Annotated in this window: 43 protein-coding genes, 1 tRNA gene, 1 pseudogene and 1 CRISPR repeat array (1 of these 46 running past the window's edge); of the genes and pseudogenes, 26 read left to right on the forward strand and 19 right to left on the reverse strand. The window is 45.0% G+C overall.

Translation table 11 applies throughout. The annotated features are described in order from the left end of the window. Positions 1–170: 170 nt before the first annotated feature. From lepB to rpmH, 7 genes are all read right to left on the reverse strand, one after another. Positions 171–758, reverse strand: coding sequence for a signal peptidase I (lepB, locus tag AAA939_RS02705; RefSeq protein WP_338208669.1), 588 nt, complete (start codon positions 756–758; stop codon positions 171–173). Positions 759–1,070: 312 nt separating this feature from the next. Next, positions 1,071–2,984, reverse strand: a complete 1,914-nt coding sequence (mnmG, locus tag AAA939_RS02710; protein ID WP_338208665.1) for a tRNA uridine-5-carboxymethylaminomethyl(34) synthesis enzyme MnmG — start codon at positions 2,982–2,984, stop codon at positions 1,071–1,073. A 20-nt stretch (positions 2,985–3,004) separates the two neighbouring features. Further along, the gene (gene mnmE, locus AAA939_RS02715) at positions 3,005–4,396 is read right to left on the reverse strand and encodes a tRNA uridine-5-carboxymethylaminomethyl(34) synthesis GTPase MnmE (protein ID WP_338208663.1); all 1,392 of its coding nucleotides are present in this window, start codon (positions 4,394–4,396) and stop codon (positions 3,005–3,007) included. A gap of 312 nt (positions 4,397–4,708) precedes the next feature. Then, on the reverse strand, positions 4,709–5,605 hold the full coding sequence (gene jag, locus AAA939_RS02720; protein WP_338208661.1) for an RNA-binding cell elongation regulator Jag/EloR: 897 nt from the start codon (positions 5,603–5,605) through the stop codon (positions 4,709–4,711). Positions 5,606–6,132: 527 nt separating this feature from the next. Further along, positions 6,133–6,966, reverse strand: coding sequence for a membrane protein insertase YidC (gene yidC, locus AAA939_RS02725; RefSeq protein ID WP_338208659.1), 834 nt, complete (start codon positions 6,964–6,966; stop codon positions 6,133–6,135). Positions 6,967–6,981: 15 nt separating this feature from the next. Next, positions 6,982–7,326 carry a ribonuclease P protein component gene (gene rnpA / locus AAA939_RS02730; protein ID WP_057705735.1) on the reverse strand — a complete coding sequence of 115 codons (345 nt, stop codon included), beginning with the start codon at positions 7,324–7,326 and terminating at the stop codon, positions 6,982–6,984. A 115-nt stretch (positions 7,327–7,441) separates the two neighbouring features. Next, positions 7,442–7,576: a 50S ribosomal protein L34 gene (gene rpmH / locus AAA939_RS02735; protein WP_338208697.1), complete on the reverse strand. Its 135-nt coding sequence runs from the start codon at positions 7,574–7,576 to the stop codon at positions 7,442–7,444. A gap of 506 nt (positions 7,577–8,082) precedes the next feature. Between rpmH and dnaA the strand changes: the two genes are divergently transcribed. The 6 genes from dnaA to gyrA all read left to right on the forward strand — a co-directional run bounded on the left by dnaA (position 8,083) and on the right by gyrA (position 17,212). Continuing rightward, on the forward strand, positions 8,083–9,444 hold the full coding sequence (gene dnaA, locus AAA939_RS02740) for a chromosomal replication initiator protein DnaA (RefSeq protein ID WP_338208656.1): 1,362 nt from the start codon (positions 8,083–8,085) through the stop codon (positions 9,442–9,444). Positions 9,445–9,619: 175 nt separating this feature from the next. Continuing rightward, the gene (dnaN, locus tag AAA939_RS02745) at positions 9,620–10,759 is read left to right on the forward strand and encodes a DNA polymerase III subunit beta (protein ID WP_338208654.1); all 1,140 of its coding nucleotides are present in this window, start codon (positions 9,620–9,622) and stop codon (positions 10,757–10,759) included. A 506-nt stretch (positions 10,760–11,265) separates the two neighbouring features. Beyond that, positions 11,266–11,499: a S4 domain-containing protein YaaA gene (gene yaaA / locus AAA939_RS02750; RefSeq protein ID WP_338208653.1), complete on the forward strand. Its 234-nt coding sequence runs from the start codon at positions 11,266–11,268 to the stop codon at positions 11,497–11,499. Further along, positions 11,500–12,624 carry a DNA replication/repair protein RecF gene (gene recF / locus AAA939_RS02755; protein ID WP_338208650.1) on the forward strand — a complete coding sequence of 375 codons (1,125 nt, stop codon included), beginning with the start codon at positions 11,500–11,502 and terminating at the stop codon, positions 12,622–12,624. Next, positions 12,621–14,567, forward strand: coding sequence for a DNA topoisomerase (ATP-hydrolyzing) subunit B (gyrB, locus tag AAA939_RS02760; RefSeq protein WP_338208648.1), 1,947 nt, complete (start codon positions 12,621–12,623; stop codon positions 14,565–14,567). The genes recF and gyrB overlap by 4 nt, the downstream gene beginning before the upstream one ends. A gap of 80 nt (positions 14,568–14,647) precedes the next feature. Then, on the forward strand, positions 14,648–17,212 hold the full coding sequence (gene gyrA / locus AAA939_RS02765; protein WP_338208646.1) for a DNA gyrase subunit A: 2,565 nt from the start codon (positions 14,648–14,650) through the stop codon (positions 17,210–17,212). Positions 17,213–17,736: 524 nt separating this feature from the next. Here the strand turns inward: gyrA and AAA939_RS02770 are convergent. After that, a complete protein-coding gene (locus tag AAA939_RS02770; protein ID WP_338208644.1) occupies positions 17,737–21,054 on the reverse strand; it encodes an Ig-like domain-containing protein in 3,318 nt (1,105 codons plus the stop codon). Positions 21,055–21,565: 511 nt separating this feature from the next. Between AAA939_RS02770 and rpsF the strand changes: the two genes are divergently transcribed. The 11 genes from rpsF (at position 21,566) to AAA939_RS02825 (ending at position 33,935) form a co-directional block, all read left to right on the forward strand. Further along, positions 21,566–21,865, forward strand: a complete 300-nt coding sequence (rpsF, locus tag AAA939_RS02775) for a 30S ribosomal protein S6 (RefSeq protein WP_057705743.1) — start codon at positions 21,566–21,568, stop codon at positions 21,863–21,865. A 34-nt stretch (positions 21,866–21,899) separates the two neighbouring features. After that, the gene (gene ssb, locus AAA939_RS02780) at positions 21,900–22,520 is read left to right on the forward strand and encodes a single-stranded DNA-binding protein (protein ID WP_338208643.1); all 621 of its coding nucleotides are present in this window, start codon (positions 21,900–21,902) and stop codon (positions 22,518–22,520) included. Positions 22,521–22,555: 35 nt separating this feature from the next. Next, positions 22,556–22,792: a 30S ribosomal protein S18 gene (rpsR, locus tag AAA939_RS02785; protein WP_318767508.1), complete on the forward strand. Its 237-nt coding sequence runs from the start codon at positions 22,556–22,558 to the stop codon at positions 22,790–22,792. A gap of 202 nt (positions 22,793–22,994) precedes the next feature. Beyond that, on the forward strand, positions 22,995–25,007 hold the full coding sequence (locus AAA939_RS02790) for a DHH family phosphoesterase (protein ID WP_338208639.1): 2,013 nt from the start codon (positions 22,995–22,997) through the stop codon (positions 25,005–25,007). Between the two features lie 11 nt (positions 25,008–25,018). Next, a complete protein-coding gene (gene rplI, locus AAA939_RS02795; RefSeq protein WP_338208638.1) occupies positions 25,019–25,471 on the forward strand; it encodes a 50S ribosomal protein L9 in 453 nt (150 codons plus the stop codon). A 15-nt stretch (positions 25,472–25,486) separates the two neighbouring features. Beyond that, positions 25,487–26,920, forward strand: a complete 1,434-nt coding sequence (dnaB, locus tag AAA939_RS02800) for a replicative DNA helicase (RefSeq protein ID WP_338208636.1) — start codon at positions 25,487–25,489, stop codon at positions 26,918–26,920. 626 nt (positions 26,921–27,546) lie between these two features. Next, on the forward strand, positions 27,547–28,773 hold the full coding sequence (locus AAA939_RS02805) for an MDR family MFS transporter (protein ID WP_057705778.1): 1,227 nt from the start codon (positions 27,547–27,549) through the stop codon (positions 28,771–28,773). Between the two features lie 29 nt (positions 28,774–28,802). Then, on the forward strand, positions 28,803–29,591 hold the full coding sequence (gene proB, locus AAA939_RS02810; RefSeq protein ID WP_338230457.1) for a glutamate 5-kinase: 789 nt from the start codon (positions 28,803–28,805) through the stop codon (positions 29,589–29,591). Between the two features lie 29 nt (positions 29,592–29,620). After that, positions 29,621–30,865 (forward strand): glutamate-5-semialdehyde dehydrogenase, encoded by a 1,245-nt coding sequence (locus AAA939_RS02815; RefSeq protein WP_338208693.1) that lies wholly within the window; start codon positions 29,621–29,623, stop codon positions 30,863–30,865. A gap of 326 nt (positions 30,866–31,191) precedes the next feature. After that, positions 31,192–32,814, forward strand: coding sequence for a peptide ABC transporter substrate-binding protein (locus AAA939_RS02820; RefSeq protein WP_338208633.1), 1,623 nt, complete (start codon positions 31,192–31,194; stop codon positions 32,812–32,814). Between the two features lie 353 nt (positions 32,815–33,167). Then, a complete protein-coding gene (locus tag AAA939_RS02825; RefSeq protein ID WP_338208631.1) occupies positions 33,168–33,935 on the forward strand; it encodes a Cof-type HAD-IIB family hydrolase in 768 nt (255 codons plus the stop codon). Positions 33,936–34,001: 66 nt separating this feature from the next. On the opposite strand, the gene AAA939_RS02830 is transcribed toward AAA939_RS02825, so the two are convergent. From AAA939_RS02830 to AAA939_RS02865, 8 genes are all read right to left on the reverse strand, one after another. Further along, entirely contained in the window at positions 34,002–34,751 is a 750-nt protein-coding gene (locus AAA939_RS02830; protein WP_338208629.1) for a ChbG/HpnK family deacetylase, read from the reverse strand. A gap of 3 nt (positions 34,752–34,754) precedes the next feature. Next, a complete protein-coding gene (locus AAA939_RS02835) occupies positions 34,755–36,215 on the reverse strand; it encodes a PTS transporter subunit EIIC (RefSeq protein ID WP_338208627.1) in 1,461 nt (486 codons plus the stop codon). After that, positions 36,212–37,069 carry a PRD domain-containing protein gene (locus tag AAA939_RS02840; protein ID WP_338208625.1) on the reverse strand — a complete coding sequence of 286 codons (858 nt, stop codon included), beginning with the start codon at positions 37,067–37,069 and terminating at the stop codon, positions 36,212–36,214. Before AAA939_RS02840 ends, AAA939_RS02835 begins: the two co-directional genes overlap by 4 nt. A gap of 35 nt (positions 37,070–37,104) precedes the next feature. Beyond that, a complete protein-coding gene (locus tag AAA939_RS02845) occupies positions 37,105–37,590 on the reverse strand; it encodes a PTS sugar transporter subunit IIA (protein ID WP_338208623.1) in 486 nt (161 codons plus the stop codon). 397 nt (positions 37,591–37,987) lie between these two features. Next, a complete protein-coding gene (gene pgmB / locus AAA939_RS02850) occupies positions 37,988–38,659 on the reverse strand; it encodes a beta-phosphoglucomutase (protein WP_338208621.1) in 672 nt (223 codons plus the stop codon). A gap of 15 nt (positions 38,660–38,674) precedes the next feature. Then, a complete protein-coding gene (locus AAA939_RS02855; RefSeq protein WP_338208620.1) occupies positions 38,675–41,398 on the reverse strand; it encodes a glycoside hydrolase family 65 protein in 2,724 nt (907 codons plus the stop codon). A 235-nt stretch (positions 41,399–41,633) separates the two neighbouring features. Further along, positions 41,634–42,065 (reverse strand): pyridoxamine 5'-phosphate oxidase family protein, encoded by a 432-nt coding sequence (locus AAA939_RS02860; RefSeq protein WP_338208618.1) that lies wholly within the window; start codon positions 42,063–42,065, stop codon positions 41,634–41,636. A 168-nt stretch (positions 42,066–42,233) separates the two neighbouring features. Beyond that, positions 42,234–42,306: transfer RNA gene (locus AAA939_RS02865), tRNA-Lys, on the reverse strand. A 337-nt stretch (positions 42,307–42,643) separates the two neighbouring features. Between AAA939_RS02865 and yycF the strand changes: the two genes are divergently transcribed. The 7 genes from yycF (at position 42,644) to rlmH (ending at position 50,903) form a co-directional block, all read left to right on the forward strand. After that, positions 42,644–43,351 carry a response regulator YycF gene (yycF, locus tag AAA939_RS02870; RefSeq protein WP_338208616.1) on the forward strand — a complete coding sequence of 236 codons (708 nt, stop codon included), beginning with the start codon at positions 42,644–42,646 and terminating at the stop codon, positions 43,349–43,351. Between the two features lie 13 nt (positions 43,352–43,364). Then, a complete protein-coding gene (gene walK, locus AAA939_RS02875; protein WP_338208614.1) occupies positions 43,365–45,239 on the forward strand; it encodes a cell wall metabolism sensor histidine kinase WalK in 1,875 nt (624 codons plus the stop codon). Then, on the forward strand, positions 45,220–46,545 hold the full coding sequence (locus AAA939_RS02880) for a YycH family regulatory protein (protein ID WP_338225908.1): 1,326 nt from the start codon (positions 45,220–45,222) through the stop codon (positions 46,543–46,545). Before walK ends, AAA939_RS02880 begins: the two co-directional genes overlap by 20 nt. Positions 46,546–46,557: 12 nt before the next feature. Next, positions 46,558–47,427: a two-component system regulatory protein YycI gene (locus AAA939_RS02885; RefSeq protein ID WP_338208611.1), complete on the forward strand. Its 870-nt coding sequence runs from the start codon at positions 46,558–46,560 to the stop codon at positions 47,425–47,427. Between the two features lie 169 nt (positions 47,428–47,596). Further along, entirely contained in the window at positions 47,597–48,412 is an 816-nt protein-coding gene (locus AAA939_RS02890; protein ID WP_338208609.1) for an MBL fold metallo-hydrolase, read from the forward strand. Between the two features lie 111 nt (positions 48,413–48,523). After that, a complete protein-coding gene (locus AAA939_RS02895) occupies positions 48,524–49,789 on the forward strand; it encodes a S1C family serine protease (RefSeq protein ID WP_338208607.1) in 1,266 nt (421 codons plus the stop codon). A 634-nt stretch (positions 49,790–50,423) separates the two neighbouring features. Next, positions 50,424–50,903: a 23S rRNA (pseudouridine(1915)-N(3))-methyltransferase RlmH gene (gene rlmH / locus AAA939_RS02900; protein WP_338208605.1), complete on the forward strand. Its 480-nt coding sequence runs from the start codon at positions 50,424–50,426 to the stop codon at positions 50,901–50,903. 57 nt (positions 50,904–50,960) lie between these two features. Here rlmH and AAA939_RS02905 read toward each other — a convergent pair whose 3' ends face one another. Further along, complete coding sequence (locus AAA939_RS02905) at positions 50,961–51,341, reverse strand: MerR family transcriptional regulator (protein ID WP_338208603.1); 381 nt, start codon at positions 51,339–51,341, stop codon at positions 50,961–50,963. 70 nt (positions 51,342–51,411) lie between these two features. Between AAA939_RS02905 and AAA939_RS02910 the strand changes: the two are divergent. Further along, a pseudogene (locus AAA939_RS02910) lies at positions 51,412–52,123 on the forward strand (SDR family NAD(P)-dependent oxidoreductase). 193 nt (positions 52,124–52,316) lie between these two features. On the opposite strand, the gene AAA939_RS02915 reads toward AAA939_RS02910, so the two are convergent. Together AAA939_RS02915 and AAA939_RS02920 are read right to left on the reverse strand one after the other, a co-directional pair. Further along, on the reverse strand, positions 52,317–52,583 hold the full coding sequence (locus AAA939_RS02915) for a hypothetical protein (RefSeq protein ID WP_338208601.1): 267 nt from the start codon (positions 52,581–52,583) through the stop codon (positions 52,317–52,319). A 322-nt stretch (positions 52,584–52,905) separates the two neighbouring features. Next, positions 52,906–54,615 carry a DUF262 domain-containing protein gene (locus AAA939_RS02920; RefSeq protein WP_338208599.1) on the reverse strand — a complete coding sequence of 570 codons (1,710 nt, stop codon included), beginning with the start codon at positions 54,613–54,615 and terminating at the stop codon, positions 52,906–52,908. 1,101 nt (positions 54,616–55,716) lie between these two features. Here AAA939_RS02920 and AAA939_RS02925 point away from each other — a divergent pair. After that, complete coding sequence (locus AAA939_RS02925) at positions 55,717–56,904, forward strand: hypothetical protein (RefSeq protein WP_338208597.1); 1,188 nt, start codon at positions 55,717–55,719, stop codon at positions 56,902–56,904. Between the two features lie 199 nt (positions 56,905–57,103). Next, positions 57,104–57,671: a CRISPR direct-repeat array (repeat unit 28 nt; unit sequence GTGTTCCCCACATACGTAGGGATGATCC) (it continues 194 nt past the right edge of the window).

Raw genomic sequence — 57,671 nt, forward strand, 5'->3', positions numbered from 1 at the left:
GATAAACCTATGATAATTGCTAACTTTTCTTCAGGTGTAAATCTAGTTCTAGGCATAATAAAATCCCCTTAAGCATTGATAGATGAATTATTGTTTTTCATCTGTCAACCTTAAGGGGACTATAGCATTTTCTGATTGGCTTTTTGAGTTTTGTCCCTAATTCGTTCAGCTTAATAGCCGATTGCATTCACATTGTGGCGCCTGGTTGTGTGCGTATCCCAGATAGGAATCTTAACAACGCCAATCACGCGGTTCGCCGGGACGAATCCCCAGTACCGACTGTCATTGGAAACTGACCGGTGATCCCCCAACACGAAGTAGTTATTCTTGGGCACCTTAGTCGTCTTTAATACCCAATTGTTCCGATTGGACAAGGCAGCAATATCCCAATTTCCCGTTCCTTGTGTTCGTTCAAACTGGCTAATGAACTTCTGTGAGATGGCCTTGCCGTTCACGTAGATCTTGCCGTCTTGCGCACGCACGGTATCACCCGGCATCCCGATGACCCGTTTGACGTACTTCACGTTTTTAGACGTCGCATCCGGGTCAACTTTGTACGCGTTAAACACGATCACGCTCAAATGTTTGATTTGAGCCGTTTTAACGACCGCTACCCGTTCATTGTTCTCTAAGTTAGGCTCCATAGACGGTCCATCGACACGAACCATTGTGAAGACGTAGTGCCGGATGACCGTGGCAACGAGCAACCCCACTACGATCGGCAGTACCCAGCTCATAATATTCTTGAAAGTTTTCATCAAAGTTGCTCCCTTTGCCCCTTATAACTTCCAATTATTATAATCCAATTAATGGCGCTTGTCTGTGAATGATTAACCGTTTTTACAAAAATTATGCCTATTTCTAAAGTGAATCGTCTGAGGCAAGACACAAAAAAACCATTCAGCAATTTCTGAATGGTTTTGGCTTTCTCTATCGTTATAGTCGAAACGGGTACCAAAAGGCAGTTTGCTCCGCTTAACCCAAAACCAGCGACTATTCCAAACCCAGGAATAATCGCTGGTTTCACGTTAATGCTCACAAACTAAACGCCTTTTGGCTCTCTCTTTAAACTACTCTTGAACCTTTGCAATCCGGCCCTGTTGAACGTAAACGCTCAAAATGGCGATATCAGCGGGATTGACCCCACTAATCCGGGAAGCTTGGGCAATGGTTGTTGGTTGAATCTTCTTTAGCTTTTGATGTGCTTCGGTTGCTAACCCATCAATTGCGTCATAGTCAATCCGGTCAGGAATCTTCTTGGCTTCCATCTTCTTCAGATGTTCAACCCGTTCCTCCGCCTTCATGATATAACCAGCATACTTGATTTGGATTTCAACTTGTTCAATGATGTGGCGTTCCAATGGTTCTGGCGCAGCCGGTACAAACTTCATCAAATCGGCATAGCTTACTTCTGGCCGCTTCAAGAAATCAGCTGCCAACACGCCATCCTTTAATTCACCGGAATTGTGTGCCCGTAAGAAGGCGTTAACGTCATCGTTTGGTTTAATCCGGAACTTGCCTAAACGGTCAAGTTCATCTTGAATGGCCTGCCGTTTTGCTTCAAAAACAGCGTATCGGTCGTCGTCAATCAGACCCAGTTCGTGACCCTTATCGGTCAAACGTAAGTCGGCGTTATCATGACGCAAAATCAACCGGTATTCGGCACGACTCGTTAGCAAACGGTAAGGTTCGTTAGTCCCCTTGGTCACCAAGTCATCGATCATTACACCAATGTAGGCGTCACTACGCTTCAGCGTAAACTGACCACGATCTAGCGCACGTAAACCAGCGTTGATCCCAGCAATTAGCCCTTGGCCAGCAGCTTCTTCATAGCCGGAAGTTCCGTTCGTTTGTCCCGCGGTATACAAGTTCTTAACCCGCTTCGTTTCTAGGGTCGCCTTTAATTGGTAAGGTGCGACCACGTCATATTCAATTGCGTAACCAGGGCGCATCATTTCAGCGTCTTCTAGTCCCTTAATTGAATGTAAGATTTCTTGTTGAACTTCTTCTGGCATCGAAGTTGATAATCCTTGAACGTACCATTCATCGGTATTACGGCCTTCAGGTTCCAAGAAGAGTTGGTGCCGCTTCTTATCCGCAAACCGAACGATCTTATCTTCGATCGATGGGCAGTAACGAGGGCCCACACCTTCAATCACACCGGTAAACATCGGCGCACGGTCGAGGTTTTCACGGATGATTTGGTGGGTCGTTTCGTTCGTGTAAGTCAACCAGCAAGATAACTGGTGCTTTAAGTCAAGGTAGTCTTCGTCCTTCGTTTCAAAACTAAAGTGATGTGGCTCTGGATCGCCGGGTTGTTCTTCCGTCACACTGTAGTCAATCGTATTCCCATCAACTCGTGGCGGGGTCCCAGTCTTGAACCGTTCCAGGTCAAAACCTAAACGTTCCAAATCACCAGACAATTTCATAGCTGGCTGTGAGTTATTGGGACCTGAAGAATACATCAATTCACCAATGATGATCTTCCCACGGGCCGCCGTTCCAGTCGTCAAAACAACACTCTTGGCACTGTAACGGGCACCAGTGTTGGTGATAACCCCTTTACAAACACCGTCTTCCACGATCAATCCGTCAACGATTCCTTGACGAAGCGTCAGGTTCTCTTCACGTTCGATCGTGTGCTTCATTTCTGAATGGTAGGCGTGCTTATCAGCTTGTGCCCGTAAAGCTCGGACAGCCGGGCCCTTACCAGTATTTAGCATCCGCATCTGGACGTAGGTTTTATCGATGTTGCGGCCCATTTCGCCACCTAACGCATCGATTTCACGAACGACGATTCCCTTAGCTGGGCCACCGACGGACGGGTTACAAGGCATGAACGCAACCATGTCCAAATTAATGGTCATCAGTAGGGTCCGGTTACCCATCCGGGCTGCGGCTAACGCAGCTTCTGAACCAGCGTGTCCCGCCCCAACGACGATCACGTCGTAGTCGCGACCCTGGTACTGCTTTACTTCTGTCATGATAATTTTTTCCTCCTACACTACTTGCCTAAACAGAATTGGCTAAATAGCTGGTCTAATAATTCGTCTTCGTAACTGTCCCCGGTAATTTGTCCCAGGAATTCCCAACAACGGGTCATATCAATTTGCACGAGGTCGACCGGCATCCCGGCTGCGATTCCCGTTTGGACGTCTTGCAACGCCTGTTTAGCCTGATTTAACAGCCCAATATGCCGCGCATTAGTGACCATCACACTGTTTTGACTGCTTTCGATACCTTCGCTGAAGAACATCTTGGCAATCCGTTGTTCCAGTTGTTCAACGCCGGCTTGTTGGAGCACCGACATGCTTAAAACGTCTTTTAAGTCGACATTTTTAGCGAGTTCGTCCTGATCCAACTGGGCTGGTAAGTCCGTTTTGTTTAAGATGACGATGCGCTTAGAAGTACTCGTTTCCTTCAAAAGCGCCCGGTCTTCCGCAGTTAGCGGTTGACTGTTATCTAAAACTAACAAGACCAAATCGGCCGCACCAATCGCTTTACGACTGCGTTCAACACCGATCTTTTCGACCTTATCTTCAGTATCCCGAATTCCGGCTGTATCAACTAATTTTAGCGGCACACCGCGAACGTTGACGTATTCTTCAATCACGTCACGGGTCGTCCCGGCAACGTCGGTCACGATGGCTTTGTCTTCATGAAGTAAGTGATTTAACAAACTTGATTTACCAACGTTTGGTCGACCAATAATTGCCGTCGCTAACCCTTCACGGAGCACTTTTCCTTGCTTCGCCGTGGCCAATAATTGATCAATACTTTGACCAACTTCAGTGGCCTTTTCTTTCAGCATCTTGGTCGTCATCGCTTCAACCGCGTCATATTCGGGATAATCGATATTGACTTCGACTTGTGCCAAGACGTCCAAAATATCTTGACGGAGGTGCCGGATCAGTTTAGATAAATCGCCGTCTAACTGGTTCAACGCAACCTTCATTGATTTGTCCGTCTTAGCTCGAATCAGGTCCATGACAGCTTCAGCCTGTGACAAGTCCAACCGACCGTTTAAAAACGCCCGTTTTGTAAACTCGCCCGGCTCTGCCATTCGTGCACCGTGACTTAAGATCAACTGTAAGATTTCATTCGTCGCGACTAAGCCCCCGTGACAGTTAATTTCGATAACGTCTTCACGCGTATACGTTTTAGGTGCCCGCATAACGGAAGCCATTACTTCATCAACTTCTTGTTGGGTGTCAGGGTCAATAATGTGCCCATAATTAATCGTGTGCGAATTAACCTTGCTTAGATCCTTGCCTTTAAATATCTGGGAAACGACGTTAAACGTCTGGTCCCCGCTAATCCGAATAATTGAAATTCCACCTTCACCAGGTGGCGTAGAAATCGCCGCGATCGTATCAAATTCCGTGGTCGTTGGCATCACTCATCATGTCCTTTCTTGAACGTTGACTACCCCGTGCGTTTACCCCACGGTTTAGCTGTCAATACAAACGATTTATTTAAGCGCAAACGAGTGATAAAACCCGTTATACCGCCTAATACCATACCAAAAATACTTACAATTAGTTAATAATATGTCCTAAAGTGCAGAAAAAAAGCGCCTAGTCCACGCCACCTTAAAGCGTGGATAAAGCACTTTGACTACTTTATCTAAAAGATAAGAATGATTAATACTTACTATAATAGCTCAATAGTCGTTTGTCAAACGCCTGTTTGCGTTCTCCAAACTGGACTATTTCCGGACAGCAACAACCACGGCCCGGTGCGGATCACGCCCCTCTGAAAAAGTCGTCACGTGACGATTATTCGCTAATTCGGCGTGAATGAGCTTCCGTTCAAACGACGGCATGGGATCTAAAAAGACCTGTTTGCCCGTCGCAATCACTTCCCGCGCGGTACTTTCCGCTAGCCGTTTCAGGGTTGCTTCCCTGCGATCCCGGTAATCGTCTACGTCTAAGACCACGTTGACGTGTGACGCACCGTGATGGTTCATGTAGACCTGTGCCAAATCTTGTAACGCATTAATTGTTCGGCCGTGCTTCCCAATCAGTAAGCCCTGTTTAGCAGTATCAAAATTCAGTGTTGCGTACCGGTTGCCAAAGTCCACGTCGAGGTCGGCCGTAATTCCTAATTTTTTAACGACTTCAAGTAAATAAGCACTCAAGTCGCGGACCGCTTGCTCGTTGGCCGCTTGGCGCGCAGCAATTTCTTCTGGTGAACGCGTGGGCTCCTGTGTCGCCGGTTTAGCGTCCACTTGAACACCCGCCGTAGCTTTAACGGCCTTTGGTTTCTTAGCCGGTTTCGATTTAGCGGGCTTCGTCCTAACCGTGGCCGCGGAAACGACGACCGGCGCTGCTTGGGCCACCGTTGGTAATGGATCGGCACTAAGCGGCGCACTCGTTGGAGCCGTGGTTGGTGCAACCGTGGCAGCGGTCGTGGGTGCATTCGTCGATGCTGCGGAGGTTGGCACCACCGTTAAACGCACTTGTGCAGGCTGCTTTCCCAGACCCAAGAAACCCTTCTTAGGTTCTGCGACCACTTCAATCGTCACTTGATCACGGGTGCGTTGCATTTGTTTTAGACCAGCCGTAATCGCGGCTTCGACGGTATTACCTTCAAATACTGTCATAAAGTTATCCTCCTCATAAAAAATACCTGCGTCCATTATAGCATTACCATTCGACCAACGCGCTAGGAAGGTTAACCCCACTAAAGTATGAAAGCCCTGAACTTATCGCTGCTTCCGCTTCGTCAGGCAGAATCAGTGCGCTAAGGGGGACGGTTTCAGCCAAAGTACGGTCTGAAACCTCACTTCAAAGCCGATAACCCACGTCTTTGTAGTGCCCCGCAAGACTAGCGCAAAGCCCCTCCGCTAATCTTGCCGACGCAGCACACTAATTCTGCCTGACTTCGCTAAAACAGCCTTACTATCAGTATTGTATCAGATACTCAGAGGTTGGCGCGGCTTGCACCGGTCACGACCGCATGCAAGCCGCACCGACCGGACTGAGCTTTTATAGTAATCACCGTCTAAAGTACAGTTTGTTATGTAGAGAAGCGTTCTTGACCATTCAGTAAACATAGTCCGGAAAATCGACTTTTATGGATTTTAGGCCAACAAAAAAGACCCGCCACACATGGCAGGTCCATTTGTATTTAACGTTTATGATTGCGAACCGCACGTTTTCTTGCTTTATCAAGTGCTCGTTGACGGTCGCGTTCTTTTTGCTTCTTTGCTGCCCGTTCGCGATTAATCTTGAATGGGTTTTGTAGTAACAAGGTTTGTCCAACTTGGAACGCGTTGGAGATTACCCAGTATAACGACAACGCAGATGGTACGTTGATGGCAGTGATCAAAATAACCACTGGCATCAAGTACGTCATTGACGTCGTCATACCGTTTTGCTCTGGCTGCGACTTCATCGCTAACCACGAACTAGCAAACGTAAAGATCGCCGCTAAGATCGGTAAAACGTAGTACGGGTCTTTGTTACCTAATTGAAGCCATAAGAACGTTCCGCTCTTCAAGACTTGCGTCCGCCAGATGGCTTGGTACAACGCAATCAGGATTGGCAATTGAACTAGTAATGGCAGCATACTAGCCATCGGATGAACGCCGTGCTTAGCGTACAGCTGCTTCATCTCGGCTTGTAGTTTTTGCTGAGTTTCCACATCGCGTGAAGAATATTTCTTTTGAATCGCCTTCAACTGCGGTTGGATCTCTTGCATTGCCACCATGTTACGGGTTTGGAAGATCATCAATGGAAGAATGATAATCCGGATGATCAACGTAAAGAGGATAATCCCCATCCCGTAACTTTGACCAAACAAGTTTGATAACCAAATAATCGCCCGTGAGAAGTTCAAGATGATTAAGCCATCCCAAAACCCGGTGCTCTTATCCGTAATCGGGGTATTACTACACCCGGTCAAAACTAGTGCGATCGCTAGTACGGCCAGCATTGCCAGTATTCTTCTGTACTTTTTCAAACGAATGTCCTCACTTTAATCATTGTCCAGCAGGTGCGCTAGCTTTAGCGCATGGCTTAGATAAGCTTTGGTTTCGGCTTGCGACTTACCGGCAACGGTTGGTCGGGCAATGACGAGGAAGTCGGCATCTTGTTTAAGCTGCGGCTTTAACTCGGTGATTGATTGCCGAACCCGGCGCTTGACCCAATTACGGGCAACGGCATTCCCAATCTTTTTACCGACTGAGATGCCCACCCGAAAATGAGGTTGCTCCGGTTTTTCCAAAACGTAAATGACAAATTGACGATTGGCATACGAGTTGCGGGTCTCAAAAACTTGCTGAAATTCAGTTTCCTTTTTCACCCGATATGATTTTCGCATAATCCATCTCCATGTGTGCGCTCAAGCTAACCTGAGCGAATTGCTACATAACTATACAGTCCTAGACTAATGAAGGTCTAGGACTGTAAAGAAAAAGCCACTGATTATCAGTGGCCTATGCAGACAATACTTTTCTGCCTCGTTGGCGTCGACGGGCTAACACTTTACGGCCATTGCTGGTGCTCATCCGTTGGCGGAAACCATGGACACGTTGACGATGCCGCTTCTTTGGTTGGTAAGTTCTCTTCATCATGACACCTCCTTCTCTATAATGACATGAATCAATTCGATTAAGTCGTTATTTTCAAAACGCAGTCTAATCCTAAACGCATTTCCTGACTACTATAGCATATATTATTTAATTTGAAAACCGGAAAATAGAATTTTCACCCCTAAATTTGCGAATATTTTAGTGGAGTATTCGTGACTAACCTTGTGGATTGTCCAAACCTAACTTTCCGTTATTCGCAGGCCGTCCACAACCCTTTCCACAAAATCACGGGGTGTGATTAAGTTATGCACAGGCCATTTATCTGGTGTGCATAACTCTTAGAAACGTTATCATAGCAACTCTAGTTTTAAACTTATTTTTGTGGATAACTCTCAGGCATTTTATTTTTGGTTTTCTTTTCGACAGCCTGTGCATATTCGATAAACACCCTGTGAATTATTCTAACTTTCACTTGTCCACCTGTGGAAAACTATAAATGTTCATGCTAAAATGGAATTACGTTTTTTAAGAAAAGGGGTATCCACGTGCTGGAACTTAATAACTTATGGAATCTCATTAAGTTCTCTTTGGAACAAGATCTCTCAGATATCACGTTCCAAACGTTTGTCGCGCCGGCAAAACCGCTCCAACTAGATAATTCTCAAATGACGATCGAGGTACCAACGTCTTTACACCGCGATTATTGGGAGAAAAATCTGGCCGCTAAATTTACAGACCTTGCAATGGAAGCGACCCACGAGCAGATTCGTCCGGTCATGATAACGGAAGAAGAACGTCAGCAGCTTACGAAAAATTCGCAAGCCGACACCGGTAACGTTGCGCTTGGTAAATCGACCACCGCAACTACCCCCACATTTATGCGGGAAACGAAACTCAACCCGAAATATACATTTGATACTTTCGTGATTGGCAAGGGAAACCAAATGGCCCACGCCGCTGCGTTAGTTGTGTCGGAAGAACCCGGGACAATGTATAATCCGTTGTTTTTCTACGGGGGCGTTGGTCTGGGAAAAACCCACCTAATGCACGCTATCGGCAACAAACTATTGGAAACAGATCCCACTCGGAACGTTAAATACGTGACCAGTGAGTCTTTTACTAACGAATTGATCAATGCGATCCAGACGAAGAAGCAAGAAGCGTTTCGGGAAGAATACCGGAACGTTGATCTTTTACTGGTTGATGATATTCAATTCTTTGCCAATAAGGAAGCGACTCAAGAAGAGTTCTTCCATACATTCAACGCGTTATATGAAGATGATAAACAAATCGTCTTGACGTCTGACCGATTGCCCAACGAGATTCCGCAATTGCAAGATCGTTTAGTATCGCGCTTCAAATGGGGCTTATCCGTTGATATTACGCCACCGGATCTCGAGACCCGGATTGCAATTTTACGGAATAAAGCTAACTTGGAAAAAATCGAAATTCCCGACGATACGCTTAGTTATATCGCTGGCCAAATTGATTCAAATGTTCGTGAACTTGAGGGTGCTTTGGCCCGCGTTCAGGCTTATTCACGACTCAATAATTCGCGCATCACGACTAGTTTGGTTGCGGATGCGTTGAAGAGTTTGCACCTCAGCAGTAAACTATCAGAAGTCTCGATCCCCGTCATTCAGGAAAAGGTCGCCAAGTACTATCACGTTACAATGGCCGAGCTTAAGGGGAAAAAGCGCAATAAACAAATCGTGACACCCCGGCAAATCGCCATGTACCTGTCACGCGAATTAACTGATAGTTCACTACCACGAATCGGTAACGAGTTTGGCGGTAAGGATCACACGACGGTTATCCATGCGTATGATAAAATCGAGGCGGCCCTCAAAACAGACCCTGAATTGCAAAAAGCAATCGGTGATCTGAAAGGACAGCTTAAAGCTTAGTGTGGATAAAATTGAATAAGTCCTAAAGTTTTCCACAACTTATGCACATGTGGAAAACTTTGTAACGACTGGATTCTTTTCACTTTTCCACATTACCCACCGCCCTACTATTACTACGAACTTTTATTTATTAATCTATATCTAGGCTTGCGTCCCTAGAAGAGAGGATCAACTTATGAAATTCACGATCAATCGATCAGCCTTTATTAAAGAACTCAATAACGTGCAACGCGCAATCTCATCCAAAACGACAATTCCGATATTAACGGGGTTAAAACTAGACGTTGCGAGTGACGCCATTACTTTAACGGGTAGTGACGCTGATATTTCTATTGAAACCACGATTCCAGCTAACGATGACAACAATACGTTAGTCGTTGAAGAATCCGGTTCAGTTGTTTTACCAGCCCGGTTCTTCAGCGAAATCGTTAAAAAATTACCCGAAGATACCATGACCGTTGCCGTTGTAGATGGGTTCCAAACCCAAATCACTTCTGGTGCCGCTTCATTTACGATTAACGGCTTAGACCCAGAAAACTATCCGCATTTACCAGAAATTGATACGACTAATACCGTGACCTTAGCGGGTGACGTTCTTAAAGAATTGATCGGCCAAACCGTTATCGCGGTTTCCAATCAAGAAAGTCGGCCCATTTTAACCGGGGTTCACTTTATCTTGAAAGACGGTGAATTCCTTGCCGTTGCAACGGATTCACACCGGTTAAGTCAACGTAAGATTAAATTACCGGAAGCTAACAATGCCGATTATGACGTAATCATCCCCGGAAAGAGTTTAACGGAACTATCCCGGATGATTGGTGACGATAATCCCGATGTTCAAATGCGATTATCAGAAAACCAAGTCTTATTTGTATTAGGCAACACGTCGTTTTATTCCCGGTTACTCGAAGGAAACTACCCGGATACGTCCCGGTTGATTCCAAAAGATTCCAACACGACGGTCGAAATCGAAGCACCCGCTTTATCCGCTGCTATCGAACGGGCCTCACTGTTATCCCATGAAAGTCGGAATAACGTCGTTCGTTTCTCCGTTAACCCAAGCGATAAGACCATTACGATTTTTGGAAATTCACCCGATGTTGGTGAAGTCACCGAAAAGTTGCAACCCGCAGAGTTAGCTGGGGAAGAACTCGAAATTTCCTTTAACCCGGATTACATGAAAGAAGCCTTGCGTTCGTTTGGTCAAGCCATGATCAAGATTTCATTCACCATGGCACTTCGGCCGTTTACGCTGGTCCCAACTGAAGAAGGCGAAAACTTTATTCAGTTGATCACCCCAGTCCGGACGTTCTAAGTAGCTGAATAAATATACAAAGGTACCTAAAAAGGGCGTCATTTCAATTAGAAATGACGCCCTTTTTGATTGCAATTAAAAGTCTGTAAGTGCTGGTATAACTAGCTAAAATCAATGATGTAACTTTTGAAGTTCAACTGAATGAATAATTAGAACGAGCTCCTGAATACTAGTGGACATTCTTATTCGCCTAAAAAGCTCAGCCAACTAACATCCCGTTAGGTTGAAATGAATGATGGCGCATGAAAATTGATTTACATTGATTTTTAGGGCAAAAAAACAGGTGATTTTATTAAAAATCGCAAATTTTGGGAATTTTAGCAAATTTACCCCCCGGTTGGTACCCCAACATTAAATCAGCTTAAATCGTCTTAAAATGGCTCTGAGCACGGTTATAAATTGAATTTTCATTAAAAAACAAGTATAATATAACCTGTTGAGGCGTGTCTTAAAGCACGCCACTACGACGCTGATAGCTTGTAAACGAAGGTAAGGCAGGTGACATTGTGAAACAGTCAGTAGATATTAGAACGCCATATATGACGTTAGGGCAACTCTTAAAAGAAGTCGCCATTATTGGATCAGGTGGTCAGGCAAAATGGTTTTTGAAAGAAACAACCGTTCTTGTTAATGGCGAACCAGATGATCGGCGGGGTCGTAAACTTTATCCAGGCGATACGATTGAAGTTGCGGACCACGGATCATTTTTTATTCGCGGCAATCAAGAAACGACTGATTAGATGTACTTAGAAAATTTGATTTTGCATGATTTTCGCAATTACGCGGACCTTGAGGTGAATTTTAGCCAGGGGGTGAACGTCCTCCTAGGTGAAAACGCGCAGGGAAAAACGAATTTGTTGGAAGCCATCTACGTGCTGGCCCTGACACGCAGTCATCGGACCGCTAACGATAAGGAACTCATTCGCTGGCAGACTCAGACGGCGACGCTTAAAGGTCGGCTACATAAAGCGACTGGTAGCGTTCCGCTGGAATTAGAACTCGGTCGGCGGGGAAAACGCGCGCGGGTGAACCACTTAGAGCAGGCCAAGTTATCGCAATACATTGGTAACTTGAACGTGATCGTGTTTGCGCCCGAGGACCTCTCAATCGTTAAAGGGGCACCGGCCGTTCGCCGACGCTTCATGGATATGGAATTTGGTCAGATGAGCCCCAAGTACCTCTATAACTTGAGCCAGTACCGGACGATTTTAAAACAGCGTAATCAATATTTACGGCAATTAAATCGTCATCAGGCCAAGGATAAAGTCTATTTGAGCGTTCTCTCAGACCAACTAGCAGCGTTTGGCGCGGAGATCATTCATAAACGCCTAGAGCTGCTCCAACAACTTGAGCAGTGGGCGCAGGGTGTCCACAGCGAAATCACACAGCAACAAGAACACCTTACTTTTCACTATGTGACACAGGTCGAACCGGCTGACCAGACGTCGGTCGACCACATTTACCAGACTTTACAAAAACTGTATGCGCAACAGGAAGCAAAAGAAATTTTTCAAGGGACGACGTTGCTGGGTCCGCACCGCGACGATTTACAATTTAGCGTCAACGACAAAAATGTCCAGACGTATGGGTCGCAGGGACAGCAACGAACGACCGCGCTTTCTGTGAAACTTGCTGAAATCGACCTGATGAAGGCTGAGACCGGTGAATATCCAGTTTTACTATTAGACGACGTATTATCAGAATTAGACGCCGCGCGCCAGACGCATTTGCTAACGGCGATTCAAGATAAAGTGCAGACCTTTTTAACCACGCCGAGTTTGGACGGGGTGGCCCGCAAGTTAATTAACGCGCCCAAAGTATTTGAAGTTAGCCACGGCATTTTACATGAGGAGGAACCGCATTGACCGAAAATGAAAAAGAAACCAAGCTTGAACGTGCGCGTGAATATGACGCCAGCCAGATTCAAGTTTTGGAAGGCCTAGAAGCTGTCCGGAAACGTCCCGGGATGTATATCGGTACAACGAGTAGCCAAGGTCTCCATCACCTGGTATGGGAAATTGTTGATAACGGGATCGATGAAGCCTTAGCGGGATTTGCCAACGTCATTCACGTGACCGTTGAAAAAGACAATAGTATTACCGTTACCGATAATGGTCGGGGGATTCCGGTCGGGATTCAAAAGAAAACCGGGAAACCCGCTTTGGAAACGGTCTATACGATTCTCCATGCCGGTGGTAAGTTCGGCGGTGGCGGGTACAAAGTCTCCGGTGGACTTCACGGTGTTGGGGCTTCCGTCGTTAACGCGCTGTCTTCCGAATTGGACGTCAAAGTCACGCGGAATGGTCACGTTTATTACATGGACTTTGAACGTGGGAAAGTTAAGACGCCAATGAAGATTATCGGTGACGCGTCGGATGACGAGCACGGGACCGCGGTCCACTTCGTACCCGATCCGGATATTTTCCGGGAAACGACCGTCTACGATATCAGTATCTTGACGACCCGGATTCGCGAATTGGCCTTCTTAAACAAAGGGCTGCGAATCACGATTCGCGACAACCGTCCGGAAGAACCAACTGAAGAAGATTTCTTATACGAAGGTGGGATTCGGCATTACGTTGAATTCCTTGATAAGAAAAAGAACGTTTTGTTCCCAGACCCAATTTACGTGGAAGGGGAACAAAAGGGGATTACCGTGGAAGTCGCCTTACAATACACGGACGACTACCACAGCAATTTAATGACCTTTACGAATAATATCCATACGTATGAAGGTGGAACCCACGAGGAAGGCTTTAAACGGGCCTTAACGCGGGTAATCAATGATTACGCACGAAAAAATAATTTATTAAAAGAAAACGAAGCGAACCTTTCCGGTGAAGATGTCCGTGAAGGGATGACCGCCGTTGTCAGCGTCAAACACCCGGACCCACAATTTGAAGGTCAAACGAAGACCAAATTGGGGAACTCGGATGCGCGGGCTGCCGTAGACCGGCTCTTCTCAGAACATTTCAACAAGTACTTGATGGAAAACCCAAGTGTCGCACGCAAAGTGGTCGACAAAGGATTACTTGCTTCCAAAGCGCGGGTCGCAGCTAAACGGGCTCGTGAAGTGACGCGGAAAAAGAGCGGCCTGGAAATCAGCAATTTACCTGGTAAGTTGGCTGATAACACGAGTAAAGACCCTGAAATCAGTGAATTATTCATTGTCGAAGGGGATTCCGCCGGTGGTTCCGCTAAGCAAGGCCGGTCACGTTTGACGCAGGCCATCTTGCCAATCCGGGGGAAAATTTTGAACGTTGAAAAGGCCAGCATCGACAAGATTTTAGCGAACGAAGAAATTCGGTCACTCTTTACGGCGATGGGGACTGGTTTTGGTGGTGACTTTGACTTGAGCAAGGCGAACTACCATAAACTGATTATCATGACCGATGCCGATGTCGATGGTGCCCATATTCGGACACTGCTATTAACGTTGTTCTACCGCTACATGCGGCCACTCGTTGATGCCGGATTCGTGTACATTGCACAGCCACCGCTGTACCAAGTACGCCAAGGTAAGTTTGTGAAGTACATCGATTCTGACGAAGAATTGAGTGAAGTGATGGGGCAATTGGCACCGTCACCGAAGCCAGTTGTACAACGGTACAAAGGGCTTGGTGAAATGGACGCGGAACAGTTATGGGAAACGACCATGGATCCAGAAAAGCGTCGGTTATTACGAGTTCGTGATGAAGACGCAGCGGACGCCGATGAGGTCTTCTCGATGCTGATGGGTGACCAAGTTAAGCCACGGCGTGAGTTTATCGAAGACAATGCCGTATTCGTCAAAGACCTCGATGTTTAGTTTGCCAGGTGCGCTATTTAGCCTGGTTGGTCTAAACGCTCAGGGGACAACAACGGCAGTCAATGAAGGAGGATCTTGTTTTGGCTGATTCAGATTTATCAAATAATCGAATAACAGACGTGAACCTCTCCAAAACCATGCGGACGTCATTTTTGAGCTACGCGATGAGTGTTATCGTTGCGCGGGCGTTACCGGATGTGCGGGATGGGTTAAAACCAGTTCACCGCCGTATTCTTTACGGGATGAGTGAACTGGGTGTGACGCCGGATAAGCCGTATAAAAAATCGGCCCGGATCGTCGGGGATGTCATGGGGAAGTATCACCCCCATGGTGACTCCGCAATTTATGAATCAATGGTACGGATGGCCCAAGACTTTAGTTACCGCTACATGTTAGTGGACGGTCACGGGAACTTTGGCTCAGTCGATGGTGATGGCGCCGCCGCAATGCGGTATACCGAAGCCCGGATGAGTAAAATTGCGGTTGAAATGTTGCGGGACATTAACAAGGACACCGTTGACTACCAACCGAATTACGATGATACTGAACGGGAACCAGAAGTTTTACCAGCGCGTTTTCCGAACCTGTTAGTTAACGGGGCAACCGGGATTGCCGTTGGGATGACGACTAATATTCCACCGCATAACTTGTCAGAAGTAATTTCAGCAATTCACATGTTGATGGATAATCCAGATTCAACCACTGCGGACTTGATGGAGGCTTTACCAGGACCTGATTTTCCAACTGGCGGGATCGTCATGGGTAAATCCGGTATTCGGAAAGCTTATGAAACTGGTCGTGGCAATATTATTGTCCGTGCCAAAGTGGACATCAAGGAAGAAAAGAACGGTAAGCAACGGATTATCGTTAACGAATTACCATACATGGTCAACAAAGCGAAGTTGATCGAACGGATCGCGTCGCTAGCACGGGACAAAGAAATTGAAGGCATCACCGACATTAACGATGAAAGTGACCGTGAAGGGATGCGGGTCGTCATCGATGTTCGGCGCGATGCTAGTGCTTCCGTGATCTTAAACAATCTGTATAAGATGACGTTGATGCAAACGAACTTCGGTTTCAACATGTTAGCAATCGTTAAGGGTGCGCCAAAGGTCTTGAGCTTAAAGCAAATCCTGATCTATTACTTGGAACACCAAGAAGAAGTTATTCGTCGGCGGACCGCGTTTGATTTGAAGAAGGCCCAAGCCCGTGCCCATATTTTGGAAGGGTTGCGGATTGCGCTCGACCATATCGATGAAATTATTGCGATCATTCGGAAATCACAAACGAGTGAAATTGCGAAGAACCAGTTGATGGAAAACTACGGTTTATCTGACAAACAAGCCCAAGCCATTTTGGATATGCGACTTGTTCGGTTAACTGGTTTGGAACGTGAAAAGATCGAAAGTGAATACCAAGACTTATTGAAGTCAATTGCGGACTACAAAGCGATTTTAGCCAGCAAGGAACGGATCAACCAAATCATCTACGAAGAATTGCTAGAAATTCAACGTAAATTTGGTGATCCACGCCGGACTGAATTAATGATTGGTGAAGTCTTAAGCCTAGAAGACGAAGACTTGATCGAAGAAGAAGAAGTGGCCGTTACCTTAACTCACAACGGTTACATCAAACGGTTACCAACGACTGAATTCAAGTCGCAACACCGTGGTGGCCGTGGGATTCAAGGGATGGACGTCCATGATGATGACTTCATCGAACACCTATTGACGACGTCGACCCACGATGTCCTCCTCTTCTTCACCAACGCCGGGAAAGTTTACCGGATGAAGGCGTATGAGATTCCTGAGTACGGTCGCACGGCGAAGGGGATTCCAGTGATTAACCTGTTAGGGGTCAACTCTGGTGAAAAAATCCAAGCAGTCGTGAACGTCTCTGGTAGTGATGACAACTCCGATAAATTCTTGTTCTTTACGACCGTTAAAGGGGTCGTTAAACGGACACCCGTCCAAGAGTTTGCCAATATCCGTAGTAACGGGTTAAAGGCAATTACCTTGAAGGACGACGATGAATTAATCGGCGTGACCATCACGGACGGCCATCAAAACGTGATTATCGGAACCCACGACGGCTATGCCGTTAGTTTCGACGAAGGCGCAGTTCGTTCAATGGGACGTACGGCTACCGGGGTTCGTGGGATTCGATTACGGGATGACGACTTCGTCATTGGCTTTGATATTTTGAAACCTGACAGCAACGTCTTTATCATTACCGAAAAGGGTTATGGTAAACAGACCCCTGCTAGCGACTACCCAATTAAGGGTCGTGGCGGTAAGGGAATCAAGACGGCCAACGTGACCGAAAAGAACGGTCACTTAGCTGGACTGACGACCGTTGAAGGCGCAGAAGATATCATGGTCATGACGGATCAAGGTGTTATGATTCGTTTCAGCATTACGACGGTCTCACAAACTGGACGGGCTACCCTCGGGGTTCGCTTAATCCGGCTTGATGACGGTGGTAAAGTTGCCACGATGGCTAAAGTCGACCAAGCAACGGACGATGAAGCAGCCGACGACCAAGAAGCAGACTCAGCAACCACTGACGAAGCAACGGAAGCTCCAACAACGCCCGTAACGAATGATTCTGATTCAGGCACGACCGATGATGATCAAGCATAACAGACATTAAACTGCAGCTGATTAAGTGAGCATGCAGGTCAATAACGATAAGCAAACATCCCCTAAGTGGTCAGTCTAAGACTACTTAGGGGATGTTTTTTTGTGCTCACTTAAAGAATGGCAACGGATATAGTCCGGTTGCCACTGATGACATGCGGTCGTGGGACCGGGCCTAGCCTGGGGAGCGGTCTAGTCCCTCGCCCGGGACATTTGCAAAGTGCGCAAGTGTCCCGGACCGTCCAGTGGTGTAAGGACGGAAAAGCGCCGCCCAACACCACCATCACGACCGATGCCATCAGTGGCAACCTCTGCATATCCGTCAAAATAACGAATACTACTTTTGCAATATTGACAGTGATTTTGGGCTCTGGAGAAAAATAATATTGAAATCAAAAAAATCCCTACTAGGCTGAGTTTGATTATCGATAACCAAACTCAGCTTAGTAGGGGGTGGTGTCAATGCGCAAACAACGCGCTGTTGATGGTGGGTTAAGGTTGCGATTGGGCAATCCGCCTTTCTGAAATTAGTGACGACGTAAATCAAAGTAGCCAAGTCCAATACCAAAGAAAATTGCTAAAACGCCGATAATCGTATCGATCATTGCGTTGTGATTCTCATCGGTTTGCGGCAGCTTTTCTGATGTTGAGGCGGCCGAACTTGGTTGTGCCTTGGCTTGAAGCTGTGAGCTGACACGTTGAGCCTGTACAGCTGGCGTTGCGGGCACTGGTTTGCTCAGTACTGGTGTGCTTGGCTTAATCGGTTCGGTGACGCTAGGTTTCACCGGCGTCGTTGTTTCTGGCTCAGTCGGCTTGGTTGGCTCAGTAACGCCAGGTTTTTCTGGTTCGCCGGGCTGACTCGGCGTTACGGGTGGTGTCGGTTGACCAGGGGTTTCCGGTCCATTAGGTTCGCTAGGGTTGCCAGGTTCACCGGGTTCACTAGGGCCTTCTGGTTCAGTAACCAAGTCTGGCCGATCAATCTCGGTGGTGGCACTACCATCATTGTCGTTGTCGTCGGTGTAGAGCACAGCGTTATCAAAGACGGCGGCTCCGTTTGCGGCATTGGTCTTAGTTTGATAGGTCAAGTCAAAGTCATTTGTAACGGTTCCTGCGATTTTAAAGGTCAGGGTGTGATCCGTGATCGTTGCGTACACTGGTAATACTTGGCCGGCCTCATCGATAGCTTTAGCGCTGTCGTTCAAGTAGGTCTGGTTGTTGCTGAAGGTATCGGTAATGACCGGATTTATTAAGGTGTTACCATTCGCTGTAATCCCAATGGTCCAGTTAATGGTGGTCATGTCGTTTGGATCGTTCCAAGCAGCTTCTTTGGACACGTCAATTGGTACTTTGACTGGTGTCGGCGGTGCTTCACGATCGATGGAACTACCACCACCCGCGTGATTGTTATTATCGTCATCAACGATTGCGGCGTTATCAAAGGTGGCCGCACCCGTGGCTTCGTTCGTTGTCGTCTGGTAAGTTAACGTTAAATCACTGGTCAATTCACCAGTGAACGTGATGGTCAAGGTTTGACCGTTGATGGTAATGGTTGTTGGGACTGGCTTACCGTTGGCATCGATTGCTTTGGCACTGTCAGTAACGTAAGTCTGGTTATTACTGAAAACATCCGTTACGACGGGATTCTTTAGCGTATTGCCGTTAGTCTTAATCTTCAGTTGCCAATTGATGCGATTTTGATCGTTAGGGTCGCTCCAAGCAGCGGTCTTAGTCAGGCTAATCGGATCTTTAGCCGGCTCAACTGGTGGTCCCTCGCGCTCAATCGAAGTGTTGGCTTCCGCGTGATGGTTAGCGTCATCGTTGACGACTGCGGCGTTGGTAAAGGCATCTGCACCCGTTGGGGTATTGGTGGTCGTTTGATACGTTAATTGGACATCGGCTGAGAATTCTCCTATCAGTTTGAAAGTCAACTGGTGGCCACTGACACTGGCGATAACGGGAATTTGGCCGAGGGTATCGCGAGCCGTCACGCTGTCAACAACGTAAGTCTGGTTATCACTTAATTGGTCGGTAATAACGGGATTATTTAATTGTTGGCCATGGGTAGCAATGTTTAAGGCCCAGTTAATCTTGGTGTGATCAGTCGGATCAAGCCAAGTCGCGGTCTTCGTCATGGTGATTGGAACTTCTGGTTCGGGTTCCCCCGGTTCTTCGGGCCCTTCAGAACCTTCAATAATTTCACGATCAATAGCCGTGTTGGCTGCGGCCTGGTTGCCAGCGTCATCCTCATAGACGGCGTCGTTAGTAAAACGGTCGACAGAAACCGGATCGTTGGTTTTAGTTTGGTAGGCGAGTTGAAAGTCGGTCGTGTAAGTTCCCGGAATCTTAAAGGTGACCTCGTTACCATTGACGGTCGCGGTAACTGGGATGGTTTCGTCCGTCGCGGTGACTGCGATAGCGCTGCCAGGGATGAAGGTTTGGTTAGGACTCATATGATCCGTGATGACCGGGTTGACCAGCTGGTTGCCGTTGGAAGAAACCGTCAAATTCCAGCTGAGTTTGGTTTGATCATTGGGGTCAGCCCAAGTCACAGCTTTCGTCATGCTGATTGGCGTTTTAGCTGGCTCAACCAGTCGGTCGATTTTAGCGGCAGCGGAAGCTTCGTGACCAGTATCGTCCGTATAGGTGGCGTTGTTAGTATAAGTTTCTAGCCCGCGGGTTAACGTGATCGCACTTTGATAGGTCAGGTACAAATTAGTCGTAAAAGTGCCGACCGCTTTAAAGACAAGCGAACGCCCCGCCCCACTGACACTAGTTGCCAGTAAAATTGGTTGTCCACTCGCAGTCGTCATCTTAGCACTGTTGGGCACGTAAGCTTGATTGGCGCTCAGATGGTCAATAATTTGCGGATTGATGAGCTGATTATTATGTGCGTTGACTGTAATGTCCCAATTCAATTTAGATTGATCGTGTGGATCGACCCAACTGACGGATTTATCCATGGTGACCGGTTCCTGGGGTTCCGGTTCACTAGGACCCGGATTACTTGGGGCCGCTTCACGAGTAATCGTCGCAGCGGCGTTGGCTTGCCGGCCCTCGCTGTCACTATAATTAGCATTGTTATTAAAGGTCTCCGCACCAGTTGGTGACTTGGTCTGGGTCTGATAATTCAACGTAATGTCTGATGAAAAGACGCCGGAAAGTTTAAAGGTCATGCTGTTCGTAAATAAACTTCCGGAAGCCGTCACGGCAACATTTTGGTCCGCAACGGTCGCGTGAGCACTGCCAGCGACGTATTTCTGGTTGCTGCTGAAGGTATCCTTAACGACTGGATTGGTCAGGTTACCGCCATTGTGGTTGATTGTTAATTCCCAGTTAATGACCGTTGGATTTTTGGGATCGACCCAACTAGCGGTTTTACTCATTGAAATCGGTGCTGCCGGTGGGGCTTCGACCGGAACGTTAATTTTAAGCCAACCGTGTCGGTTAAGCGGATTATATTGAAAGTACCGGTTAAACGTCATGACGCCGGTAGAACTCCCCGTACCGATATGCACCGTACCAATTGCAACACCGCTGCTGGTGTAGGCCGTAAAGTCGTCATCGGCGGGGATGTGGACGTTGGGTGGCAGGGTGAAGGTCATCGTGTCTCCGGCCCTAACGGTAGCGCCGTTAGGAATACTCCAACTGTAATTGACGATGTATTCGCCAGGGGTTAGTTGAACATCGTGTCCAATGGTATTGCCCTGAGCATCTTTGATGACGGCGCTATTCACGTCGACCCCCGTAGCTTGCACCTCACTTGCGCGACCAAGCAGGGGCGGACTCAGAATCATGAGGGCTAAGCCAGTAACTGCTAGCAAAAAGAAGCGCCAAAACTTTTGCATTATTGATTCCTCCAATCAATGCTTTTTCTTGTCAATTCGCACTGGGCTATTTTGACAAACAAAATCTAGCACGTCGGGAATGACAACGATTACAGCGTTGCTTTGTTTGTAAACCTGACAAATTGGTGGAATCGGTGCTATGAAGCGGGGCTTATTGCTAATTTAATGGCTTAAGCGGGAAGCGTGGTGACGATTGGGAGCGTTGGCCCACGTGACGGTTAAATAAAATTGTAAGTGATTATTTTTGAAATGATGGGTGGTTCGGTTACCGGGTGTGTGAAAATGAGCTGTCATTTAAAAAGTTTGAAAAAGACGTGGAGCAAGGGGAACTTTGCGTATTTAGACTATGTAACGCATTCCTAAATCTTTTTAGTTAGTCGGCCGTCCCACCCTTGCAACAAATTTATTTAGATGCTATACTTGTAATTCGTGAGTATCTAAGTATCACTTAGCTTACTCTCCTTGCTCTTCAAAAAGAAGGGCCTGAAGTCCATAAGGAGGTGCAAATTTCATGAGTGAATCAAAGAAATATGAAATTACTTACATCGTGCGTCCCGACATCGACGATGCTGCCAAGACAGCTTTAGTTGATCGTTTCGACAAAATCTTAACTGATAACGGTGCACAAGTAATTGATTCAAAAGACTGGTCAAAGCGTCGTTTCGCATACGAAATCGGCGGTTTCACTGAAGGTACTTATCATATCGTTAACTTAACTGCGACTGATGACGCTGCCTTGAACGAATTCGACCGTCTTTCAAAGATCAATGATGACATTTTACGTCACATGATCGTTAAACGCGAAGACTAATAACCGAAATTAAACTAGAGAGGAGCACTTCTGCATGATTAACCGTACAGTTCTTGTTGGCCGACTAACAAGAGATCCGGAATTACGTTATACAAATGGTGGTGCCGCTGTTGCGACATTCACAATTGCTGTAAACCGTAGTTTCACGAACCAAAATGGTGAACGTGAAGCTGATTTTATCAGTTGCGTCATTTGGCGTAAAGCTGCTGAAAATTTTGCTAACTTTACTCATAAAGGTTCACTTGTTGGGATCGATGGCCGGATTCAAACCCGGAACTACGAAAACCAACAGGGACAACGAGTTTACGTCACAGAAGTCGTCGTTGATAACTTCTCATTATTAGAATCACGCGCAGAGTCTGAAAGACATCAAGCTGCAAATGGTGGTAGTGGTAACAACAATTACAACAATGGTGGTAATTCGAGTTACAACAACAATAATAATAGTGGGTACAGTAATCAAGGTCAAAACGCTGCTCCTCAACAATCATCATCTAATAATAACAATAACAATCCTTTCGGTAATGGAAATGGCAACAATGGGAATGCGACGAGTGCTGCGCCTTCAAGCAACGCTAATAACAATAACCAAGCCGATCCATTTGCCAATAATGGGGATCAAATTGATATCTCGGATGATGATCTACCATTCTAGTAGCCTAGCTACAGATATCGAGGAGGGAAATACCAATGGCACAACAAAGAAGAGGTGGCCGTCGTCGTCGTAAAGTCGACTTCATCGCCGCAAACCATATCGAATACATCGATTATAAGGATACTGACTTATTACGTCGTTTCATTTCAGAACGTGGGAAGATTTTGCCACGTCGTGTAACGGGGACTAGTGCTAAGAACCAACGTTCTTTAACTATTGCCATCAAGCGTGCACGGATCATGGGCTTATTAGCCTTCGTATCCGAAGAATAAATCAGTTTGTAAGAACCACAGCCTTTGGCGCTGTGGTTTTTTTTGTACTTAGAATATGATTACCGCTTAAACGAGCGAATATGATACGGATCGTTGCGTTAGTTGTCTGACGCCAATTTACTTTGACGAGTAAAGTCTGAAGCGCCGAGTGGATTGTGATAAAATATAGTTATTACTGAAGAATTATTGAGGGATTTTTAAAATGAAAAAATTTTTTTCGCGCGAAAAAATTCCATTTTTCTTGCAAAATCAACAGTTACGATTACTAGCGTTAGTCATTATGGGCCTATCGCTGATAACCCTAGTCACTGGTTTCTTAATGAACTGGATTTTTGGGACCATTATCTTGATCCTAATCATTATGGCGGGGGTCATGTCGTATAACACGTTGATTGAGTTGAGTTCGAGCGCTAACGAGTACATTTCGGATCTATCGTATCGGATCAAACGCGGGGAACAGGAAGCGCTAATTCAAATGCCAATCGGGGTCATGATTTTTAACGCCGATGAGACGATTGAGTGGGTTAATCCGTACTTGCAGCGATACTTTGGAGACCAAGATGTCTTGGGCTACCGACTCGAAAATGTGGATGCGGAACTAGCGGCAACCGTTAGTGCGCACCAAGAAGAACCCGCAACCATTCGCTGGAAAGACTATCAATTTGATTTACGTGTCCAGCGAAGTACCAATACGGTTTACATGATGGATGTAACCAAGTACGCGGAATTGGCTAATCAGTTTGAAGACGAAAAGTTGGTCATTGGCCAGATTTTCTTGGATAACTATGATGAAATTACCCAGTCAATGGCGGATACGGATATTTCTAACCTGAATAACTACGTCACGAACGAATTATCGAAGTGGACGCAGATGTTTGGGATGTATCTCAAACGGCTAGATGACGACCATTTCTTCTTACTGGGGTATGCGAATAGCTTACGCCGGGTCGAAGAAAATAAGTTTCGGATTTTAGACCGCATTCGTGAATCCACCTCCAAGCAAAACTTCCCGTTAACGTTAAGTATCGGGATTGCTTATGGTGAACGCAATATGAACAACTTAGCTGACTTGGCCCAGAGTAACATGGATCTCGCCCTTGGACGGGGTGGGGACCAAGTTGTCGTTAAGTCCGAAGACGAACCGGCACGTTTTTACGGTGGGAAAACCAACCCAATGGAGAAGCGGACGCGGGTCCGGGCGCGGATGATCAGTCAGACGTTACAAGAATTAATGAATCAATCGGATCAAGTTTTTGTACAGGGGCACCATCAACCTGACATGGATTCGGTTGGGGCGTGCTTAGGGATTCGCCGGATTGCCGAAATGAATGGCAAGCAGTGTTGGATCGTCTTGGATGAACAAAATGTGCATTCTGATATTCAGCGACTACTCGATCAACTTAAATCGGATGAAAAGATCGAAGCTTCGATTATCTCACCCGCAGAAGCCTTAGAAAAAGCGACTGATCAAAGTTTATTGATTATGGCCGACCATTCTAAGCCAAGCATTTCAATGTCACAGGCGCTTTATGAACGGCTTGAAAACCGCGTGATGATTATTGACCATCATCGCCGGGGCGAAGAATTTCCAGAAAACCCAGTTTTGGTTTATATTGAACCGTATGCTTCTTCCACTTGTGAGCTGATTACGGAAATGTTTGAATATCAGTCACACGACGCTGAACCAATCAATAAGATTGAAGCAACGGCCATGCTGACTGGGATCGTCATTGATACGAAGTCGTTCTCATTGCGGTCCGGTTCCCGGACGTTTGACGCGGCCAGTTACTTACGGTCAGCCGGTGCCGATTCCTTGCTAGTTCAACAATTCATGAAGGAAAACGTTGATAGTTATCTCCAGCGTAATCACTTAATTGAATCCGTTGAATTTGTTAATCAGGATATGGCACTGTGTGTTGGGGAAGATGATCAGGTCTATGATCCGGTCACGGCGGCTCAAGCAGCCGATTCCTTACTGTCAATGTCCGGTGTAGACGCCTCCTTCGTGATTACGCGTCGTGAGGATGGTCGCATTGGGATTTCAGCCCGTTCACTGGGTGAAATCAACGTTCAAGTTTACATGGAAGAATTGGGTGGCGGTGGTCACTTATCGAACGCCGCAACGCAAATTGAAGGTCAATCCGTTGATGAAGTTAAACAGTCATTAATTGATTTATTGACTGCAACGGATGAATCAACATCAGAATCTAATTAGGAGTGAGCAAAATGCAAGTTATTTTCTTAAACGATGTTCGTGGTAAAGGTAAACGGGGCCAAATTAAAAATGTGCCCGATGGTTACGCACAAAACTTCTTAATTAAAAAAGGTTTAGCTAAGGAAGCCACTAAGGCGGCGGTTGCCACTTTAAAGGCGGAACAAAAGAATGAAGCAGCTAAGGCTGAAGAAGAATTGGCTGAAGCTAAAACGACTAAGACGGCCCTCGAAGCCGACGCAACGGTCGTAGAACTTAAAGCAAAGGCCGGGACGGATGGCCGGTTATTCGGTTCCATTCCTAGCAAGCAAATTGCAACGGCGCTGGCTGACCAATATAACGTTAAGTTAGACAAACGTAAGATCGAGTTACCAGATCCAATTCGGGTACTCGGTTATACCAACGTTCCAGTGAAATTACATCCAGAAGTTACGGCAAAAATTCGCGTTCACGTTATCGAAAAGTAAAAAAGGGGACCATAAATGAACAACGATGTGCTAGATCAAACCCCACCACAAAATATTGAAGCTGAAAAAGCGGTTCTTGGGGCGATCTTCCTAAACAGTGACGCGCTTGTTGAATCAATGGAGTTCGTCGAAGCGCAGGACTTTTACCGGCGCGCACATCAAATCATCTTTGCCAGCATGGTGACGTTGAATGACCGTGACGAGGCCATTGATGCGGTGACGGTCAGCGATTTACTGACGGCCCAAAACCAATTGGATGACGTTGGTGGGATGAGCTACATTGCGGAACTTGCCGGTTCCGTTCCGACGGCGGCGAACGCGGGTTATTACGCGAAAATCGTTGCGCAAAAAGCAACGGTTCGCCGATTGATCAAGACGGCCACTGAGATTGCCCAGAAGGCTTACACGGAAAATGACGACGTGACAACGTTACTAGATGACGCTGAACGCGACATCATGAATGTTTCTGAACAGCGGAATCAGAGTGGGTTTAAGTCAATCAACGACGTGTTGAACTCGACGATTGAAGAAATTGACCGGTTATACCAAAACGATGATGATATTACCGGGTTACCAACCGGTTTTACCGAATTGGACAAGATGACCGCGGGGCTTCAGCCGGATAACCTGATTATCCTAGCTGCCCGCCCAGCCGTTGGGAAAACGGCCTTTGCGTTAAACATCGCGCAAAACGTTGCGACGAAGACGGATACGACGGTTGCCATTTTTAGTTTGGAAATGGGTGCCGAGTCGTTAGTTAACCGGATGCTTTGTGCGGAAGGTAGTATTGACGCCGGCCATTTACGGACAGGGCAATTGAATGAAGAAGAGTGGGAACACTTGGTGGTGGCCATGGGGAGTTTATCCAAGGCCAGCATTTTCATCGACGATACACCGGGGATCAAGATGTCCGAAATTCGGGCGAAGAGTCGGCGGTTGGCTAAGGAACAAGGAAACTTGGGCCTAATCGTGGTCGATTACTTGCAACTGATCGAAGGTGGCAACACCGAAAGTCGGCAACAAGAAGTTTCTGAAATTTCACGGCAAATGAAAAAGTTAGCCAAGGAATTAGGGGTTCCGGTCATCGCGCTGTCTCAATTATCACGTGGTGTGGAACAACGTCAGGATAAGCGACCAGTTCTATCCGATATTCGTGAATCCGGATCAATTGAACAAGATGCCGACATCGTAGCCTTCCTATACCGGGAAGATTATTACCGGTCAGAAGACGACGATGACGGCGGCAACAACTTCGGCAATGGTGGCGGAGGCGGCGATTTCAACGGCGGTGATCCGCGGGATGATGATGCCTCCGAAGACGTCGGTGAAGTTGAAGTCATTATTGAAAAAAACCGTGCCGGGGCGCGGGGGACCGTTAAACTGTTGTTCGTCAAACCGTTTAATAAGTTCTCGTCCGTTTCCTACGCACAGGACCCGCAACAAGGGTAAAAATAACAATCACAAATGGTGCTTGAGACTTGGTCTTGGGCACTATTTTTTTAGCTTGAATTGTGGTTAAAGGTTAAAAGCTATTCCGGTTGCCACTGATGACATGCGGTCGTGGGACCGGGGCTAGCCTGGGGAGCGGTCTAGCCCCTCGCCCGAAATACTTGCAAAATGCGCAAGTATCTCGGACCGTCCAGTGGTGTAAGGGCGGAAAAGCGCCGCCCAACACCACCATCACGACCGATGCCATCAGTGGCAACCTCCGAGCATCCGACTATATTGAGGTTGCTATCAAACTTAACTAGTTTGTTTTATTAAAACAATCTTAGCGTAGCTGGCAGAACCAGTAGGCCGTGTCGGCACTGTTAGCTGGCGCTTTTTTGCCAGGTTACAGTGCGGGGCGACTTGAAAGACTCGTCCTTTGAGGCTTTCAAGCGAGGCGGAAGACCGTTGCTTGTCTGTAGCCGACCCCACGGCCCACTGATTCTGCCGGCGAAGCGCCGAAAAATGCTGGATTTCTAATGATAAGCAGTGCCGTGGCGACTCCCTGTTGTGGCGGGACCCTGTTATTTTTGGTGAACTTTGCTATGATGAAAAGTAGATTGAATGAATAAATGGGTGGTGGTGCTATGGCACGAAGACAAACAATTGCAACGCCCTGGCTAATTGCCGGGCAGTTTATGAACAACATTGGAATGAGCTTTATTTGGCCACTAACGACCATCTATATGCATAACGTGTTGGGCAAGTCGCTCACGGAAACGGGAGTCGTTTTACTCCTTAATTCCGTGGCGAACGTTCTGGCTAGTACGATTGGCGGTCGAATCTTTGACCGGGGTAATCCGTATTACCTCCTATTAATGGGCATCGTCCTCAACGGAACGGCCAACTTTATGCTGATTTTTTTACATAGCTGGCCATGGTACCCCATTTTATTAGTGGTGACTGGCTTTGCCGCCGGTTGGTTGAACACCATGTTTAACGCCTTAGCAGCGAGTGTGCCGCGTGATAAAGTCCGGCGTACTTTTACCTTGATGTATCTGGCAGCCAACTTAGGGGTCGTTTTTGGGACCATGTTCGTGGGAATTGTTTACAGCATGGGGATGCAGCTACTATTCTCCATGACGACGGGGTTATTCGTCGTGTTCCTACTGATTGCGTTATTTGAATATAACGTTGATTCAGAAAACGTGACCGGGGTTGATCCGCGTCAGGGGGATGGCATTCAGCTTCCGAAAGCGAACTTCCGGATGGTTTGGACCTTCTTTATTAGTTTGTTTATTATTTGGCTACTGTACGAACAATGGGTCAGCAACCTGTCAGTCTACATGACGAATTTGGGGATGCCGCTACGCAACTACAGTTTCCTATGGACGATCAACGCGGGCTTACTCGTTTTGATTCAAAGCATTTTGAGTCTGTTAGGGGACCGCATTAAAAATTTATACTACCAATTCTTCTTTGGCATGCTGTTTGTGGGGCTTTCCTTCCTATCGTTAGTCAGCGCCCACGACTACGCCCACTTTGTGTTTGCCATGGTTCTGCTGACGATTGGGGAGGCGACCTGGTCACCGGCGATGCCGACCCTGGTTAGTCAGCTAACGCCAATTGCGGCGAAGGGCCGGTACCAAGGGCTCGTTCAAGCTTTCAGTGCGTTAGGACGCTCACTCGGCCCATTGTTTGGTGGGGTGATTATTGATAACTGGTCGTACAAAGCTTTGTTTTTATTAGCTTTTGTGGTTTTATTAGTAGTGTTAGCAGTTAATATGGGCGTGGTGCACGTCAATCGACGTGGCGCCACCGATTATATGAAAATTGATATTCAATCAGATAATGTTTCACGTGAAACAAAATAATTAAGAGGTTGGTGGCAACAGTGAAAGTCATGCGAAAATTACGTGCAAAACGGGTCGTAATCAAGGTCGGTACGAGTACCTTGGTTTATCCGGACGGTTCGATCAATTTACGCGCAATTGACCAGTTAGCGTTTGTAATCAGTGCCATGCGTCATCGGGGGCGCGAAGTCGTTTTGGTTTCTTCAGGGGCCATTGGGGTCGGCTTGAACTACATGGGCCTAAAGCAACGGCCAAAAGCGATTCCTGAACAACAGGCAATTGCAGCAATCGGCCAAACTGAATTAGTGTCGATTTATAAAGAACGGTTTGCCATCTATGAACAAAAAATTGGGCAAGTGCTCCTGACCCGCGACATTTTTGTCTACCCCAAGAGCCATAAAAATGTTCTGAATACTTTTGAAGCCCTGATGCAGCAAAACGTGATCCCAATCGTTAATGAAAACGATACGGTCGCGGTCGACGAGTTGGACCATGAAACGAAGTTCGGTGATAACGACCAGTTGTCGGCCATTGTGGCGACGAACATTGGCGCGGACTTACTGATTATGTTGTCCGATATTGATGGCTTTTACAATGGCAACCCGAATGCGGATGCGAAGGCCCAACTGTTGTCGCACGTTGAACGGGTAGACCAACAGACGTACGAATTGGCCGGCGGTAGTGGTAGCCGGTTTGGTACGGGTGGCATGGTCACCAAGTTAAAAGCGGCGGAACGAATGATCAAAGCCGATGGTCAAATGATTTTGGCTAACGGCGAAGACCCGGCCATTATTTTTCAGATTATCGCCGGGGAACCGGTCGGGACGTTGTTTGGATAATTTACTTTTAGGAGGAATCAATCATGGAAATGGCAACTGCTGATTTAAATCAGCTTGGTCAACAAGCCCAACAAGCGAGCTATTCACTCGGCTTATTATCGGCGACTAAAAAGAACGATGTGTTACTCGCAATGGCGCAAGCCTTAACGGACCAGCAAGATGAAATTTTAGCGGCGAACGCGCGGGATTTAGAAAATCCACAAGTGTTGGCGAAGTTTATCGACCGTTTGAAGCTGACGGCTAGTCGAATTGAAGACATGGCGACTGGTTTAAAGCAGGTGGCAGCTTTGCCAGATCCAATTGGCAACGTTGACCGGGCTTGGCGTAACGAAGCCGGCTTGACCATTGCCAAGGAACGGGTTCCGCTTGGGGTGATTGGGATGATCTTTGAAGCACGGCCTAACGTGACGGTCGATGCTTCGGCCCTCTGCTTTAAAACGGGAAACGCCGTTATTTTACGCGGTGGGAAGGAAGCACTGCATTCCAACCAAGCCCTAGTTAAGGTCTTACGGGGGGCGTTAAAGGCACAGGGCGTGGACGAAAACGCCGTTCAACTGATTCAGGATACGTCGCACGAAACGGCGGGAAAATTCATGCAGTTGACGGATTACATTGACGTGTTGATTCCCCGTGGGAGTGCGCGGCTTATCCAAACCGTTTTAAGTAAGGCCACCGTCCCCGTTATTGAGACGGGTGCTGGCAATTGCCACGTTTACGTTGATAAGGACGCTCAATTAAAAATGGCGACCGATATTATTGTTAACGGGAAGGTTCAGCGGCCATCAGTTTGCAACGCGACCGAAAAAGTCCTCATTCACAAAGATGTTGCGGAAGCTTATTTACCAACAATTGTTAAGGTCTTGCGTGATAACGGGGTCGAAGTTCGGGGTGACGAAGCAACCCAAGCCATCGTGAAGGACGTTGTCCCTGCGACGGAAGCCGATTGGGGAACGGAATATAATGATTTGATTATTGCGATTAAAGTGGTCGATTCAGAGGCTGCGGCGATTGCACACATTAATCACTACAATACCCAACATTCTGAAGCTATCGTGACGGATAATTATCAAGCCGGGAAAGTCTTCCAGCAACGGATCAACGCGGCGTGTGTTTACATTAACGCGTCGACCCGGTTTACGGATGGCTTTGAATTCGGCTTTGGTGCGGAGATTGGGATTTCTACGCAGAAACTCCACGCGCGCGGCCCAATGGGGTTAGTTGAATTAACGTCGTACAAGTACGTGATTGACGGCAACGGACAAGTCCGTCAATAAAGCTTATCTTTAGGCGATTATGAGTGATTACAACTCAAAAAAAGGGTGTTCGAGAGCAAGTTTCTCGAACGCCTATTTTTTTGTGGAACGATTTGTAATTGACAATGACTAATTGCTGTTTTAATCTTATATTAATCTAAAAATCATCATTTTTTAATATTTGTAAAATGCTGGTTAAAAATCTGGGAGGCGTTGAAGAGTGAAAAATCAACGAAAACAACGGTACGTTAACTTCCGTACTATCACGGACAATGGGGGCCTTCCAAACATGTGTTGTCAGTCATGACGGATGGCGGACACTGTGATTTTTAACTAGGGGTGGCAAAATGAAACTAAATAAATGGTTGTTTTCAACGGGGATTGCGACGTTGGCGCTTGTCTTAGCCAGTTGTGGGACCCAGTCCAGTTCCAAGAAGCAGGATAAGATGCTATCGGTGACGGCTTCGCAGGCCATGGCAACGGCGGATCCCGATAAGGCGGACGACGTCGTCAGTCAAGAGGCCATCGCGCAATTTATGGAAGGGCTGTACACCACGAATACGCGTGGCAAAGTTGTGCCGGCGATTGCGACGAAGGTTGTGAAGCCGACGAATGGTGGTAAGACCTATACGTTTGACCTGCGGCATAACGCGAAATGGTCCAACGGTGCCCCGGTTACGGCGGCGGATTTTGTCTATTCGTTCCAACGGCAAGTTGATCCGAAAACGAAGTCGCAAGAAGTGGGACACGTGTCAGAGATTCAAAACGCCACGGCCATCACCAAGGGCAAAAAGGCGGTCAGCACGTTAGGTGTTAAAGCGTTGGGCAAGTATAAGCTACAAATTAAGTTGATCCAAAAGGTGCCCTACTTTAACTACCGGTTAGCCACGGAGCTGTACCCGTTAAATCAGAAATTCACGGAAAAGTACGGGAATAAGTACGGGACGTCGGCCAAAACGACCTTAGCAAACGGCCCCTACGTTTTGAAAGGCTGGAACGGGACTAACGATACTTGGTCGTATAGTCGCAATGCGAAATATTACGACAAAAAAGCTGTTCGTATCAAGACGGTTAAAGTTCAGACGGTGAAAACCAATACGACGGCCCAGAACATGTTTGAAAGTAACGCCGTACAAGTGACCCAAATTACGGGGACCCAGGTCGCTGACGCAAAGCAGGGCGCCTTAAAAAAGCAGTTAAAGATCACGAAGCTGAATCAGTTATACTTCATGCTCTGGAATCAAAAGCGGTCTGAACTGAAGAATACGGCGTTACGGCAAGCGGTTAGCTATGCTTTGAACCGCCAATCCTTAGCGAAAAACGTATTGAAAGATGGTTCGGTCGCTGCGAAGTCCTTAGTTCCAACGGGAAATACGAAGAACCCCACAACCGGCAAGGACTTCAATGCGGATACGGGCAATTTGTATCCCTATAGCCCAGCCAAGGCTAAGGAATACTGGCAAAAGGCCCAGGCTAGTCTAGGGACGAAGCATCTGACGTTACAGCTGTTAACAAATGATAATGATATCAATAAGTCAGTCGCGGAATATATTCAGGCGGCCATTGAAAAGAACCTGAAAGGCGTTACGGTGAACGTTAAGTCGGTGCCACTGACGAATGAAATTTCAACTTTGAACAAAGGTAATTTTGATTTTGCGACCCTGGGGTGGTCCAGCGATTTCCAAGACCCGGTCGACTTTCTGAACAAGGCCTCAATCACCAATTCCGTTGACTTTGGGAAGTTTAACGACCCGCAGTATGAAGCGTTAATCAAGACCATTGCGGCGGGGACGCAGTCTAAGACTGATCGGTATCAAACGATGCAAGCAGCCGCTAAGATGATTGCGGAAAAGCAAGGGGTCACGCCGTTGTACCAAACGTCGGCAGCCCACCTCATTAGCTCTAAAGTGGGTGGCGTGCACGTCACGCTTTTGCGGGATGTCTTGTACCGGTACGCTTATTGGAAATAATGAGTGACTTTCATTGTTTTGTTAATGAGACGGGAATCAATGAAAGCTCGTTGGAAATTTTACAAAAAAATTACACGAAATTGATAGTGGCAGCGGGGCTGGCTTTGTATATTATAACTGTACTTCTTAATCAGCACCCCGCGATTATGTCATTAGGAAGTATCCCCGTCGATCCTTAAGAGACGTAGAAAAAGGTTGTGACTTTCCTTGATTGGTCACGGCCTTTTTTTGATACATTGAAACGCTGAAGGTAGGGCGATTTTCCCATTGTCAGTGTCGGTGGCGGTATAATAAAGAAGAGCCTCCAACCAAGCTTTAGTTGGAGAGAGGGAATTAATTTAGGAGGTCTTTCTTTGTATCAAGCAGTCGTATTTTTTGATTTGGATGGCACGCTGATGCGTGATGACAAGACGGTGGCCCCGAGTAGTGTCGCTGCGATTCAGCAGCTGAAGGCCAACCACGTCTTACCGGTGATTGCGACCGGCCGTAACGTTTTTGAAGTCGCTGATCTCATGGCACAAACGGGCATTGATTCAATCGTCAGTGCGAACGGGAGTTACGTTGCCTATCAGGGACAATTTTTATCCGTTCATGAAATTGATAAGGATGTTTTAACGGATTTAACCCACTTTGCAAATATTAATCAGACTGCTTTGGCTTACTATAATAACGCCGGTTTTGCGTTGAGTCATCGGGATGCCTTAACCGTTAAAAATTATCGGTTCTTAGGGCAGACCGCAACGGTTCAACCCGACTTTTATCGGCATAACGTGATCAACTTTTTATTGACGTTTGAAGCGATGGCCGGCACACAATACACGCAGCGGTACCGGGGTCGGTTGAGCTTCGTGCGCAATAATCCGCGCGCGCTCGACACGATGCCATGGGGTGTTTCAAAAGCCGTTGGGATTCACGATATTTTGACGAAGGCACATTTAACGAACCTACCCACGTATGGGTTTGGTGATGCGCTGAATGATGTTGAAATGTTTCAGGCGGTGCAAAAGCCGATTGCCATGGGAAATGGCAACGACACCGTTAAGCACTTGGCGGCTTACGTGACCGCTGACAACATGCACGACGGGATTAGGCAGGGACTCGCGCACTATGATTTAATTTAGCTTAGAAACGAAATAAGGCTGATTACCAACTGCTGGTAATCAACCTTATTTTATTTCAGATAGAAATTAAACTTCATCATATCTAATTAATTCAATATCATTTTCTTTTAACCAGTCGCGTGTTTTGTCGTCACAGAGCATTGCAACTTCTTGTGTGCGTGGAATCGTTAGACTTGAATGCGTCAAAATATAATTATCCAAATAGCCGGGATGACAAACCATAACGCCATAGCCGTCAGTGTGAGTTGTCGATGCCATCTTCTTTAACGTAGCTAATGGATCGTAGTTAGGCTGCATGCTTTCCATGGCAACGTATAACTTTTTGCCATTCAGGGGCGTTGGTGTTCCGTCAAATGAGAAATTCAGAAACCGAACATCATGTTTCTCTGCAACTAGTTGTAACCCCTTAATAAAGTTATCACTGACGACCGCGTGACCTTCAAAATAGCCAGGCTTGTGACCAGTTAGCGAGACAAAACGCTGATACTGCGCTTCAATTTCGATAATAACTTCATCTAGGTTAACGAAGTCGTGTTTGGCACTTCGATAGACTTTAGAGGGTTTAAAATAACCATCCGGCGTTGTAATACTTGGAATTAGTTTAGGATCGGTTAACGGCCGACCGGCACAAATAACGGTATGACAGCCTAAGCAAACGTTTGTACCAGCTAGCAAATCTAACCCGTGCTGGGTTGCTGGCATATTGACCATCACACCAACGTTATTGATGATGCCATCTTTAACCGTTTTTTCAATACCTAAGTTAACGGCTTCCGAGTACCCTAAATCATCTGCACGTACAATCACTTTAGTCATAAACTAAGCCTCCACTAATTTAAAATCTTTTGATGTATCAGTAATACTAGTTGGTTTTGATTCAACCCCGATTAAATACGTTGCTACTGCCGCAGCGGTAAATGCGATCACACCACTTAAAACCCCATTGATTATATTGACGGAATTGCCACCTACATAGGCGGTTAGCGCTAAGAAGTTGGCAACGGGAACCATGACATAAGCGGTAATGTGGGCAATTCCGGCGTATAAGGCACCGCAGAATCCACCAATCATCATACCGATGAATGGGCGCTTGTACCGAACCGCAATCCCGTATAAGCCGGGTTCTGTAACACCCCCAATTAAGCTAGCAACTAAGTAGCCCCAAGCTAAAGTTCGTTGATCTTTGTCCTTTAAGCGTAGAGCAGTACCTAAACACATTCCGGCAACGGATAAGCTAGCAGCAACTGCACCTAAAGTGACAAAATTTTCATGCCCGGATTGAGCAAAAATCATCATCATAGTTGTAATCATTAATAAATGCATCCCGGTCATAACTAAGATTTCCCAAAGGGCACCAATGACCGCAATCGCAATGATACTTGGAATGCCACCCATTTTACCGAAGGCTAAGATAGCTTCACAGATGTAATTACCGATAAAGTTACCGGCGGGGCCAAGCAGACAAAGGCTGACTGGAACCATGACCATGATGGTTAAAGTGGGTACCAGAATAGTACTCAGTGCTTCGGAAATATAGCGTTTGAAGAAACGCTCAACGTAGGACATAACCCATACAGATAAAATAATTGGAATGACAGTGCTGGAATAATTAACCAAGCTCATTGGGATGCCGAACACTGAGAAGGCTTTGCCAGCGGTCACAATTTTAATCAAGTTAGGGTCAATCATAATTGCCCCTAAAAACATTGAGACGATTGCTGACGTACCGAATTGTTTTGAAGCTGTATAGCCTAGAACAATAGGGAAGAAATAGAAACCAGCATCACCAACAAACGTGAATACCTTGTATAGGTCGCTATTTGCACTAATTAGGTTTAACATGCTAGGCCCGAAAATTGCGGCAAACATTTTAAACATTGAAGCTGCGATTAACATTGGAATTAAGGGGGTTAAACAGCCAGCTAATTTATTTAAGATTAATGATCCAGCTGATTTCCAAGTTAGTTTTTCTTTAGGCTGATTAGCGTCCAAGTTTTCATTAATTGGTGTATTCCGAGTTAAGTCTCCGGCCGCACAAACAGCGTCATAAACTTTATCAACAGTTTGACCAATAATGACTTGGTATTGTCCGCCTGCACGTGCCACCCCAATAACGCCCTTAATTTCACGGACTTGATCATCGTTAGGGACACTAGCATCTTTTAGATTAAAACGTAGGCGCGTCATGCAGTGTGTCACCGATGTAACGTTGGCGGCCCCGCCAACTGCGGTCAATACAGCTTGACCGGTTTTCTCATATTGTGAATCTTTATTACTCATTTTGAAGTCTCCTCATTGGTTGTATCCATAGATTTGTTTAACATCCGTTTGATATAAATCATCAAATAAAATATTTCGTCGTTACTACTGTGAGTACTCAGTTGTCCATCAATTTTAGTAGCAATTGTTTTAGCACATTGATAAATTGCGGGGGACTCATCTTTCATGGCTTTGAATAATGTTGTATTCTCGTCTTCGGTCAATACTTCATCCGCCTGAATTCGTTTAAGGTAATAGCGAACGTGCATGGTAAAGCGGTTGTAAGTGAACCCCTGACGATCAATATGGATTTTGAAATTCTGTTCAATAACTTGTGTAGCTTGATCGATGAGTTCTTCTGTAAAGTCTTTGTCGTCTGCTGTTTCACTTACTGATTGCGAATTAACAAAATGCATGGCAATCGCGGTTACTTCAGAACTCGGTAAATGGACTTTCAGCCGTTGTCGAATTAATTTAACAGCGAGTTTTCCCATTTTTGTTTCATCTGGATATAATTGCTGAACATCATACGAAAAGGGTAATTTCATATTTTGATATTGTTGAAGACGCGTAATTGCAAAATTAATATGGTCGGCCAAACTAAAAACCATATTGGGATTCAAGTCGCGCGGTATTTGTTGCTGTGCTTGAGCAACAACTTCCGCACTTACTTCAAAAATGTTTTCGGGGATTTCTTTTAATAATTGATAATAATGCAAGTTGAGTTTATAAAAGGTCATTGAAATTTTACCCATATCTGTTAATTCATAAGGCGTTTTTTGAAAGCCAATCCCTTTACCGAATGCGACTAACTCGTCGTCGTTATTATCTCGACAAACTGCGACATTATTATTAATCTTTTTAATTACCAACAAACTATTCACCTCCCATCGTTTGATTATTTAGATGTTTATTTAGCTATCAGCAAGGTTTGTCCGGCAGTGACTTGCTGCTGGTATTTACTGCCTAAGTCGATAGGTTGTTGATACCCAGCAGTAAAGATGACCATCGTGCTCATGTCTAGCTTTTGTTTGGCCATGACCTGAGGATCGAATTTAATAACGGGTTGACCGGCTTTGACTTGGTCACCTTGTTTAACCAATGCTTTAAACCCCGTTCCGTTTAACTTAACGGTATCCAGGCCAATGTGTACCAGTAATTCGATTGGCGTGTTAACGGATTTAATTCCAATGGCGTGTTTGCTATCGGGTAACATTTCTACCGTTGCATCAATTGGTGAAACGACCGTGTTAGCAGTTTCGTCAGGCTTCAGGACAAAACCATCACCAACCATCTTTTTAGAAAATACGTCATCGTTTACCGTAGTCAGTGGTTGGCAAACACCGGAGATTGGTGCGACGACCTTAAAACTCGATTTCTTTTTTAATCCAAACATTTTCTAATACCTCCTATACAAAAAAACTCTTCAGGGCACAATCCTTCCTAGGTTAGTAGTGAAGGTAATGCCTCAAAGAGTTTTGAGTAACAATCCTAAATTTTTTTGTTTAAGTTATATAAAACGCTTACATAGATAATAAAACAACATTTTTAGATATGCAACCCTTTATTAATTATTTTCGACAAATGGCAGTCTAATTTGGATTTAAAATTGTTTAACCATATTCTAGACTTTAGCCATGGCGCGGCTTATTAGTTTTTTTAAAAAAGTGAGCTAAAAGGGGATGTACCATAGTTTTTGACGACTAAAAAGAAACACGTCACCTGAGAGATTTTAATTCCCTTCGGTGGCGTGTTTTAAGGTAAATTCCAAGATTGTTATTGGTTTAAAATATTTAGCCCAGCGCTGCTTTAATATTAGCCAAACTTAACTGTGCTGTCTCGGTAAAGTTAATGTCAGCGGCTGCTAAAATTTTCGGATCGCCAATGCCGACGGAAGTTTCACCGGCACCGTTGATGGATTGCACGCCGGCAGCGGCGTCTTCAATCCCGATACATTCGGCTGGGTCTAGGGATAAGATCTCAGCCCCGCGCCGGAAAATTTCAGGATCTGGCTTGCCGTGCTTTAAAGTCGCAGGATCAACGGACTTAGGGAAGTACTCACCCAAGCCCAACTTTTTCAAAACGAGTGGTGAGTTTTTCGAAGCTGAGGCTAATGAAAGCAGGTACCCCTTAGCCTTTAAATCTTCAAGGAATGTTTGAATTCCGGGTAAAATGTCAGCAGGCGTCATCTGGTTAACGAGCTTTAAATAGTTGTCGTTTTTTTCGGTGGCCAGTGCGACCTTTTCTTCCTCGGTAAAGTCATTTTCCTTGTGGTCCTTAGCGAGGATCAGGTTTAAAGAATCCATCCGGCCAATTCCCTTCAAGGCGTTGGCGAGGTCATCATCCCACTTCACACCGACTTTATCGGCAACTTGGTGCCAAGCCTGACTGTGAAAAACAGAAGTGTCGGTGATGACACCATCTAAGTCAAAAACGAATCCTTTAATATCTGCAAATTTGGTCATTGTGATTGCTTCCTCCTAGTGATTAACATAGGCCACAGTTAGTGGTTTCTTTGATTTTAATTGATATTTTTTGCCAGCAATTTGAATCTCACAGGCTTGATCCGCAATCACACAGACCTTGGTATGGCTAATCTTAAAGGTATAGTGAACGCCCTGGAAGCAATGCTTGAATTTTAGACCATGCCACTGATCTGGCAATTCTGGGTCAACTTTCAAGTGACTTCCAAACGGACTGACACCGCCAAAATTACGAGTCGTTAGGTTCAAAGTGGCGCACATTACGCCAAGGTGAATTCCTTCAGCGGTCGTCCCACCCTGAATGTCGTAGTAGTCGGAAACAAGCGCCTCTGAGAAGAGTTGCCATGCGTCGTCGTAGTTTTCATCCAGTTGGTTTAAAACCGCGTATACGATTCGTGACAGTGTTGAACCGTGGGTCGTTCGTGCGAGGTAGAACTGAATATTATGGGTTAAGTATTCCTTAGGAAGCTGGTAGCCCATCTTTTTGATTAAATCTTGAACGGTTGTTACGTCGAAGTTGTAAAAAGCCATCAGTGCGTCGGCTTGTTTTGCAACTTGGTAGGCGTCGGGTGTTTTATCCTCACCCTTTAAGATTCGGTCCATCCGCGAAATATTACCGTATTTTTGCCGGTATTTCCGGAAGTCCAAGGTCGGCAGGTTAAAGTACCCGTCAAACTGTGCGATAATCCCGCTCTGATTGATTTCAAGTGTTAGTTTGTGTCCAATTGCGTCCATCTTAGTTGCTAATTCCTGACTAAAATCAGCTGCTTCAGCCGCTTTTTGATAGTCAGTGTCATCCAAGACGGTGCGCAGTTTACTAATGGTGTTAAATAGCCAAACGACCATGATATTGGTATAAGCGTTGTTAGCTAGACCGGTTTCAGCACTGTTCGGGTAATTTTCATGGAATTCATCAGGTCCCATGATGCCGCTAATGCTGTAACGATCTGTTTTTGGATCATAGGTGGCTTTACTGATCCAAAACGCCGCGACTGAAAGTAACATTTCCATGCCATAGTGGCGTAAAAACTTCTTATCATGCGTGGTGTGGTAGTAAAACCAAACGTTATAAGCAATATCTAAAGAGACGTGGCGCTGGAGACGGCTATTATCCGGGTCCCATTTTTCCGTGAGGGGATTCAAGTGGGTAAATTGCGCTTGTTCATCACCCTTATGAGCGGATTGCCACGGATACATCGCACCGCTAAAGCCCTCGGCCTGCGCATTTTTACGTGCCGCGGGAAGTCGCCGGTAACGGTATAACAACAGTTGCTTCGCTAATTCTGGGCGGTGCAAGGTGTAGAACGGTAAAATGAACATTTCATCCCAGAACACGTGGCCCCGGTAGGCTTCTCCATGTAAGCCCCGGGCGCCAACGGAAGCATCCAATTGTCCGCTTTCAACGGCAGCTGCGGATACGAAACTGTGGTAAATATTGACCCGCACCATTCGTTGACTCGTAATGTCGCCATGGATGCGAATATCCGCGTCCTGCCACGTCTGATCCCAGTAAGTGGTGCTGGCTTTGACCGTATTGTCAAAACTGGACTGGTTCAGCTCGGCACTGACCCGGGATAGTTGGGGATCATCCTGGGCGTTGCTGGTGGCAATGACAACATTCTTATCGAACGTATAGGTTTGACCAGCTTGAACGTGGAGCGAAACGCTCTGACGAACGCCCTGAGGCTCCTCACTGCTTTTGAAATCCTGCGGTGATTTGATGTCAGGACTCGTTAACTGCGCGCCGAGCGTGTAATTAATGTGCGATGAACGGGTCTCACCGGATAAGTACACGGTATTAGCGTGTGACTCGATCCCAAGCGTGTGAAGGTGTTGCTGGTCAAAAACATTATACCGACTTACATTGCTGTTGACAACGCTTCCATCAATTTCTGAATAGATTTGTAATGAACCTGAGAAGTTGAGTGGTGTGACTTGGTAGCGAATACTGTAGCGGTGCCAGTCTTTCATGTTAGCGATTTTCTTAGAGACCACTTGAAGCTGGTGGCCAGAGGCGAGTTGAATGATCTTAGTCGTTGTGAGCAGCCCAGTTTTTAGGTTAAGACTGCGGTAAACGTCTTGGAGCTCGCGTTGGTTGAGCGTAAAAGGGGGTTGGTGGTCAACGCCAAAGGTCATGAACTGCGCGTTCGGTAAGTTGACGAGGTCTTCATTGGTAACGTCGTGATCGTGAATTTTAGTTGTTTCGGTGTCAAAGACGCCTGCAACGTAAGTTCCGGGATAATTATCTTTATCTGCGTGGCTCTCTAAGAAGGCCCCGCGAACCCCAAAATAGCCGTTGCCGACGGTCAGCATGGCTTCTTGGCCGTTATTACGGACACCGTAGTACTGACCGTAGTAATCCAGGTGCCACTGTAAGTAATGGACCTTTTGCTGAATGGCTTTATCGAGGCCGATCTTTCGAACGGTGGTGGCGCTGACGACCGGAATGTTTAACAGGTTTGTTAACGCCAGGCCCACGTCAATCCGCTCGTAGTTAACGCCAACGATCGTGTCCGAAAACGGGTAATCTAAGCCGTTATCCAGAATGGCAGCGTCAAAGTGCAATCCTGCGAGGCGAACTTTGATATTTTCTAAGTTTTCGCCAATCGACTGTTCGGGATTATAAGCAATCAGGTAATGGGCTGTCTCCGGGTGGTCGGCGTCTGAGTGATAGGTGATATCCATTGCGTCATTTTCAATGCGTAATCTAATTAATTGCATAAGTTTACACTCCTTAATTCGGTTACTAAAAAAGTAGCAGTATACGTAAAAATTAAAATAAAGATCCTAATATCAAGCCTAGACTCTTTACTGAACGCCTGCAAACAATGTGGTGTCAACGCGCGCGTTAGCGGGAATAAACGGCAGTTACTTATAAAAGTGAATAAACAAAAACGACTGAGAATTATTTCTCAGTCGTTGGTGATGGCAGTAGATCAGTATCGGAAGGATTTAATTAATCCAGTGGCTGATCAAGTAATTCTAAATGATCCATCATCATCATTTGACGTACTTTGACCGCACTCGTTTGAAATCGTAAGATGACCGGATCCTTGTAATTGAGGCGCCGTTGAAAGGCGTTGAGTTCTAAGTGCCAATCTTGGTCAAACGCGTCGATTCCCGCAAAAGTCAGGTGCCCCTTTAGCATCACCGAAGAATAGTCGCTAAGATTATAGCAAAATAGACTCGCGCGTTTGCTAGCCCGAATATTTTGTGCCGTCGTTGTTTGCCGACTAGTATAGAAGAACAATTCTTCGAGACTGCGGTGTGTTGGCATCGGACTTAACGCGACCATGGTTGGGAAGCCGTTGGTATCAATCGTTGCGAGGGTGAAGACGGGGGCCGTCTGGATCATATGTAATGCGATTTGACGTGTGGTATGTTGCATGGTTCATCATCCCCTTAATGTCAGTATGCCGGAACGCAACGGTAAAGTCATACGTTATGCTCATTAAACGCAAAGCCAGCGAGGGGACGATTTGAATAAAAAGTGCATAAAAAAATCAGCTTCCACGGTGGATAATCACGGCGTGAAAACTGATTAATGGTCATATGATGGGCAGTCAGGGGATCGAACCCTGGACCCACGGATTAAGAGTCCGTTGCTCTGCCAGCTGAGCTAACTGCCCATAAAATGTAACAACTCAACGAAAAATATAATATCATGAATTCGGGACTCTGGCAATACTATTTCTGAATTTTTTTTCAAAACTTGCTAATTTTTATTAAAAAGCTGGTGAAAACGATTACTTAAACGAACGGACAATTTCCCGGGAAATACTAGAGCTACGGGGGTTTCTATGCAAAGAAAGCTCACGTTATTTGTGATATACTAAAAACAGTGCTGAAAATAATTTTTTTAGCCAACCTGACACGGAAAGACCTTTTGATTTTCCGTAATTTATCGAAGCAACACCCAATAAACTTAAAAATGAACCTGTTTTCCCCTAAGGAGGAAGAATCGTTATGAAAAAAATCTTAGTAGTTGATGATGAAAAACCAATCTCAGATATCATGAAGTTTAACTTAACCAAAGAAGGTTATGAAGTCCACGTCGCCGCCGATGGTGAGGAAGCCTTGCAAAAGGTTGAAGAAGTTCACCCGGATTTGATTTTGTTAGATTTGATGTTACCTAAGATGGATGGTTTGGAAGTCGCCCGCCAAGTACGGAAAAACTACGATATGCCAATCATTATGGTTACGGCAAAGGATTCGGAATTAGATAAAGTGCTTGGTCTGGAACTCGGTGCGGATGATTATGTTACGAAGCCGTTTTCTAACCGGGAATTAGTCGCACGGGTTAAAGCAAATTTACGCCGTCAAGGTACCCCCGCTGCGCAACCAGCCGAAGTTGAAGAAAATTCAGACATTGAAATTGGTGACTTAGTCATTCACCCAGAAGCTTACATGGTTTCTAAGCGTGGGGAAAACATTGAGTTAACCCACCGTGAATTTGAACTTTTGCATTACTTGGGTCAACATATCGGCCAAGTGATGACGCGGGAACACTTGTTACAAACTGTTTGGGGCTACGATTACTTTGGTGACGTCCGGACGGTGGACGTGACAGTTCGGCGTTTACGTGAAAAGGTCGAAGATAACCCTAGTCATCCAAAGTGGCTAGTCACTCGTCGTGGGGTGGGTTACTACCTACGCAATCCTGATAATGAGTAGAGGTCGTTAAACCGTGTTGAGATTTAAACGGAAGAACTTTTTTAAGTCGATTAATTTTAAGATTGCGCTTGTGTTTGCGTTATTGTTACTGATTACTTTAGAAATTGTTGGCGCCATTTTTGTGCGGCAACTAGAATCGACCAACATTCGCCAGTTCAAGTCCACGGTTCAGATTCCAACGTACGTGGATAATTCACTGGCGGAGCAGTTATCGTCGAATAATACGACTAAAGCAAATACTCAGATCAAGACGATTCTGTCGAATTACAACTATGCCAATATCGATGAAATTCGAGTCATTGATAGCAAAGGGACCATTCGCGGAACTAATGATGTCAATGATCAGACAATCGTTGGTCAGAAGACAACTGACCGTAACGTCAAAAACGCAATCTATAATAATCGTTCCTATACCAAGAACACTTATGATACGCAAAATAATGGTCGATACTACGTTTCAATCGTGCCCCTCTACACGTCGAGTTCGACGGGGAATAATAGTCAGCTGGTCGGGGTACTGTACGTCCGGGCGAATATGAAGTCCGTCTATAGTACGATCAATACCATTATGGGGATCTTTGTGGCCGCGTCGCTAGTGGCCATGGTGCTCGGGCTAGGCATTGCCATTATCATTGCCCGGGCAATTACCCGACCAATTGAAGAAATGAAGCAACAGACGCAACGAATCGCGCGTGGCGATTACGCTGGGCAAGTGCGCGTTTATAGCGATGACGAACTGGGACAACTGGCGAGAGCCATCAATAACTTGTCGATTCGGGTCGAAGAGTCGCAAGAGTCCACTGAAGCGGAACGCCGCCGGTTGGACAGTGTCCTGTCACACATGAGTGACGGGGTGATTGCGACGGATCGCCGGGGAAATATTACGATCATCAATGAAACGGCGTCGGATTTTGTGGACGTGGTCGCTGAAAAGGCCATTGGCAACTCGATCTTGGACGTTTTAAAGATTCGTGATGAGTATTCCCTGCGTGACTTGATCGAAAATCAGGATGAATTGATGCTTGATTTCTCATCGAATGAACATGACTTGATTTTGAACGCCTATTTCTCGCTGATTCAGCGTGAATCCGGGTTTATTAGTGGTCTAGTCTGCGTGTTACACGATGTTACTGAACAACAAAAAATCGATAATGACCGTAAACAGTTCGTTTCCAACGTGTCGCACGAGTTGCGGACACCGTTGACGAGTTTACGGAGCTACATTGAAGCTTTAAGCGACGGTGCGTGGAAAGATCCCGAAGTCGCACCGGGCTTTTTAAAGGTGACCCAAGAAGAAACGGACCGGATGATCCGGATGATCAACGAACTGTTGAGTTTGTCACGGATGGATTCCGGGACGACTAGGGTCGATATGGAACTCGTTAATATCAACGAGATGTTTAACTACGTCTTAAATCGGTTCGATATGATTTTGAAAAAAGATGATAATCCAGCTAAGTATTACACGATTAAACGTGAATTTACGAAGCGGGATCTGTGGGTCGAAATCGATACGGATAAATTTACGCAGGTTTTGGATAATATCATGAATAACGCCATCAAGTATTCACCAGATGGTGGGGTCGTGACTTGTCGTTTACTAGAGACCCATAACCAAGTGATCATTAGCATTAGTGACCAAGGATTAGGGATTCCGCGGGCCGATTTGACCCACGTCTTTGACCGATTCTTCCGGGTCGACAAAGCACGTTCACGGGCTCAAGGTGGGACTGGCTTAGGTTTGGCAATTTCCAAAGAAGTTGTGCAAATGTTAGGCGGTCGGATCTGGGTCGACAGTGAAGAGGGTAAGGGCTCGACGTTCTACATTTCCTTGCCTTACGAACCTTATGAAGAGGAGGATCTTTGGGATGACGACTCACAAGGTTAGACGCTTATTGTTACCAATCGCACTCACGGCCCTGATTCTTCTAAGTGTCGGGTTATCCGTTTATATTTGGATGAACCCGTCGCGTTATGAACGTGAAAGTAAGGTTAGTACCACGTCGTCAAACTCAACGTTAGCGACGCGGACGGTCGACGACATTTACTTGCCAACGCAGCTGATTCGAACGGATTCTAATGGGAAACAGGCCCTCTTGATTAACAAGAATGTCAGTTTAGTTAGCCAATTTAAAGATCAGCTCAGCAAGTGGCACGCGGAAAGTATCTCTAAGGTTCGCGTGACGTCGGCTAGTAGCTACACGGCGCTACTCAACGGGGAAGATTCGTACGTTTTAAATTTCCCGGATAGCGTCACGATTAGTATGTTTAATACCGTTTTTAATCAGAATTTACGGAGTTTTCGGTCGTCTGAATTTAGTCGCATCGTGATTCCGATTCATGATACTGACCACATTTATTTGTTGAATGATAATCATCATGAAATTTATAGTGTGCGGTTGCGGAAGAAGTCGCTTAGTTCGCTCGATAAGGTTTTAGCAGCGGATAAGGTCAAGGCGATTGCCGTTAAAATGACGTATGAAGACAATGCGACCTATTTGGATTACACGGATACGGTCAAAATGCAGCAATACAGTTACCTGATGAGTAAATCTGCGGCTAGTGAAATCGCCAACCGCTTACTCGATGCGGATGGGAACTCGACGGTCTCCGTGCATAACCGTAATGGTAAGCAGGAGTACACGACGGGCAGCTTTAAGCGCATGACCGTTAATCCGAAGCTCGGGACCGTTTACTTCGAAGATTACAGTGACTCCGGGGATACCCGGAAGATGTCGCTAGCGAGCCAGCTAAAGAAGAGTTATAAGTACCTGGTCTCATTAGGGGTACCGATGGACAACATCCGTTACTACGGCTACGATTCGACCAGTAGTAGTGTTATTTACCGCAGCTACGTGGAAGGATTCCCAATTTTTAATCAAACGGAAAATGGGGATGTCCGCATTCAGTTGACGGCTAACGGTCTCGACCGTTACTACTTCTCACTGTACAGCCTGCAAGTGCCCGTACCAACAACCGGGAACAAGCAATCGGTGACTTTGCCAAGCTCGACCAGCGTGCTCAAGAAGCTGATTGCAGCCGGTTATAAAAATAATAAGATTGGTAGCATTGAATTAGGCTACCAGTGGTCGCAAAACAAGTCATCCAAACTAGTGATTGACCTGACGCCGACGTATTACGTTTACTACAATGGTAGTTGGCGAACGTATACGTCGATGCTGAGCGGATCTTAAGGGGGCGGACGCATGAATTTTCGGAGAATTGAGTGGATTTTCTTAGCCGCGTTTGTGGTGCTGGATGCGTTCTTAGTGTTCATGTTCGTGCAAACGAGTTCGACCACGTCAACGAAGTCATCCAGTGATACGGCGACGACCATTATTAGTGAGATGCGCGCGGATAATATTAGTTTTAAAAATCCGGACACGAAGGAAGGTACCGGCTACTATATTGCCGGTAACAATGAAAGTGGGCTGAAGCAGCACCTAAGTCAGCTAACTGAACAGAACGTCCGGATGCAAAGTGTCGGTAAATTGACTAGCACGTTGCGAACGGCCAGATCGATGAGTACGGATAATATGAAATCCGATTTAACGATGTTTATGAAGCAGCCGTCAAACATTATTCATGGTGATGAGTACGTGTACGACGCGTCGCTGTCATCTAGCGGAGATCACGTTTTTGTCCAGAAAGTTGCCGATGGTGAAATTCTGACGGGAACTGGTCAGATCCACCTATTTGTTAATAAAAATAATCAGTTGACTGGTTATACGCAGAGTTACGTGAACAACGTGAAGACGTTGCGTGAAAAGGCCGTGACAATCAGTGAAAAGAAGGCCATGGTGGCGTTGTACCAATATAACCAGGTCTCCAATAACTCACGCATTGTCTGGGGACGCTTAGGTTACTCGCGATTATTGAAGTTAAAAGATAGTAGCGTGTACGTGCCAACGTGGATCTTTGCGGTTCGAAGTAAAAATAGTTCCAATGTCAGTTTGCACCGGATCAACGCCTTTACGGGGGCGTCGATGAAGAGTGCGAGTGCGGCTAGTTCGACGGAGAACGAGACCGCCGCAATCGAAACGGCAACGGGTATGGTTTGGAACTCAGAATATTAAAAGCAAAAGGACTGTGACGGTGGTCACGGTCCTTTTTAGCGCCCAGTAATATTGAGTTATAACCAATTTTATAATACGGTGGCTAGCGGGGCGCTTGCTTTTCAACACTGTGAAAAGCGTGTATCATGTAAAGATAGTAGCGGATTTCAGAGATGGGAAGAACCTAATAATGGTATTAAAGTTAGCAACAGATGAAATGAAAGTGAGCGTTCTGGCGTCCGGGAGTACCGGCAATGTCACGTATATTGAGACGCCCGAACATAAAGTCCTAGTTGACGCAGGGTTAAGCGGTAAAAAAATTGCCAATTTAATGCAGTCAATTGGACGCGATATCAATGAAGTCGACAGTCTATTTGTCACACATGAACACACGGACCATTGCCATTCGGCGGGCATCTTAGCGCGCAAATACGGGTTAGACGTCTATGCGAACCAGGGAACCTGGGACGCCATGGCCAACCGAATTGGTAAGGTACCACCTGAGTTGCGTCACGTTTTTGATCCGGATACAACGCTGGGTCTCGGCGACCTCGACATTGAATCTTTCAGTGTGTCACACGATGCGGCTGAACCACAGTTTTATGAACTTCACCATGCCGGTAAATCGTTTGTGATTATTACGGATACTGGTTATGTTTCTGAACATGTTGAAGGGGTCATCAGTGACGCTGATGGTTACCTGTTTGAATGCAATCATGATTTGGAAATGTTGCGCATGGGACGTTATCCATGGCCGCTCAAGCAACGCATTTTAGGCGATGAGGGGCATTTGTCCAATGAAGACGGCGCCAACGCGTTGATGGACGTCATTGGCCGACGTACCAAGCGAATTTACTTAGGACACCGGAGTCAGGATAATAATATGAAGTCATTGGCCCACTTAACGGTGGCGTCAATGATGAAAGAACACGATTTTGGGGTCGAACATGATTTCCAACTTTACGATACTGACCCTGAACAAGCGACTAAACTGGTGACACTATAATACTGATTTAATATTTACACTAATATTCAGTCATAGAAAAATCATAATTGTTAGCTAAAATAGAATTAAAATCAGTACTAGTAGGGAGGGATCGCGTTTCGACGCGTCATTATGGCCAATAAATCATTGATCAAAGTTGCAGTAACCGCACTTGTCGCCGGGTTAATCGGTGGTGGTGCGGCGTATGGCGGGATTAATTATCTCCAAAGTAATAACGTCGCTACTTCAACAACTAGCGTACCGACCGGCTCAAATAAGTCGGGTTCAACTTCCACGACTAACGTCAAAGTTAACGTTAGTTCGCAAGCCACTAAGGTTTACAAGAATAACAAAGCTGCGGTGGTTTCAGTTATTAATTTACAAAAACAGAGTACTTCTAGTGGTTGGAGCGGTATTCTGGGTGGTGACGATGGATCGTCCGACAGTGATGGGTCTAGTTCCAGCTCAAGCTCGAACAGTAAGTTACAAGAGTACAGCGAAGGTTCTGGACTGATCTACAAGACGAGCGGTAACGCCGCTTACATCGTCACGAATAATCACGTGGTGAGTGGATCCAACGCGGTGCGGGTCATTATGAGTGATGGCACTAAATTAACGGCGAAAATCGTCGGGACCGATTCCGTTACCGACTTAGCCGTTTTGAAGATCAACTCTTCTAAGGTAACGAAGACGGCAAGCTTCGGGAACTCCGATAGTATTGAAGTCGGTGAAACGGCCTTAGCCATTGGATCGCCACTAGGTTCAAACTACGCGACGACCTTAACGGAAGGGATTATTTCCGCTAAGAAACGGACCGTTGCGACGACGAATACGTCGGGACAACAGACCGGTTACGCCACTGTTATTCAAACGGATACGGCGATTAACCCTGGGAACTCCGGTGGGCCGCTCTTTAACTTGGCTGGTCAAGTCGTCGGGATCAACTCGATGAAGCTGTCTTCTGACAGTTCTGGGACTAGCGTTGAAGGGATGGGCTTTGCCATTCCAAGTAACGAAGTCGTAAAGATCATCAATGAATTGGTGAAAAACGGTGAAGTGGTCCGGCCCGCGTTAGGTGTGGCAACGTACAACTTGTCTAACATCTCGCAGAGTGACCGCAAGTCGGTCTTAAAATTACCGACTAGCGTGGAGAGCGGGGTCGTTATTATGAAGACCTACTCCGGTTCGCCAGCGAAGGCTGCGGGGATTAGCAAGTACGATGTGATCACCGAGCTGGGTGGTAAGAAGGTTACGAGCTTAGCAACCTTGCGGACGGCCTTGTACGCCCATTCTGTAAACGATACGGTTAGTGTAAAGTATTATCATAACGGGAAACTCAAGACAACGAACATGAAGTTGACCGAAACTACCAAAGCGTTAAGTAAACAGAGCAACTAAAAATGAGATTTTCATAAGCGCACCTGAGTGTTTTTAACATTCAGGTGCGCTTTTTTTGCGACTGGTCTAGTTTTGAGATGCCGTGGTGAGTGGGAGAAAGCTTGATTGGTCGAGGTGGCGAGGCAAGTTATAACGGTGCGTTGGAGTGAATTTAGGAAAAACCGAAGAATAAGGTTTCAAATAAAGGCGAAATTGGGGATGAAACCGCCAACTTAAATTTAAAAGCCGAACGAAAATAGACGAGCTACAAGCGACCATTTTTTGCAAGTTTTATGATGGACGTAAAATGTGTATAACTTCGGGGATAAAATCTGCTAAAATTAATGAGCGTTTATTAACAGGCGCAACCATGGGAATTTGGCTTGTTCAAAAGTTATCCACAGATGAAAATGGTACCTGTGGATTAAATTTATAAAAAAAGTTTTTTGGTGAGCAGATACCTGATATAATGGGATTTGTAACCGAAACCGGCGAACAAATGTTGCGGTGGATAACTGTGGATAAGTCGGAGATGGCTTGACAAACTAGGTGCAAATAAATATTGTGGCAAACACACGTTCAACACAATATATAGAATAGTGAGTTATGCACCTGTGGATAACCATGTGCATAACTTGTGTAAAGGTGGTAAATTATGAACATCAAAATTATCTGTGTGGGTAAATTGAAGGAAAAATATTTTAAACAGGGGATTGCGGAATATGCGAAAAGAATGAGTAAATTCGCAAAATTCCAAATTGTCGAGGTTCCGGATGAAAAGGCGCCGGAGTCATTAAGTAACGCAGAGATGGCTAACGTGATGGAAAAGGAAGGCCAGCGAATTCTGGAAAAAATCAAGGACCGCGATTACGTGTACGCCTTGGCGATTAAGGGAAAGGAACGCACAAGTGAAGAGTTCGCGGCGGAAATTGATAAGTTGACGACGTATGGTCACAGCGATATTGATTTTGTGATTGGTGGGTCGCTTGGTTTAGATCCAGAGGTGTTAAAGCGGGCGGATACTCAGATTTCGTTTGGCCGTTTCACGCTGCCACACCAGTTGATGCGGTTAGTGCTGTCGGAACAGGTTTATCGGGCATTCATGATTAATATTGGGAGTCCGTATCACAAGTAACACAATACGATAAGTAAACAGGCCTCGATGATTTCGAGGCCTGTTTACTTATGTTGCTCACATCACCGTACTGTCTCCAGCTAAATACCGCTCAATCTTATGATCAATCACTTTCAGCTGTTCCTGCTTATCAGCAATCGAAGCAATGACTTGCTTACGCTGTTCGCGCATTAATTCAATTCGTTGAGGTAAGCTGCTATCGCCTTCACGTACTAAGGTGGTGTAGTATTGTAATTCAACAATTGACATACCAGCTTCTCGCAAATAATGTAAATTAGTTATCCAGTGTAGGTCTTCATCATTAAAAATCCGTTGATTATTTTCATTGCGCTTTTCTGGTGGTAATAAGCCACATTCTAAGTAATATCTGACTGTTCGAATAGTGACATTAGCGGCTTTTGCAAATTCACCGATCCGCATCAATTGATTATTATCCATTTTGGCTTGACCTCCCGTTACGTTAGGTTGATATAGTAGGTCCATCATAACAGAAAAGGGAGCTATGGATATGACTATCAATACATTAATTACTGGTGCTGATCGTGGGATGGGTTACGAATTAGCCCTAGAACTTGGTTTGAGGCCAATATATCTATGTTGGTTCTAGGAATTTAGCTCGTGGACAGGCCGCTGTTGCACAGCTCAAGGCTGCTGGTGTTCAAGCTCAGGCAGTGCAATTAGACGTGACCGATCATGAGTCGATTGTTGCCGCGAAAGAAAGTATCACCGCTAATTTAGATATTTTAATCAATAATGCGGGTATTGCCGTTGATCATGAGGCTAAGCCGTCAGAACTGTCATTAGACGCAATTCGGAAAGATTTTAACGTGAATTATTTTGGCTTGATCGACGTCACACAGGTCTTCTTACCACTTTTGAAGGCAGCGCCGGCTGGCCGGATTATCAATATTTCCAGTGCAGTGGGGTCATTGACTCTGGCCAGCGATGCCAGTACCAGCATTCACAAGCTACAAGCATCTGGCTATCAGGCTTCTAAGGCAGCGGTCAATATGTTCACCATCAAACTCGCTGCTGAACTTGAGGGAACGCCTGTCACGGTAAACGCCGTCAATCCTGGTTGGGTAGACACCAGTTTTGGTGGTGGTGGCGGTAATCGGACCGTGCAAGTGGGTGTGGCGCGGACTGTGGAATTGGCCACTTCGGATGCGTTAACCGATTCTGGAACATTTTCAGATATTGATGGTATCGTACCTTGGTAACCTGCTCAAAGTAAGTACGAAAAACTAAGAAGATAAAGGCATCTCTAGAAGGAAACAATCAATATTATAGACAAGGTGTTTTAACAACTTCAAGCCAAAGCAAAAGTAATCTCCTCGTGATTTTTTACGAGGAGATTACTTTTAAATGCCGGATGATACCCGCTTAGATATGAACTGTGTATGTGCAATCAGTCTAGTTTCTTAATTCGACAGCTACAAGTTGCACAAGATCCTCAGGAAAGCTAGCACGCATATGTTTGAGTGATTCTGGTTTGCTTGCTAGAGTTGAGTTACTATTTTTTTCAAGGTAATGTTTTAGCGAAGCAGTGGCATTGACGATAGCTTCCGCATAACTTTCACCAGATACTGATAGTTCAAGGATATCAGGGAAAATTACGGTGATAGAGTGGCCGACTTGGCTAAAGACGGCTGGATAAGATACGAAGTTTGGATTGGACATGATGAAATTACCTCACTATTAATTTTTTTGGGTAGACCAGTAGTGTATAAGTGTACATTGTGTCTTAGAGATGTCAAACAATACGCGGAGTCGATGGGAATACTTAGTTCCTGAAGGGATGGACTCGGGTACTCCTGTTAGAGCCTTCAGCGAGGCTGATGTGTTAAATTATCGCGGAGTTGTCTGATACGCTTCGCCGTATCCGTAAATGGGGCAAAAAAAGTATCCACATGTTAGACACTTGGAATTTATGAAGTTGCATTTCAATTGGTGATTTGTACAGTAAAGGCCCGGGGTATCCGGGCCTTTACTGTACAAATTGTCATTCGATCTTGGCGTAATCTTCATTAAAAATAGTACAAATTATGTTAGCCATGTGTTCAGCTCTATTTCGTATTTCTGAACTAGTCCATTTATCATTTTTAGAAATATTACGATTTTCTTTAAGACCACTTTGAGCGTACTTTTTACTTTTGTCATTAAATTCGGCATTCTTGGCACTGCGATTATCTTTACTATGCCAAAGCGTTAAGTTACCTATATTGTAAGTGTATTTATTACGTTCTTCTTCTTCGGGATACCATTTTAACCATTGGCTATCTTCCTTCGGAGTCTGAGGTAAAATATGCTCAACGTCATTACCAGAACTACTTACTTCTAATTCATTGTTACGATATTCGTAATTGTACACACTTCGTAAGATAAAGGAAATTTTTGAATTATTTTGGGGAAATTGTTTTTGTTTGATGGATTCTATCAATTGGTTATCAGAAATACATAAATTTCTAATCTGTTTGATTAAAGAATCAATATCTAGCTCAGACGAGTAGACCCCTTTTGCATAGGTTGCAAACTTTGTTTCAATAGTGTTAGCTTTCTGTTCACCAAAGTAAAAGTTTTTAATTGTTAATTCAATAATTGCTTTTAGGACAGCATTGACTTCTTTTAAGCCTTTTTTTCGGAGTAGCATCGCTAAGATAATGGGACGATGTTGTTTCATACTAAATAAATGTATTGTGTTAACGTAATCCTTATATTTTGATAGGTCCCTATTGTTGCTATCTGTCATTTGATTTTCGTTACATATTTTCAGAAAACATTTTGAAGCTTGTAGTAATAGTTCTAGCAACTGATCCATGTCAGTCTTATCATTGACATCTTTGCCTGAATAGAGATGTTCTAATATTTTATTTTCACTTGTTTTTCCTTTGAACAGAGTAGCCGTAGCGATTAAGAAGCTTTTATGATTTAATCCACTTAGAGCTGAATCAATTTCCTTCCACTTTGGCTTAACCACGGACTCACCTAAACATTTAACCATATCATTTTTTAAGACATAATACTTTTCAATATTTTTACCAGTATTATTAAGTGATTCAAACATATTTAATGCAATATCTTCTTTGTATGCATCGAACTCAACTAGTAAAGTCTTATCTAGAATGAAACCTGCTAGTTTTGTTAAGTCAAGATCTTTGTAGGTATTTGAAAACACCTCAAAAAGATGGTTGATATAAAGTAGATTGTAGTAAATTGCTTTTTGATTGCTGTTTAACTCTTCTGAGTTGTTGATAATATAATTAAATTTATTATCAGTAACTCTGTAAAAAAAAGTATTATCAGCGTCGGAGTCGAAAGCTAATTTCTTTTGGATTTTACTATTGGTTCGTAGTGCATCGTGTTGAACAAAAAAGGATTGTCTGATTTGTTTAGCGGCATCTTTATCCCCCTGTTTTAGTAGGTTCTGAGCAATAACTGCTAAAATTAGCATGCAGGTTACGGTTCTTTGTTGGCCGTCAAAAATTCTTAAATTATTATTGTCGTCGTGGTAAAGAGTGAAAAAGTTAAGCATATGGTATTCTTTATTGCTACTGTATAGAGAAGTTAAGTCATTAAATAAACGTTCAACTTCTGGTTTTCCCCATTCATAATTTCTTTGGGAAAAAGGGATTAGAAAGGTTCTATCAACATTTAATTTTAAATAAGTATCTAAACTCTGTGTTTCTGATTTTACAAGTTCTGTATAGCTCACTAGTAATAACCATCCTTATTTTAGTATTAGAAGATGCTTTCAACGTATATCACTTTCCATTGATAGTCAAATATCAGAAATAACTCGCGGATAAATTTATGTGATTTTGAGGATTTAAACGTTGATTTCAATAAAAATGCTCTGAAACAAATTAATGATGGTCATTATAATGATGCTGCTTTACTGGTTAGTGATCAAAACCCCTGTGGTGTAAAAGCTTTAAGCTACGAAGGCATAGACGTTATAGCTTTCAGAGATAAACGTGAATTCAGTAAGGCTATTACTAAACAAATTGATGATGTTTTTAATTATTTGGATCTTGTGAATCGCAGTCAGGTTCTGATTACGGGGAAAGGCCAACGATCAGAGTGTTGAGATTACCCATAGTAGTAATTCGTAAAGCAATTGTTAATTAGCACATCGTGACTATTGGCTTTATTCAAATGTGAAAGTGGAAGTATTTGATGATTGGTTGAAAATAGTTTCGCCATTTAAAAATTTCTAATTTAGTGTAGGAAAAGATAAGTGGTCGGACGCAAATCAGACGCAATTTAGGATGGGTACGGAATTTGAATCCTTGCTGGTTAGGATCAAGAACCTTGACGATAAATGGATATTCGGACAGCATGAGCATTTTATGTTGTCGTCAGAATAATAGAATATTAACCCCACCTAGTCGTATCAGAGTCTGATGCGATTAGGTGGGGTTATCTATGCTAATTAAACTATTTTGTCCACGTGTAGCTGGTTCACTTTTTTCGTTGTGATGAAAGTTTTCTGCTTTGATGTGCTACTTGTAATCAGGTAAAACAGATTATTGCAGAAATTACTATTGAAAAGTGGTCAATCAGCGATTATACTTGTGCTAGTTAGGCGATTGATACTCTAACCCACGTTTAAAAATTGTGATCCTTTTTATGTTTTCAAGAGGATGATCCGGTGGGATAGAGGATTTTTTGAGACGTCTAAGTGTGTTCCCTGCGTGAGGCGGGGATGATTTTCTTGTGAAAAAGGCTAAGTAACGGGTAGTTGATTGGTATGCAATTGTAATTGTTTGTAAGAGATGCCATTAAATAAGTTAAGCTATGTGAAGGTGATTGTTTGAGTATCGATGTTGATGAAGTGAAGCTTGATTTTGACACAATTGGAAGTGTGTTTCAGAAGGTTGACAAAGCTACCATCATAAAAATAATGAAAGCGTATTATTCGAATAAATTGTCAGCGACGAAGTTAATCGAAAATTTTAATTTGAATACTATTCCATCAAAACTGTACAAGAATTTTCCATGTGTGGAGATGAAAAAGAAGTGTCCATACGATGGTAGTAGCTTCAGAGTAAAAATGCCATCAAAAACTAATTTTGAGGTGTTTCTTCAGGGCTATGGTGAGACCTTATTTTGCCCTTTGTGCGGACATGTGGATGAACCAGATTGTGATTGTGACAATTGTAAGTTAAAGAGAGAAAATGAGCTTCATGAAAAAAAGGCTAAGATAAGAGAAGCGTATAAACGTGAAAATTTTAAATTAGTTAAAGAAGAAAAGTTATCGTTGAGGGATCGAATATACCTTTCGGCGTTAATAAGAGGGTTTATGGATGAAGACCAAGTATTTATTGCCCCGTTAAGTTCATCGGCAGCAAAACTGGCACCTACATCTGATTTTTCTGCTGAGATTCTTCAGCATTTAATTGCACGAGGGATAATTGTGCCTGCAAGTGTTAGCAAAATATCAGCGTTTACAGAAGAAGACTTTCCTAATCAATATTATTTGACCCAAGTAAGCTATCAAATATTAGTTGCTACCGAGGATGATGAAAGTAGTTTAATTAACAGGCTAATGTACCCAGATAGACAGCTATTCTTGGATGATAAATATGAAACTTATCAATTATGGAAGCAGATAGCAGAATCAGAAGCTGAAGAATTCTTATTATATAGGATGAGTGCAGTAGGATTTGATTTCAACGTTGGTGATAAGACTAAAATGGTTCTGAATCAGCTACTGGAACGATTCTCGGTAGGACAGATTAATAGTTTTACATATCGTGCGGTTGCAAATGCATTGCAGTGGTATACAGAAAATCGGAATATTTCTAAAAGTCACGCGGCTAATTCAGTTGTTTCAGGTCTTGAGAAAAGTGGAGAACGTGCTCTAGCAGAAGGTTGGAAGGTGAAGGCTTGGACACGAAATTATTACTTGGGACAAAGTGAGGTTAGTGAAGTGTTATATAATCCAATCATGCAAGTCTCGGAATTGGGATTTACTGAAGTACCAACCGAGGATTTTTGATATGACTATGTAATTGAATGAAAGGGGGGGAGTTCTCGGCTTGGTAAAATGAACGACGTACTAATTGCGCTGGGACTCTAGTAATGAAAAATCATTTGCTAATGTGTCCCGTAAACATGATTTCCAAATAAAGATTAAAACTAATAAAAAATTGTGATTTTGCAAATCGGAAATGTTGATATATCAGCATTTCTTTAGTGTGTTCCCCACATACGTAGGGATGATCCTTAGAAAGTTGGCTTGAGAATGTTCACAAGCTAGTGTTCCCCACATACGTAGGGATGATCCCTAACAAAATATAAACAATTTGCGTGCGTTCGAGTGTTCCCCACATACGTAGGGATGATCCTTAGCCAACCGTGTCGCCGATAAATAAACAGTAGTGTTCCCCACATACGTAGGGATGATCCCTGGTAAGTTGTCTCCAAATTTCCAAGGGTAAAGTGTTCCCCACATACGTAGGGATGATCCCCAAGGTAGGATCACGTACAACCGTTAAGCCAGGTGTTCCCCACATACGTAGGGATGATCCCATCAATCATATGAGCGTGTGCCGAAAGTAATGGTGTTCCCCACATACGTAGGGATGATCCTGTCAAGATTATCAGTCATCGTTTGAACGACTTTGTGTTCCCCACATACGTAGGGATGATCCCTAGGTTTATAAAAAAGAAAAAATTTAATTTGAGTGTTCCCCACATACGTAGGGATGATCCCCAATCATCAATGCCATTCCAGAAATCTTTCCAGTGTTCCCCACATACGTA

It is taken from the genome of Lactiplantibacillus paraxiangfangensis, assembly GCF_036246185.1.
In the GTDB taxonomy this organism is placed as follows: domain Bacteria; phylum Bacillota; class Bacilli; order Lactobacillales; family Lactobacillaceae; genus Lactiplantibacillus; species Lactiplantibacillus paraxiangfangensis.

Excerpts from the sequence above, each read along its gene's own strand:
- mnmG (WP_338208665.1), bottom strand. The coding sequence starts at position 2,984 with ATGACAGAAGTAAAGCAGTACCAGGGTCGCGACTACGACGTGATCGTC.
- AAA939_RS02805 (WP_057705778.1), top strand. The coding sequence starts at position 27,547 with ATGGCACGAAGACAAACAATTGCAACGCCCTGGCTAATTGCCGGGCAG.
- AAA939_RS02885 (WP_338208611.1), top strand. The coding sequence starts at position 46,558 with ATGAATTTTCGGAGAATTGAGTGGATTTTCTTAGCCGCGTTTGTGGTG.
- AAA939_RS02815 (WP_338208693.1), top strand. The coding sequence starts at position 29,621 with ATGGCAACTGCTGATTTAAATCAGCTTGGTCAACAAGCCCAACAAGCG.
- pgmB (WP_338208621.1), bottom strand. The coding sequence starts at position 38,659 with ATGACCAAATTTGCAGATATTAAAGGATTCGTTTTTGACTTAGATGGT.
- jag (WP_338208661.1), bottom strand. The coding sequence starts at position 5,605 with ATGACAGTATTTGAAGGTAATACCGTCGAAGCCGCGATTACGGCTGGT.
- AAA939_RS02820 (WP_338208633.1), top strand. The coding sequence starts at position 31,192 with ATGAAACTAAATAAATGGTTGTTTTCAACGGGGATTGCGACGTTGGCG.
- rpsF (WP_057705743.1), top strand. The coding sequence starts at position 21,566 with ATGAGTGAATCAAAGAAATATGAAATTACTTACATCGTGCGTCCCGAC.
- lepB (WP_338208669.1), bottom strand. The coding sequence starts at position 758 with ATGAAAACTTTCAAGAATATTATGAGCTGGGTACTGCCGATCGTAGTG.
- recF (WP_338208650.1), top strand. The coding sequence starts at position 11,500 with ATGTACTTAGAAAATTTGATTTTGCATGATTTTCGCAATTACGCGGAC.
- AAA939_RS02905 (WP_338208603.1), bottom strand. The coding sequence starts at position 51,341 with ATGGATAATAATCAATTGATGCGGATCGGTGAATTTGCAAAAGCCGCT.
- rlmH (WP_338208605.1), top strand. The coding sequence starts at position 50,424 with ATGAACATCAAAATTATCTGTGTGGGTAAATTGAAGGAAAAATATTTT.
- dnaB (WP_338208636.1), top strand. The coding sequence starts at position 25,487 with ATGAACAACGATGTGCTAGATCAAACCCCACCACAAAATATTGAAGCT.
- AAA939_RS02835 (WP_338208627.1), bottom strand. The coding sequence starts at position 36,215 with ATGAGTAATAAAGATTCACAATATGAGAAAACCGGTCAAGCTGTATTG.
- AAA939_RS02770 (WP_338208644.1), bottom strand. The coding sequence starts at position 21,054 with ATGCAAAAGTTTTGGCGCTTCTTTTTGCTAGCAGTTACTGGCTTAGCC.
- rpmH (WP_338208697.1), bottom strand. The coding sequence starts at position 7,576 with ATGAAGAGAACTTACCAACCAAAGAAGCGGCATCGTCAACGTGTCCAT.
- AAA939_RS02790 (WP_338208639.1), top strand. The coding sequence starts at position 22,995 with ATGAAAAAATTTTTTTCGCGCGAAAAAATTCCATTTTTCTTGCAAAAT.
- AAA939_RS02855 (WP_338208620.1), bottom strand. The coding sequence starts at position 41,398 with ATGCAATTAATTAGATTACGCATTGAAAATGACGCAATGGATATCACC.
- yycF (WP_338208616.1), top strand. The coding sequence starts at position 42,644 with ATGAAAAAAATCTTAGTAGTTGATGATGAAAAACCAATCTCAGATATC.
- AAA939_RS02880 (WP_338225908.1), top strand. The coding sequence starts at position 45,220 with ATGACGACTCACAAGGTTAGACGCTTATTGTTACCAATCGCACTCACG.
- AAA939_RS02895 (WP_338208607.1), top strand. The coding sequence starts at position 48,524 with ATGGCCAATAAATCATTGATCAAAGTTGCAGTAACCGCACTTGTCGCC.
- ssb (WP_338208643.1), top strand. The coding sequence starts at position 21,900 with ATGATTAACCGTACAGTTCTTGTTGGCCGACTAACAAGAGATCCGGAA.
- mnmE (WP_338208663.1), bottom strand. The coding sequence starts at position 4,396 with ATGCCAACGACCACGGAATTTGATACGATCGCGGCGATTTCTACGCCA.
- AAA939_RS02860 (WP_338208618.1), bottom strand. The coding sequence starts at position 42,065 with ATGCAACATACCACACGTCAAATCGCATTACATATGATCCAGACGGCC.
- proB (WP_338230457.1), top strand. The coding sequence starts at position 28,803 with ATGCGAAAATTACGTGCAAAACGGGTCGTAATCAAGGTCGGTACGAGT.
- rplI (WP_338208638.1), top strand. The coding sequence starts at position 25,019 with ATGCAAGTTATTTTCTTAAACGATGTTCGTGGTAAAGGTAAACGGGGC.
- AAA939_RS02915 (WP_338208601.1), bottom strand. The coding sequence starts at position 52,583 with ATGTCCAATCCAAACTTCGTATCTTATCCAGCCGTCTTTAGCCAAGTC.
- AAA939_RS02890 (WP_338208609.1), top strand. The coding sequence starts at position 47,597 with ATGGTATTAAAGTTAGCAACAGATGAAATGAAAGTGAGCGTTCTGGCG.
- AAA939_RS02830 (WP_338208629.1), bottom strand. The coding sequence starts at position 34,751 with ATGACTAAAGTGATTGTACGTGCAGATGATTTAGGGTACTCGGAAGCC.
- rnpA (WP_057705735.1), bottom strand. The coding sequence starts at position 7,326 with ATGCGAAAATCATATCGGGTGAAAAAGGAAACTGAATTTCAGCAAGTT.
- dnaN (WP_338208654.1), top strand. The coding sequence starts at position 9,620 with ATGAAATTCACGATCAATCGATCAGCCTTTATTAAAGAACTCAATAAC.
- AAA939_RS02845 (WP_338208623.1), bottom strand. The coding sequence starts at position 37,590 with ATGTTTGGATTAAAAAAGAAATCGAGTTTTAAGGTCGTCGCACCAATC.
- rpsR (WP_318767508.1), top strand. The coding sequence starts at position 22,556 with ATGGCACAACAAAGAAGAGGTGGCCGTCGTCGTCGTAAAGTCGACTTC.